Raw genomic sequence first — 49315 nt, forward strand, 5'->3', positions numbered from 1 at the left:
TCACCATTACCCCATGTGCTGATAACGTTTTTTCTAAATTGTCCCTGCCCAACACGCGAGAGCACTAAGTTTTCTCGCTCTGTTTTTGCGGTAGTGGTGCCGAATATGCCGTCAATGTCTTGCGCCACGTTGGGTAAAGCCATTTTTGAGTACTTTGCTTCATGGTTACCGACCGCATAGTAGTCACCATCAATTAACTTGAGGGACATGTCAGAGACTTCTTCTATGTGCTGTTTTATCTCAGCCTTGTCTGTATCTGTATCACCACCGTTATCTTCTTTCCTTATAATTGGGAATGTTCTTAATGAGTAAGCTTCATTTTCCACCAGTTTGATATACTCAAGAGCTTCGCCAAAAGCATTGACCTTACGTCCTTCGCTATTAAACTCCCAGTCCATAGCAAGAATCAATGCTCTGTCTCGGTCTGTATAGACATCCCACGCACCAAAATACACTTCCTTACCTTCGTGATTAACAAAGGCCCACCCATAACGGTCATTGCGATTAGATGCGCCGTAAGACGCCATAAATGTTTTTCGTGACATTGTTAACCTTACTTAATAGTTAGTGTTTCTTCGTTTTGAACTCAGGAGTTGATTGCATAGCTTAAATCTGACAAATCAGTATATGAGATTCAAAATCACAATGTAGAACAGCAGTTTAGTGCTTAATGGTATTTTTACACTGATCATCTTTTATTCCATAGCCTGAGCAGCCCCAGAACTCTCTATATTTTCCGGTTCGTTTTTCATCGGCCTGCCGCATTTTTCACAAATTTTAAATGTATGCCCACAGTCTTGATTATTGCAGTCACTGGAAGAGCGCTTATCTACAGAAGGTGCTCCACAGTCAGAACAAACACGGGCCTTTCCAACTTTGCAGCCCCGCCCTGTACTGCATGAGTAGAACGCACCAAACTTACCGTTAATCAGCTTTAGGTAGCCTTCTTCGCAATTGGGGCATTTGAAGATTTTACGGTAGCGCTCTTGAAACGCTTTAGAGTGAATATTGACTTCGTACTTAGGTGCGAGTAATTCAGTGATAAACGCGGATGGTGAACTAGGGTCACCGATGATGCAAGACTTTTTCTTCGCCCTCGTTAACCCCACATAAAGCAGGCGTCGCTCCTCGGAATGCGGGTAGTCATCTAAAGTGGGTAACAAGGCTTCGACCACGGCCTGGTCTTTATTCTCATTGGGAAAACCTAACTTCCCTTGCGAAAACCCAATCAAAATACAGTAATCCGCCTCTAGACCTTTGGATTTATGAAAACTCCAAAACGCCACATTTTCATCGAGGTGAGACTGTTTTAGCGCTTCTCGAGACTCATTGAGTAGATAGTTGTATCGACCAATCTGGTAAGGCCTGAGAACCCTAGACATTTTCTAGGTTCTCCAACAACCGTTGTTTAAATCCCTAACTTGAAATTGGACAATTTCGAGTTACAGATGAGCCGAATATTAAGAACCTAGAACGAGTCTAGGATTCTCAGGCCTTAGCATGCATTGGTCTTTTAACACGTACGCACACTCGATATCGCCAAAGCTTTTTTGGTTGAAGAGCGACACGCAAAAGGAATGATTTGTTGGGCCAAATGATTGACTGTTTGTAAAACTAGTCAGTTCGATTTTTTGTGCTATTTTCACCCATAGGATAATAACAACAAACTCAATAAGGACCCTTCCATGTTCAAAATCTCATTCTTAGTGTGTCTAACATTGCTGAGCGGGTGCGCCGTTACCCCCTTAACACTAGAGCAGGCTGAAAACCGGCTTTTTGACGGCGAACTGGCTGACCAAGGTTTTAAAGAGAGAACGCAATACAAGGTTATGAGTGATCCCTTGGTGCTCTATGTAAAACCGACTGTCGCTGAAACATCCGACGTAAAAAACCGCTCTAAGGTCAGTGAAACCGTTAGTATTGCCGCCTTGTTGTCGGGTTCTTTGTCGGCGGTAGGTAATGTGTTCACCGCCAATTTATTACTGAAGGAACTGACGAAAACAGAAAAAAATTATTTTCGAATTCAATATGCCAACATGTGGCACGGTGCTGCCTTGCTCTCGTCGTTTAACCCAAACGTGTTAGGCGATGATGTCGTGCAACTGGAGGACGACTTTGCTGCCAATCTAGACGCGTTTAAGGCCATCGCCAAAGCCAGTGATCAACTTTGCAGCATTTCGGGCTATAACGATAAAGACCAATTCGCCAGAGCGCGTGGACTGTATTACAAGAAAGGTGCGATTAAACAACACATGTATATTTGCACCGATTACACCGTTATCGTCTCTACCGTGATATCGACCAATGAATATGTTGGCTCATATAACATGATTAAGTTTATGAGCCCAACACTAGACAATCCCTATTTAGCGGAGGTGTACGAGAATTTCGAGCCTTATATCGATCGATTCACGGGCGCCGCTTATTCTTGCTTACGCTGCGGGAATATCGTGTTCGTGAACAGCAAAGCGGGCGAAAAACAATATCCGTTGTTTAAAATGGAATAAGCCGAGCATTTGCTCGGCGGATTTACAGAACGTCCCTAAGCCAATAGCGCTTGGGGGCTTATAAACCGACCATGGTAGATAGTTGCTCTTGCGTTAATGTCTCAGCAACTTGCATCAACATATCTTTCGCCTCTCCTTGCGATAAACGGTACACCTTCTCATTCACCACATCTAATACACGCTCATAGTGATAGGTCAGTCTCTGTAACTGCTCTGTATTGTAGCGCTCTGTTTGGATCTGCTGCGTTAGCTGACCCCGTAAGATAAACAACTGAGGAATAGTCATGCCATTTAAAGCTTGAATGTCTGGCTTACTAGCCCCCCCTTTTAGCTACTGCGGTTGCCGTTTTTCCTGATCCCGGAATAGCGACAACGATGATAACACCGTCATTTTTTACAGCCATTATTTGTTGTGCATTAAGGTCCATGGATCATCCAAATTGTTAAAATAAATTCGACAGTTTTCTAGCTCTGAAATAGTTCGGAATAGGACGACATAATCATCACACATTTTGTTGGCTGCATTAACAAAATCAACCATCTCATTTCTTAGCATTTTGTGGCCTGTTTTTATGCCAATAAAGTCCCGAAAAACAGACCCTTTTTGGTAACCGTTTGGGCCCTTTTTTATGTGCTTAGTGGTAGGCACTGAGGACCTTTTTCTGTAGGTGATTTGGCGAAAATAGAAACAATGTCTCTCGAAAACATGATCGCCCACTTTTATCGAAAAAGTTTTGAAATAGATTTCCCTATATCGAAATCGGAAAAGGGGATTGGCCTTTTTGTGCTCCATGAGCGCCTCAAAATTTTCTTGATTGTAAAGAGCTACCCGTTGCAATAGTACCTCCATTGCTATCCGATATTGCGTACTATAAGGCTCAAACAGTTTGTCCATATCTATCTCCCAAAATTACATAAAACTAGGCATAAAAAGCATGTGCAGAAAAACACGAAAAAGCGTGTGCAAAAAACGCCAGAATCACCAATCATTTCACAAAACAATAGGACCAATTTCCCGTGTGCACTTCTCTAAGAAAAAGCGTGTGCAAAAAGCATGTGAAGATCACCAATTCAGCAAACTGCACATTTCACCAAAAATTTCTGATTTGAGGCGAATTGGCAACTATCTAGTCCCAAAACATACATAGTCAAAGTTTTAAAATGTTATTGTAGACGGGTGAAAAATAAATTTTAGTAACTGATTTTCGAACACGTATCGCCCCCTTTGTTGATAACTCTAATTTTTACGACCTGTTTTTTTTCCTCGGTTTTTTGAATCGCAAATATCTGCAATTTGCACTAAACAGCCTTGCTGTAAATAGCTCAATAAGTTCTGCTTCGTTAGCAAAGGGTGGTGCCAAATTCTGGCACCAAAACTGGCGCCAAATTCTGGCACCAAATCAAAGAGTTGTTCAGTAAAAAAATTGCATGAATTGACCATAAAAAAACCGAAAAAATTGGGCTTGATGTGGGCGTTTTGACCGCCTCATTTAACTAGGCGAACAGGGACATTACGAGCATTGAAGTTGTCTAATGCATATCAACAAAAAATTCACGATTTGAGATTGAGTAATGACGTTCAATGTGCGGATAAAAAACGCGCTCTAAAGACAGTTGGAATTATCAAGCGAAGTGATCTTGGTAAGACCTGAGAACACCAGACACTTTCGGGGTACCCAATAGATTGCCCCGAACTTTATGGACAAAGGCGAGCCTGGGTAGAAAGTTCTAACACATCTTTGCCCCAAAACGCGTTAGGCCTTCTTGCGAACAGCAAAATTTCCCACTGCTCTTTCCATACCAAAACTAATGGTTTTGAATCTGATTTTACGAGCCAAGTTTAATCGCCAACTAGAATGCATAAGCGCCTTGATGCTCTTTTAATAAGTCATCTATTTTGCAGCTTGAACCAAGCCCTCTAAGGGGCTTTTGACGCCCGTGGTATGACGACCGATAACATGCGTGTAAATCTCAGTCGTTGTTACATCCTGATGGCCAAGTAATTCTTGTATAGTTCTTAAATCCGTCCCTTGTTCTAATAAGTGGGTGGCAAAACTGTGCCTAAAGGTATGGCAACTTGCAGGCTTATTTATACCGGCATTACGCACGGCTTTGGTGACTGCTTTTTGGAGAACACTATGATGAATATGATGGCGTTTGAGCTCACCTGTTCTAGCGTCGATACACAGGCGAGTCGACGGAAACAAAAACTGCCAAGAAAACGACCGTTGAGAATGTGGATACTTACGGGCTAACGCGTAAGGCATCGTCGTTCCAGCATAATTTAGACTCATATCGTGGGCAAAAACACTTTTGCTCTGGAGAATGTTATCGAGAAGCTTTGGGATCAAGTTAGGGGGTAACAAAGTCACGCGATCTTTATTTCCTTTGCCTTGCCGTACGGTGATTGTATTTTGATCAAAATCTAAGTCTTTAATCCGTAATCTCAAGCATTCACTGAGTCTTAGTCCCGACCCGTAAAGCAGTGAAGCCATGATCTGATAATCCGCGGGTAAATTCGAAATCACTTGGCTCACTTCACCTCGAGTAAAAACTACGGGAATTTTGACTCGTTTTTTCGCGCGTTTCGCCTGAATTCCAATCATTTCGATACGTAGAACTTTGTTATAGAGAAACATTAAGGCATTAAACGCGATGTTTTGAGTAGCCGGAGCGACCTGCCTATCGACCGCTAGGTGAGTTAGAAATCGTTCAATATCAGCAGCTCCGAGCTTTGCTGGGTGCTGCTTATGATTAAAATACAAAAAACGCTTTATCCAATGCCAATAGGTTTGCTCGGTGCGAATACTGTAATGGTGCTGATAAATCGTATTTCTAAATCGCTGCTGGAGCCGCAATGGTGTGTTTGACATGTTGCGCACTTTTAAGCTGTATATATATACAGTATTTGTAGCTTCGTTTGCGTCATTTGTCAAAGTAATCAATGATAGAAATGGATCGACGATTGATTGATTCCAAGTAAAAAACTAAGGTAGACAATGGGTTAATATCAAATCATAAATTGATGAGCGAACGTGATGAAGATCATGTTTTTTGTGATAGGACGCGCGCTCATTGAATGGGATAGACCGCACGTGCGGCCTACTTAGCGTTAGCCATTTTTATTTGATTGGAGTTTCAATGGAAAATACATGGGCATCCGGATCTTTAGAATTACTGCGTCATGCGGATTCTCACATTCAACTTGATTCTGCATTTGATTCCCGAATTGCATTCATAAGCATTGATAATTCTGTCGAAACTTCTATTCGAACATTTCTATCACTCCCAGAAAAACTATCAACTTTCAAGTTCCCTAGAAAAGAAAGAGATGAAGTCGGTAATAGTTTCCCTAAAATGGTGGAGTTGTTATTTAAGTATGCTTCAGCAAAACTTGTTGGTTTAGATGAAGGTGATATTGAGCATTATCATAGAATTCGTAATCATTTATATCACGATGGTACAGGGTTATCTGTAGACCGTCGTTATCTAAAAGCCTATCGTCAAATAGCTTCAGTATTGCTCAATAACCTTTTTGGTGTTGAAACGGGCAAAGTTGATAATGCCGTAAGTATTGAGAACTTAATACTATTATGGAACAAACTCGAATCAACTATTCAAGCAAAATTTAAGAAACACTCTATATCAAATGGTCATACATATAAGTGGGAGCAACTTGAAAAAATAGGGGAAATTAACTGGGATCAATTTCAAAGGTTAACTACATTGCGTATGATTAGAAATCATCAAGTTCACTCTACAAATGAAAGTTTTGACAGTGAGCAACTTCAAATAGGTATTCGTTTAGCTGAGACTCTTCTATCGGAGCTAAATGGCTAACAAGGCGTTTAAACGGAACAAAAACAGTGGGTTACGTTTCGCTTCGCTACACATTATAACCCACAATTTTTGTCCGCTTAACGCGGCGTTATGCATTAAATCATGGTGGGGATTATGACTAATACTTTACAAAAGAAAAAAGCAGAAACACTTCTAGCTTTGCACACTGGAGGTCAAGCCCTTGTACTTCCAAATATTTGGAGCCCACTGGGAGCTCGCATACTTGAAGGCAAAGGCTTTCCAGCCGTGGCAACGGCAAGTGCTGCTATATCAGCATCGTTAGGTTATAAAGATGGAGAAAAAATAAAGTTTTCCACCTTAATGGATATAGCAACTCGAATTGCGAGTAGTGTAAATATTCCGACAACAGTAGATATTGAAACTGGGTTTGCCACAACTAGTGAAGAATTAATTTGTGTTATAACGCAAATATTAGATGCTGGAATCGTAGGTATTAATATCGAGGATAGTTTCGAAGGCGGGTTACGTGATGTTAAAGAACAAGCTGAGAGGATCTCTGTAATCAGAGAAGTATCAAGTAAGCGGGGTATACACCTTGTTATCAATGCTCGCATAGACTGTTTTATCTTAAATACTACTGGTAACAGAGGGAAAAAAATAGAATCTACTATTGAGAGGGCTAAAGCATACTTAGAAGCTGGTGCTGATTGTGTTTTTCCTATCGGAATTGATGATATAGATATACTGAAGCATATACGCCATATTATATCTGCACCTATTAACGCACTTATCTTACCGGAAAAAATGACTATCTCAGAAATGGAAGGGCTCGGCATCAATCGTTTTAGTTATGGTCCATTCATATTTAGAGCCCTTTTAAAACAATTTACAGAATTAATTGACGAATTAGCGGAATTTGGTAGTAGTGAAGGCCTTAAAGGAAATATGTTAAGTTATGAGGAAGTACAGAAGTATTTACGTGGTGCTTCTGAGTATTAATGCATAACAAGTTAATCAACTGGACGTTGTAGTTGATCCGATTCAGTAGACACTTCACTCAAACAAGATGAGGTGTTTATGCCAGCTTATAAAACAGGTAAAAAAACTCAGCAATACACAACTGAATTCAAAGCAACCGCCGTCAAATTAACCCACTTGGCAGGTGCTACAGTTAAAGGAGTTGCAGAGTCACTCGACATTCATCCGTTCATGTTATCTCGGTGGCGAAAGGATTATCGCGAGGGGAAAATCATGTCTGATAGAAGACGGAAAAAACTAAGCAAACCCATGAATCTTTCTGAAAATGAAAAAATTGCTGAACTTCAAAAGAAAGTAAAACAACTTGAACTGGAGAATGATTTGCTAAAAAAGTGGCAACGATTCGTCGCGGAGGAAAGTCGACGAGATTCCGATTCATAAGCCATTATAAGCAACGCTTTCCCATCACCATGATGTGCCGATTTCTTAAGGTGTCTCGCTCTGGTTACTATGCCTTCTGTAAACGAAAAGTGAGCCGCCATAAGCTCATTGATGACCAGTTGGCCTATCGTATTGAGCAGATATTCACCAAGAGTAGAGAGACTTACGGTAGCCCTCGTGTACATGCGGAGTTAAAGTGTAGCGGAATTTACACCAGTCGAAAACGGGTGGCTAGGTTGATGAGAGAGCATGGCTTGAAAGCACGCTGTTCTAGGGTTTACATTAAAATGGCTAAACTACATCGATTCTATCAATCGATTAAAAACATACGTAAAGATATGCCAAAACCTACCGCAGTTAATGAACAATGGGCGGGTGATTTAACCTATATACGACAGGGAAACCGCTGGTTATATCTTGCAGTAGTCATAGACCTATATTCACGAAAAGTGATTGGTTGGTCGATGAATCACCGTAAAACAACAGCAGTAACGATGGCGTCGTTACAAATGGCCTTTAGAAATAGAAAGCCACAGGCTGGATTGGTGTTTCACACTGACAGAGGAGCAGAATATCGCGCTCATGAAGTTCAAGCACTGTTGAGTAAGTACGGCGTAACACCGAGTATGAATCGACCAGGGCATTGTACAGACAACGCAGAAATGGAATCGTTTTTTCATACCTTAAAAGGAGAACTCATTAAATCGAATCACTTTACAAGTGAATGGGATTTGAGAGATAAAGTAGCAGGATATGTACAACATTTTTATAATCGATTTCGACTGCACTCAAGTTTAAAATACTTAAGTCCAGTAGAATACGAAGGCAGAGCAAAGGAAGCGTAACCCGTGTCTACTTTATCGGGGGAAGATCACGTATTACGGTTGTCATCGTTTTTGCAAAAGAAAAAGCCGCAAAAACAACACCAACCTACACGCCAGTTATTAAGGCGTTATAACACTTTTGTGCCCCCTGATTTGCTCTGATTTCTCGTCATGGTTAAAATTAGCATTTCTGAATCTAAGGTAAACGAAATTTATGTCAGTAGTAGCAATCGCAGTTAGAGTCTCGGCTGCACTATCACTGGTTTTCAGTGCAAATTCTATGGCTGATTTTAAACCTTTACGTTGTTATGTTGATGGAATTGTTATTGTCAGTGGGGAGCCTCCAGAGGTAGAAATACTTAACGCTCCTCGAGTTGAGTTTGATGTTGAAAGTGTCACTATTGATTCAACCTTACTTCCCCATTTAGAGGGGAAAGATGTTGTAGCAATACGGACAAAAAGCCCTAAGTGGGATGATGGTGATGCTGGCCTGTACTTCAATGCTGGTGCTTTTTCGTTTTTCAACCTGTACGAATCATACGATAAATATGTCCTTGAAAATAACTACTCAAACAACCCGTATGGTAATTACATAAGCCGCTCTGCATTTAAAGCTGTTATCAATAGAGAAAGTGGCGTTATCGAGTTCTTTAATTATGACGGTAAAAGTAATGGTTCAGGTGAGTGCAGGGCGATAACTAGAAAGTTTTAAACTTCAGAACTTAGTCTATTAGCTGAGGTTTTCTTAAACTTCTTGCCTTGTGTGGGCGCGAAATAAGCGGCGTTGAAGTTTAGCCATTACCAACAGTGTTATAACAAACCAATCAAGTACGCTCCCGTTGGTCGCCGGACTCGCTCCGCTCGCCGCTTATTGGTAGCGTTGATATGATCCCCACTGTCAACACGCACGAGTCTATTCCTACCGATTAACACCGGCATAGAAAACCTGAATGAGGGACCCTTGGCAAGTAAGTGTCGGCGGTTGACCTTGCTGATATTCGCGAGTTGGTTATCGCATTACTTGTTTGCGCCTTTGGAGCCTTGCCTCAGTCTAGGTACGCGAGTTCACATCGCTTAACGCCCTCGAGGGTTGCTCTCACCGCTGCCGCCGGTCTTACTCATTCAAGTTGTTTTAACCTGTTAGCTTGTTTCTATTTCTATCCTATATGTTGGCTCTTTGGGTCAAAGCGTTGGGCAATATCCCTGATGTAACCTAGTAGCTCTCTGGCAACAGCCGTAACCACTTTGTTGTGTTCTTTGCCACGGTGTTTGAGTTGGGCAAAGCGTCGGCATAAGCGTTGTTGGGCTTGCCACGAACGCTGCTGTAAATTCAGTGATTGGTGTTGTTGGCGTATTTGTAACTCTCGCGAGACTTTGGGCGCAAAGCGATATGCCCAGGCGGCTTCGATTAGTATTCGCCTTGCATGGGTATTGCCACACTTAGTAATACCGCCTTGTTTTTGCCTGTTACCACTGGAGTATTCCGATGGGGGTTAAGCCCACAAAATTCATTAGTGAACGCGGGTTAGCAAAGCGGCGCATGTCACCCAGCTCTGCTACTAAGGTAATGGCCGATAAGAAGCGTATGCCACGCAATACCGTTAGGTATTGAACTAGCGGATACCAAGACCAGTCTTGAGCAATCACTTGTAGCTCTTGCTCAAGGTGTTGCAGCTGCTCATAACGCTCGGTAACAATGTTGATGTAGTGCTGAAAGGTGAGTTTTTTAGCAGGCTCTAAGAAATGAATATCAGCTAAGTGCCGCTTGTAGGCCTCATTCCATACTTGGCGACCCGTACAAGGGTGGCCATTGCGTAATAAGAACAATTTTAAACGCTGACGCGCTTGGCGACAATCGAGCATGGCGTCTTCACGACAACGGATTAAATCTCTGACCGCTTCATTATCAGCATTGGGGACATGAATAGAATGAACTAATCCCGCTCGCGCCATTCTCGCTAAAGCGATGGCATCGCGCCTGTCGGTTTTTACTTTATCACTGGGCGCTTTAGGGATAAGGGCGGGAGCCACTACCCAACATTCAATACCGTGTTTCACTAAATGACGATAAAGCCAAAACCCACACGGCCCTGCTTCATAAACTAAACAAAGATGAGTAGCCAAGTCTTTGTATTTTTTGATAAGTTTGTTGATAGAACGAATGTTGGTGGGAATGGTGCCGTGGAACACAGGCTCATCTCTCGAATTATCAACACAATAAGCGACATCTGTGGTTTCTTTGTGAACATCTAGTCCAATAAAAAACGTGCTAGATTTAGACATGTCGATCTCCTGTTCTGTTAAGACTTTGCATCTAACAGTGTGGCTCTAGTTTGACTAACCCACGATAAACGCAGGAGGTCGGCACTTTCACCAGGGGATCATTATGTCTAGGCAAATTTGGAGAGTGTTAACCGTGAATGATTTTGGTAAAACGGCAACTGGTCTATCTAAAAACCCGCTAGGGATTATCGCTTTAGCGTTTGTATTTGTTTATGGAATAGCTGGAATATTTACATCTCAAACTAATCTTAATAACAGTTTACTTATAGTTCTTGTCATATTTTTAGTTCTATTTCCATGCTTGGTGTTATTTGTGTTCTATTTGTTGGTAACTAAGCACCACACTAAATTATATGCACCTTCTGATTATACTGATGAAAACAATTTCATTAAAACGCTAGAAAGCAAAGTAAGCCACTTGGAAGACATCACCGCTAAAATTAATGATCTCATTAATAATCAACCTTTGTATCGTTATACAAAATTAAAAGAAGCAGGTAAGTTACTAGTCTTAGCATCTTATACTGCACCATCGTTCGACTTTTTTGCGTTTGCGGAGTCACGCAAAATAGAAAAACAAGAAATCATGGAGCAGTCTAAAGCTATTTGTGATTACGGGTGGTGCACTATAGATGGGAATCTGCTGAAAATCACAGATAAAGGTTTGAGTGAAATAGGCACATTTCAAGATATTTGCTACGGTCGAATGAGTTAATTGCCTAACAAGGCACTAAGCGGACTACCGATAGAACCGCCCGTTTACGGATGGTATTGGCCTGAAAGTGTCGTTGCCAACCCACTTGCTGTGCCACTAAACCTAACCACCACAAAATAATGTCAGCCAGTAAAGCTATCAGCAGCAGTACGTCATACCGGCGTGGACATCGTGAGCGACTGTGGCGTAAGCCAAAACCGTATTGTGGGCTTTTTAAGTCTCGGAAGGTTTCTTCTATTTGCATCCGTTTGGCATATAACTTCGTCACTTGTATCGCATTAAAGAGTTCGGGCGGTAAATTGGTGGCGAGTACCCAAGGTTCTTTGGCTGAGCGGTGATAAAGCTTCTTGGCTGAATGGTTATTGCCTGAGCGACGAGAGCGTTTATCTTTACGGTGCTTATCCTTGGATTTAAATACATATAAGTGACAGGGCATGGGCTTCTTGCGGGCGATTTGCACCGCACCTATGTAATGCGCTTTACAGCTTGCCGAATCATACAAGGTTTTAGTCAGCGCCCATTGGTCACTGAGCTGATAACAGACCTCGCCACGTAGCCTACCCAACCAATACCAGCCATAAGAGGCTACTTCTCTAAACCAGGTATTGCGATACCCCGCATCCGTAACTATCAACGGTGTACAGCCCTGAGGCAACACGCTGGCGAGTTCAAATAAGAACTGATTATGACTACGTGGTGCATTGTAATCTTTGAACTCGAAGGTGCGTTCATACAAGGTAATAGAGCGCCCTTTAATAGAGATTGATGCTCGTAAGGTCATCATGCGTAATTGCTCACGCACATCAGCCCAATCTACTAGCACCACTGGCATGGGATTCGCCCCGCAAATCTGCCGAGCATGCCATTGGTATATCGCTAAACGTTCACTATTTAAATGATGATTAGCGAGCAAGCGGTCCATGCGTTTAATGCAGTGTTTAGGTGAGACCCTGCTTGTAATATTGCGCCCGAGTTCAGTGAGAGACAATTTGTCGCCATCCAAGAGTGATGTAGTGGCAACCATCAGAGAGTTAAGGCGTTTTTTGTGAATATTAGGGCATAGCTCAATAAGCATTTGGTGTAGAATTTGAATTTCGCGCATCCCGACTGCCTCCGTGCAGGGTTAGATAGGATTTGTTTTTGGCGAAATTAATTAGATCAAACAACGGGGTGCGCGTCTACTATATTGAATTTCCAAGGAATTATTAGGGGATTCGCTAGAGTGCGGCGTTAGTGTATTGGTGAAGTATGGTTAATAATAAGCTAAGTCAATATCAGGTAGATTCATTAAACTCACTTCTTCAAATGTCGAAGAAAGAGTTTACTCATCTAATTAAAAACATGGAGTATCAACTAAATGGGCTTGGGCAACTGCCAATAGATGAAAGCGGATCGATTCAATTGACTCAAAATCCGGCAAATTACCCTCTAGAGATGCGTGAACTTTTTGACGATATAGTTAAGTCTACCCAAAGACTTCGCGATTTAGTCGCAAGGCATGACGCAAAATCGGATCGAGCTTTGCAAATAGGCGCCAACGACTTGGGTTTAAAGCCATGTAAAATTGATTCTCAAGGTTTTAAGCATTTTGACTGTATATCAGCTGTGGACTTCCTAGACGCGTTAAATGATAAAACGGAGTTAGAGTCTGAGTATCATGCTCGCTTTGTCAAAGCAAAATCTCAAAATATTGTAGAAAAAATATTCAACGCATGGACTTTTGCATGCTTAGAAAAATCTAGTGATGACATCAAGCTTTCTAACTCTGATGTTTTTATTAATGTAGTGGCAATTGTTACTAGTTGGGATGTTGAGTTATCAAGGAAAAACGTTGGGAACTTCCTTAAACGTAGGAGGGAAAGTTGTTGAATTTTAAGTTGTGTAACTTTCCTTAGCTCTGAACTCAAATGACGCTAACATTTACCCATCAACTCAGGGGGTCAAAATGTATATAGAGTCTGTTCAATTGCTGTTGTCTACATCAACAACTAATTTAGTATTAATCTTAGCAATTTTGTTCTTGGTTACTGTCAATAGGCTCATGTGATCATACACTTAACAAAGCAATCAAGTCGGATCACAATTTGCTCTGCTACGCGCCGCAAATTTCCGGTGATGCGAGGCGTTAACTCCGATCTAACCGTACTGAATCTAATCCGAACCACCGATATTTGAGCTAATAACGTAACACGCTTTTGTCCAATAATCACTTAGCGTAGGGCAAACCAGCTACAAAGGTTTGTTTAAGTTTAGCTGTAGTTGTTCGTGGCTTACCTGGCCGCTTTTCCCTTAGTTACATGATTTGAAGCTCTTCGCTCTATTTCGCGCCGAGTGGTAATACGGTTGTCTTTCACCCATTCAATGATGTCCTCGCGGTTGAATCTGAGGTGTTTTCCTATTTTTGAATGAGGGATCTCCTGACTCGAGGTTAGCTTATAGATTTGGGCAGATGTCATTGAGAGTAAAATACCGCACTCATTGATATCTAAAATTGGCTTATTAGTTAGGTCAGCTGTTTGGGCTCTTCGCTCCATTTCAGCGACGCTTGTTCGTACTTTAGTTAGTTGTTCCAGTACCATTTTCATTAGTGCTGCTTCGTTATTTCCTGCCATTAGCGATTACCGATTTATGATTGGTAATCGTTAAAGCCAAACTTATTTTTAGGATTTGTAGATTTTTTAGTAAATTTCTAAATTATTTTTATATCCGGAAAGCTGAGCATAGCATCCATGCGCTTTTGCTCGATTATATCAGCGTAAATTTCGGTCGTTTTAAGCTCACTATGGCCAAGCAGTCGAGAGACGGCATAGATGTCAATACCACGTGAAAGTTGGATTACTGCAAAAGTATGGCGGCCGCAATGAAAAGTGACGTGCTTACTAATACCAGCCGCTAGGCACCACCTTAACAACTCCACATTAGTGTATGAGGAGTAGCGCAGACCTTTAAAAACACGTTCACTAGATGTCTTGGACTTTCCCAGTAATTGCTCTGCAGATGTAGGTAGATCTAGGTACTGTAAACTTTTTGCATTGCCATGCGAGAGTTTGCTTTGGTCAAAGGTAATGCGTTTGTGATTTTGAAAGGTTTCAACTTCTGCCCAAGTGAGCTTTTGAATGTCACTCCAACGCATTCCCGTTAAGCATGAAAATAAAAACGCTCTTTTGAGGATAGGGTAACGGCAATCTGTTTGCGCTAGCACTTTGAGCTCATCTTGGGTGAGGTAAACCCTTTTAGATGTTTTTTCTTTAATACTGGCGACTTGCCGCAGAGGGTTTTTGCGAATTACGCCATCTCGATATGCTTCGTTGATGGAAGCCCTGATCTTATTGAAGTAAGTACTTTGAGTATTACGGGACAATACTTGCTCGCTTTTTGTTTTTGCTTCATTCATAAGATAAGTTTTGAAGCCTTCTAACCAGTCTTTATCTAGTTCATCAAAGCTAAGGTCATGCTTTCCGCAATACAACAGCAGGTGCTTACGTGCAGATATCCAGATTGAATGATTGGATCTTGAGGTGGTTTGTTCTTTGATACCAACTTGCTGCTGAAAGTAGTCGATAAAACTGGCCGAACGTTTAGTTCGATCTTCAAAGCCATGCTTTTGAGATTGCCACTCAACGAGCCTTTTACTTTTTATTGCTTCAGCAAGTTGTAGTTGTTCTTTGTTGTGCTGGCGTTGTTGAGAGGTTTTTGGCTGGTCAAAAACAAATAAATCGAGCGTTTCATAGGTTTTTTTTCGCCGATTTTTACCCTTTAAGTCAGAGGTATAACCGTAATCATAAATAAGCCGTAAAGCTCTCGTTTTGTTTGCTCTAAGTGTACGTTTTTCAACAGAAATTTTCATTTTAGTCCCCAATTGGTCCCCAAATCACGGTTTCATCGTGTCATGGGGACCAATTGGGGACCATAATTAGAAAATAACGGAAAACAATGAAAACTAACGAACAGTGAGATCTAATAAAATCAGTAAGTTAGTTGTCGTTAATTGCCGTTAATTTCCCTTATTTGCCCACCTTACTTTCCGATACAGAAGCTGGTAAATATGCGGCTGAGTAAATCGTCAGAGCTAAACTCACCAGTAATTTCGCTTAGGTGTTGCTGAACTAAGCGTAATTCTTCAGCCAGTAATTCACCTGCTTGATAAACTTCTAGTTGAGTTTTACCGTTATCTAAATGCTCAGCGGCTAATTCAATGGCGTTGAGGTGGCGGCGTCGGGCCATAAACCCTCCTTCCATGTTGCCTTTAAAACCCATGCACTCTTTGAGGTGGTCTTTTAGCTCACTTAAACCTAACTCTGTTTTGGCTGAAAGTTTATAAACTGGGTGGCCATGATCCATCACTACTGAGAGGTCTTCACCGGTTATATCGGCTTTGTTACGCACTACTGTCATACCAATATTTTCAGGTAGCTTGGCGACAAATTCTGGCCATATTTTTAGCGGGTCGAGCTGATCAGTGGTGGTGCCATCCACCATAAATAACACCCGATCAGCATGATTGATTTCGTCCCAAGCTCGTTCGATTCCAATCTGTTCAACGACATCAGCATCGTCACGTAAGCCGGCGGTATCAATAATATGTAAAGGCATGCCATCAATATGAATATGCTCGCGTAATACGTCACGGGTAGTGCCAGCAATATCGGTAACAATGGCGGCTTGTTTACCCGCTAAGGCATTCAGCAAGCTAGACTTACCGGCATTGGGGCGACCGGCAATAACAACACGCATGCCTTCGCGCAGCAAAGAACCTTGGCGAGCTTGGGCTTGCACTTGACTTAGGTCTTCGATAATCGCGTATAGGTCGGCTTGCACTTTGCCATCGCTAAGAAAATCAATTTCTTCTTCAGGAAAGTCTATCGCCGCTTCAACGTATATTCGCAGTCGGGTCACGTTTTCTACCAAGTGATGTATTTTGTTAGAAAACTCGCCCTGAAGCGATTGTAAGGCACTTTTAGCGGCTTGCTCACTGGTGGCTTCAATAAGGTCTGCAATGGCTTCTGCTTGGGCTAAATCGAGCTTATCGTTGAGAAATGCGCGTTCACTGAACTCGCCAGGGCGGGCCATGCGTAAGCCGTTAATTTGGCTAATCTCACGGATCAGCATATCTATCACCACAGGGCCGCCATGGCCTTGCAGTTCTAGTACGTCTTCTCCGGTGAAGGAATGTGGGCCTTTGAAGAACAAGGCTATGCCTTGGTCAAGCGTATCACCTTGAAGGTTTTTAAATGCTAGGTAGTCGGCATAACGAGGAGCCGGGCATTTACCCAGTAGTGTTTCTGCCACCTGCTGTGACATAGGACCTGATACACGAATAATACCCACGCCGCCACGCCCTGGTGCAGTAGCTTGTGCCACAATCGTATCATTTGAATTCATGCTGACTCTCTCTGAAGTTACCCGTCAAAAATAAAAAATGCCATTCAGCCTTCACTGAATGGCATTTTAGCATTGTTGCTAAAGTTTGTGTTTAGCGTTTATGCAGACCTTTTTTCTCAAGGTTACGGTAAATAATGGTTTGCTGAATCAGCGTTACCACGTTACTCATCAACCAGTAAAGTACTAGACCAGCAGGGAAAAATAAGAAGAATACAGTAAAGATAACCGGCATAAACTGCATGATTTTAGCCTGCATTGGGTCGGCTACGGTGGTAGGAGACATCTTCTGAATGAAGAACATGCTCACACCCATTAGGATAGGTAAAATGAACCAAGGGTCTTTTACCGATAGGTCGGTAATCCAGCCAAAGAACGGGGCATGACGCAATTCAACGCTTTCCATTAGCGACCAGTACAGGGCAATAAAGATAGGCATTTGTAGCAAGATAGGGAAACAGCCACCCAATGGGTTTACTTTCTCTTTCTTGTAGAGCTCCATCATGCCTTGCGACATTTTCTGGCGGTCGTCACCAAACTTCTCACGTAGTGCTGCCATTTTAGGTTGCAGTAAACGCATCTTCGCCATTGAGGTGTATTGCGCTTTAGTTAGCGGGTACAACAAACCTTTAACGGTGAAGGTGATAAGAATAATAGCGACACCCCAGTTACCCACGATGCTGTGGAAGAACTTAAGTAACTTAGACAGTGGCTGTGCAATAAACCATAACCAGCCGTAATCTACGGTAAGGTCTAGGTGTTGCGCTGATTCAGCCATTTCTGCCTGTAGCTTAGGACCCACCCACAATGCACTGCTTAACTTAATGCTTTGGCTTGGCGCTACAATTTCAGCTGGCGCCTTGTAACCCATGAATACAAAACCGTTATTACTGGTTGAGTACAATTGGTTAGTTTGGTCTGCATTTGGTAGCCAAGCGGTTACAAAGTAGTGTTGCATCATTGCCACCCAACCACCGGTAGTGGTTACGTTTAGGTTAGACTTTTTAATGTCTTTAATGCTGTACTTTGAGTAGCGGGTTGAATCGCTAGAGTATGCGCCACCGCGGTACACTGGCATTACCATGCTAGAGCTATGCTCTTTTTCAGTTTGCTTAATTTGGCTGTACTGCTGCAGGCTTAGGTTGTTATCACCGTTGTTGGTAATATCAAAGTCTACTTTTACGTCGTAGCTACCACGAGCAAAGATAAAGCTTTTCACAAAGCTATTACCGTTTTGATCTTGATAACTAAGCGCTACCACTAATTCATCACTGCCATCGGCTAGCTGAAAGCTATCACTGCTGACTTGGTAAACAGGGCGGCCATTGGCATTTGCGTCTGGGCCATCACGGCCAATCAAACCGCTTTGCGCAATGTAGGTAAAGTTAGCGTTATCTTCTAATAGCACAAAGGGGTTAGGCGAGTCTTCTTCTATTGGGTAAGCCAATAGTTCCGCACTCACTACATCACCGCCTTGCGCGCTAATTTTAAGTTTTAATACGTCTGTCGTTACAGTGATTAACTGGCCAGTTGCTGCTGCGGCTTGAGTTAAAGCTGAATCGTCGAGAGATGCTGCACCTGCTGGCACATCACTATTTGCATTCGCAGCCGTTGTGGTTGCGGTATTGGTTGCAGTTGTTACTACAGGTTGTGGTCCGTAGTCTTTTTGCCATTGCTGATAGATAAGAAAACTTACAAACAGCAACCCAATTATTAGTAAATTGCGTTGAGATTCCATAATTTAGTTAATCACTATTAGTTTTTTTGGAACCTGGAACAGGATCATGCCCGCCAGGATGTAGAGGATGGCATTTTAATAGACGTTGGCTTGCTAACCAACAACCTTTTATCACACCGTGCAAATTAATTGCTTCAATTGCATAATCTGAACACGATGGCGTAAAGCGGCAGCGCGGGCCAAGCATAGGGCTTATCACATATTGATAAGCCTTAATGGGCATAATTGCGATTATTCGCAACGGCGCGTTAGTCTTCGCCATGATTTCTCCAGAAGCTTAATCAGTTCTTGATTACTTAAATCTGAAATACCGTTCTTGGAAATTACAACTATGTCTACTGCGGGTAACTGATGCTGATGCAGACGAAAGCTTTCTCTTGCTAAACGTTTAACTCTATTTCTGCCTACGGCAAGTTTAATGCTTTTTTTGGAAACAGCTAAACCCAAACGAGGATGAGATAAAGTATTGGTTTTTGCAAGGATAGTGAGTTGAGGAGTACCCACACGAACGGGGTTGGAGAATACGTGTTTAAAATGCATGGGAGTTAACAAACGTAACTCCCTGCCGAACGAATGTCTTTGCACTTAATTATGCAGACAAACTTGCGCGACCTTTGGCACGACGACGAGCCAAAACTTGGCGGCCGTTTTTAGTTGCCATGCGAGCGCGAAAACCGTGGCTACGCTTACGCTTTAGTACGCTTGGTTGAAAAGTACGTTTCATAGTTATTACTCTTGCTAGCTAGTTTTTACTGTACAGTAAAATCGATGCAGGTTAACCATAGAGGTTTATGCACCGGGTAAAAAAAGAGGCGAAATTCTAATCATTCACCTCTTCTAAGTCAAACTAAATATCGTTTAATCTAGTTTGTGGAATATAAAAAGATCCTTTGGATCTTCCGCGGCATTATAGTAGGTCTATATAAAGGTGCAATAGATCGTAGTAATTAGAACGCTCCACGCTTAACGATACTTGATATAAACTGTTGAGTTCTTGGATCTTTTGCATGTTTAAATAGTTGTTCAGGGCTGCCTTGCTCAACTATTTCACCATCACTCATAAACACAATGCGATCGGCTACTTCGCGGGCAAAAGCCATTTCATGGGTAACAATAATCATCGTTTGTTTTTGTAAGGCCAGTTGTTTGATCAGTGCGAGCACTTCTGCTACCCACTCAGGATCGAGTGCCGAGGTCGGTTCATCAAATAAAATCGCTTTGCTATGTGTTGCCATTGCACGACCAATGCCTACCCGTTGCTGTTGACCGCCTGATAGTTGGCTCGGGTAGTGATTCGCTTTATCTGCCAGCCCTATATCACTCAAAATTTGAGTGGCCGTGGCATAGGCCTGCTGTTTTGGTTGTTTCCATACCGTAATTAACGGTTCTGCAATGTTTTGCAAAGCATTAAAATTGGCAAATAACGAGTAGTTTTGAAATACAAAAGACAATTTTCTACGTAAAGCTAATACTTCACTTTGTTGGTGACGTTCAGCTTTGACACAAAGATCATCAACCGAAATGTCTCCTCGATCAGGCTGTTCCAAATAATTAATACAGCGTAATAGGGTAGATTTCCCTGTACCTGAAGGACCGATGATAGCCACAACTTCGCCTTCATTTACCTCAAGATCAATACCGTTAAGTACTATTTGTCCATCAAAGGCTTTTTCAATATTGCTCAGTTTTATCATCTTAATAGGCCTTGGATAAACGCTTTTCAGCGACATTTTGAACTTGGGTAAATATGGCAACAACTCCCCAATAGATAAGGGCAACAGCTAAAAATGATTCAAAGAATTTAAAGCTGCTAGACGCTTCCATTTGCGCTTTAGCCATGATTTCTGCCACGCCCAAAGTAAATGCTAACGAGGTGCTCTTGATCATGTCGATGAGATAGTTCATTAGCGATGGCAATGCGGTGCGTAAGGCTTGCGGCAGTACTACTCGCCTTAGTGCTTGAAGCCTAGTCATTCCAAAGGCGTAGCAGGCGTCCCATTGGCTTTTGTCGATCGAGTTAATCGCAGCGCGGATGCTTTCTGCTTTATAGGCAGAGAAGTGCAGGCTCAAACCGATGACCGAAGCACTAAACGCATCTAAGCCGATCATTATCGGAAATATTTGCGGTAAGCCGTAATACAAAATAAATAGTTGTACTAACAGTGGGGTGCCGCGGAAGAATGAGATAAACACCACGGCAAACTGATTTAGAATAGGCAGCTTAAAGACACGGAAAAGCGCTAAGGCTAAGGCCAGTATCAAGGCAATAACGGCTGCAATTGCAGCCATTTCCATGGTGGTTCCCAAATACTTGAACAGTATTGGGAACAGTTCCAACATGTAGTTAAAGTCAAATTGTGACATTATTTGGTGATGTCCCCATCAAACCATTTTTTAGAAATAGCGCTTAGGCTACCGTCTTGTTGCATTGCTTCTAAGCTGGCATTCACTTTAGCTTGCAGTGCTTGGCCAGTGGCATTGTTTTTAAATGGCATCGCATTTTTTATTGTTTCAAAAGGCTGACCTGCTAATGCTAAGGGTAGACCAGATTTTTTGATTAGCTCCAGTGATGATACACGGTCCATTACAAACGCGTCTGAGCGACCCAGTGCTACATCTTGTTCAATACCTGTATCGTAAGTCACAATATTGATTTGCTGTTCGCTATCGTATTTACGCAGGAGTTGCTCAAAGTTAGAGCCCAGATTAACGGCTACCTTTTTTCCTTTCAGATCATCGATGCCGGTAATTTCCTGGTTACCTTTGCGTACAACTATCTGAGCGCCGTCGACCACATAAGGGGAAGAGAATAGGTATTTAGCCTTACGTTCATCAGTTATGGTGATCTGGTTTGAAATGGTATCCACGCGGCCCGTTTCCAACATGCCAAATAATCCCGAGAAGTTTGAAGTGATAAACTCAACTTTCCAATCATTTCGCTTAGCTAATTCGTTCCATACATCTACTTCAAAACCTTGTAATTCATCTTGCTTAACAAAGGTAAAAGGAAAGTAGCGACCAGACATGCCTACTTTGACTGTTTCTTGCGCAAATGCTGACCATGGTGCAAGGCTAATTAGTAGTAAACCAATGAGTAATGGTGATTTCTTTAGTAGTTTCATGTGGATTAGTCTATTTGAGTGGTTGTGTATGGATAAAAATTCTACTCTAGAGTTTAAACTTGCACAAATACACTGTGGTTATATCAAATAACTAAGCTGTTATATGGCCAATCTAGTTTTATTCACATATTTGTTATCTGCTTGTGAATAATTCATAAGAAACCTAGAGTTTAAGCGGCTTCCGTTATAAAATAGACGGTCTTTTTGGTGATAACGCGGAGTCGCGAGTGAGTGGGTCTCTTTGGCAACAAATCTTAGTTCGTTTACAAGATGAATTGCCGGCAACAGAATTTAGTATGTGGATCCGACCACTGCAAGTCGAGCAAGATGCTGAGTTATTGGTATTGTACGCGCCCAACCGGTTTGTGTTGGATTGGGTAAAAGACAAGTACCTGATTCGCATAAACGCTTTATTGGAAGAGTTTTGCGGCAACGATAAACCTAACTTGCGATTTGAGGTGGGTAGTCGTCCGGTAAATATTCCGTCAACCACCAAAGCAAAAGCGTCTCCGGTTCAAGCCGGAGTGGGTAATGCTCAAACTAACTTTAACGATAACGGAAAAAGTTGGGATAAAGAGCCTGCGGTTAAATCGGCGCTAGAAGCAAATCATCGAAATAATATCAATGCCACTTATCAGTTTGATAACTTCGTTGAAGGTAAGTCAAATCAACTCGCTAGGGCAGCTGCTACCCAAGTGGCCAATAACCCCGGTGGCGCTTACAACCCACTATTTCTCTATGGGGGTACCGGCTTAGGTAAAACTCACCTATTGCACGCCGTAGGTAATGGCATCATTGCCAACAAAAAGAATGCAAAAGTGGTTTACATGCATTCTGAACGGTTTGTTCAAGATATGGTAAAAGCTTTACAAAACAATGCGATAGAGGATTTTAAGCGCTATTACCGCAGTGTGGATGCTTTGCTTATCGATGACATTCAATTTTTTGCCAATAAAGAGCGTTCGCAAGAAGAGTTCTTCCATACTTTTAACGCGTTGTTAGAAGGTAATCAGCAAATTATTCTCACCAGTGACCGTTATCCAAAAGAAATTGATGGCGTAGAGGATCGACTCAAAAGTCGATTTGGTTGGGGTCTAACGGTGGCTATTGAGCCTCCTGAGTTAGAAACCCGGGTGGCGATCTTGATGACCAAAGCAAACGAAAATAACATTCGTTTACCGGATGAGGTGGCGTTTTTTATTGCTAAACGCTTACGCTCTAATGTGCGTGAGCTAGAAGGGGCATTGAACCGAGTTATTGCCAACGCCAATTTTACTGGTCGCGCAATTACCATTGATTTTGTTCGTGAAGCCTTACGCGATCTACTGGCTTTACAAGAGAAGCTGGTCACCATTGATAATATTCAAAAAACAGTCGCAGAGTATTACAAAATTAAGATAGCTGATTTGTTGTCAAAGCGGCGTTCTCGGTCGGTAGCAAGACCTCGCCAGTTGGCGATGGCGTTAGCTAAAGAACTCACCAACCATAGTTTGCCAGAAATTGGCGATGCCTTTGGTGGGCGCGACCACACCACGGTATTACATGCTTGTCGTAAAATTAATCAGCTTAAAGAAGAAAGCCACGACATTAAAGAAGACTATCAGAATTTGATTCGCACCTTATCGTCATAATTGGAGAGGCGTTTTTAAGTATGCAATTTAGTATAAATCGGGAACAACTGCTTAAACCTTTACAGCAGGTGAGTGCCGCATTAGGTGGGCGCCCAACTATTCCTATTTTAGGTAATGTATTGCTCGACATTAGTCATCAACAATTATCTATTACAGGTACCGATATGGAAGTTGAGCTTATTGCGACACTTCCCTTAGAAAATGCGGTGAACGAAGGCCGAGTAACCGTGCCAGCCAAAAAGTTTGTGGACATTTGTCGTGGCTTACCCGATGGATGTGAAATTAGCTGTAAAGCAGATGATAATCGCTTGGTTTTAAAATCTGGTCGAAGCCGTTTTTCTTTGGCCACTTTACCTGCTAGCGACTTTCCTAATGTTGAAGACTGGCAAAGTCAGCAGGTTATTCAGTTGACTCAAGGTCAGTTGAAAAACCTGATCGACAGTACGCAGTTCTCTATGGCTAGCCAAGATGTTCGTTATTACTTAAATGGCATGTTGTTTGAGACCGATGAAAAAGGTCTTAAAACTATCGCTACCGACGGTCACCGCTTAGCATTAGCAGAGCAACGTTTCGATGCACCTCTGCAAGCCCAGCAGGTTATTGTGCCGCGTAAAGGCGTTACTGAACTCTCTCGCTTACTCGAGCATGAAGACCAACTGGTAGAGCTGCAGATCGGTAGTAATAATATACGCGCTAGTGTGCAGGGCTTTACCTTCACCAGTAAACTGGTTGATGGTCGCTTCCCTGACTATCGCCGTGTATTGCCAGCGAATAGTGATAAGGCTCTAATCTCAGGCAGAGAAGAGTTGAAGCAAGCTTTTTCGCGAGCTGCCATTTTGTCTAATGAGAAGTTTCGCGGTGTGCGTTTACAGTTAGAAGCAGGTACTTTAAATATTACTGCCAATAACCCAGAACAAGAAGAAGCCGAAGAGATTCTCGATGTTGACTATGATGCTGAAGCCTTAGAAATTGGCTTTAACGTTGTCTACGTATTAGATGTATTAAATGCACTTAAGTGCGACCAAATACGGATTAATATGAGCAACAGTAATAGCAGTGCGTTAATTGAAGATAGTGAGCAAAGCGGTAAAGCGATGTATGTTGTTATGCCAATGCGTTTGTAAATCTTTAATACAATGCATATACAAAGCTTAGGCTTACAAAATTTTAGAAATATCGAAAACGCTAGTCTTACATTTAACCCAACGTTAAATGTGATACTAGGCCCGAACGGTAGCGGTAAAACCAGTGTATTAGAATCGATCTTTTATCTTGGGTTTGGTCGCTCCTTTCGCAGTAATCGTGCTAGTAAAGTTGTTGCTTACCACAAAGACAGTTTTGTTGTATTTGCTCAATTGACCGAACATAAAATTGGTCTGCAAAAATTCAAAAATGGTGAAACAACGTTAAGAATTAATAAAGAAACAGTGCGGAGTCAGTCGGTGCTAGCGTCGTTATTGCCGATACAAATTCTTCACCCCGAAGGCTATGGCTTAGTCGACGGAAGCCCAAAGTATCGTCGGGCTTATTTGGATTGGGGAGTGTTTCACGTGGAACATCAGTTTCATGTGGCTTGGCAAAGCTATAAGCGTGTATTAAAGCAACGCAACGCACTGATTAAACAAACGCGCCAATATGGCGAATTGGCTTATTGGGACAAGCAGTTGGTAGAGTTCGCTGCACTGGTAAGCCAGCAGCGTGCAACATATATAGAAAGTATTAAGCCTGCGCTAATGAGCTTGGTTAAAGAGTTTCTACCTGAGTACCAATTTGATTTGGCTTTCTACCAAGGTTGGGATGAAAAAGCCAATTTGGCAGAGTTATTACAATCTAATTTTCAGCGTGATCGAATGTTGGGTTATACCCAAGTTGGCCCTCACAAAGCTGACCTGAAATTTAGGTTTAATGGTATTAATGCAGTAGATGTAATTTCGCGGGGGCAACTAAAGTTGTTTGTATGCGCATTGATTTTAGCGCAAGGGCAACATGCTCAGCAGCATAGCGGTAGGCAAACTGTTTATCTAATCGATGATTTTGCCGCCGAACTTGATATGTCTAAACGACAGTTGTTAGCAGAATGCTTGCAACGAAACGGGTCACAAGTATTTGTATCTGCTATTGAAGAGCAAATGCTAGATGGATTTGATTTAGAAGGATGCACAGTGTTTCACGTGGAACATGGTGTTATCAGCGACTATAAAACGAGAGTAAAACATGGCTGAAAATGAATATGGCTCATCGAGTATTAAGGTCCTAAAAGGTCTTGATGCAGTAAGAAAACGTCCTGGAATGTACATTGGTGACACCGACGATGGTTCAGGTTTACACCACATGGTATTCGAAGTCGTAGATAACTCTATCGATGAAGCATTAGCTGGACACTGTCAGGATGTAGTAGTAACCATTCATAATGACGGTTCGGTGTCAGTATCCGATGATGGGCGTGGTATCCCTGTTGATATGCATGAAGAAGAGGGGGTTTCAGCAGCAGAAGTTATTATGACTGTACTGCACGCAGGCGGTAAGTTTGATGATAACTCTTATAAGGTATCTGGTGGTTTGCACGGTGTAGGTGTTTCGGTGGTGAATGCACTATCGATAAAACTACAGCTTACTGTTAAGCGCCAAGGACATGTTTACGAGCAGTTTTATACCCTAGGTGAACCTGATGCGCCACTCGCTGTTGTGGGCGATACCGATAAGACCGGTACCGAGCTACGCTTCTGGCCAAGTAATGAAATATTTTCTGATACTAAGTTTCACTACGATATTTTAGCCAAGCGCTTACGTGAACTTTCGTTCCTTAACTCTGGTGTATCGATCATCCTAAAAGATGAGCGCGATGATAAGCAGGACCACTTCATGTATGAAGGTGGTATAGAAGCGTTTGTCTCTTACTTAAACACCAACAAGACACCGATTCACCCCAAAGCATTTAGCTTTAACTTCCAGCGTGATGACGGTATTGCTGTAGAACTAGCAATGCAATGGAACGATGGCTTCCAAGAAAACGTATATTGTTTTACTAACAACATTCCTCAGAAAGACGGCGGAACTCACTTAGCGGGTTTTAGAGCGGCGCTAACCCGTACTCTTAATAGCTATATGGAGAAGGAAGGCGTTAATAAAAAGGACAAGAACAATGCTACCGGTGATGATGCCCGTGAAGGTTTAACCGCCGTTGTTTCGGTTAAAGTGCCTGATCCTAAGTTCTCTAGCCAAACTAAAGACAAGCTCGTGTCCTCTGAAGTTAAGTCTGCGGTTGAACAAACCATGGGTGAAAAACTTAGCGAGTACTTACTAGAGCATCCTTCAGAAGCTAAAATCATTACGCAGAAAATTTTGGATGCTGCGCGTGCGCGTGAAGCCGCACGTAAAGCTCGCGACATGACTCGCCGTAAAGGTGCGCTAGATTTAGCTGGCTTACCAGGTAAGTTAGCCGATTGTCAGGAAAAAGACCCCGCCCTTTCTGAACTATACATAGTGGAAGGAGACTCGGCGGGTGGCAGTGCTAAACAAGCGCGTAACCGCAAAAACCAAGCTATTTTACCATTGAAGGGTAAAATTCTTAACGTAGAGAAAGCGCGTTTCGACAAGATGCTATCTTCGCAAGAAGTTGCCACCCTAATTACTGCTATGGGTTGTGGCATTGGTCGCGATGAATATAACCCAGACAAAACCCGTTATCACAACATCATTATCATGACCGATGCTGATGTGGATGGCTCGCACATTCGTACTCTATTGCTGACTTTTTTCTACCGTCAAATGCCTGAGATTATTGAACGTGGTTATATCTACATCGCCCAGCCTCCTTTATATAAAGTGAAAAAGGGTAAGCAAGAGCGTTATGTAAAAGATGAAGAGTCGTTGACTGAATACCTAACAAGCTTAGCCTTAGATAATGCTGGCCTTTATGTAAATGCTGAAGCGCCTGCAATTAGCGGTGAACAGTTGGAAGGATTAGTGACTCAATACCGTCGAGTGTGGAAAAACAACGAGCGTTTGTCTCGCCGTTACCCCATCTCTTTGCTGAGCCAAATGGTTTATCAACGCCCACTTAATGTGGAAGAGTTGAAGCAAGCAGAGGTACTAGAGCAATGGGCCGAAGAACTAATCGGGCCGGTGAATGCTGAACTACCAAGTGGTAACTACTATTCAGTAGAAATAGAAAAACACGAAGAACGTGAAATTTACTACCCGGTAGTAACGCTTCGCCAACATGGTGTGGATGTGTCATTTAAGTTTGAGCCAGAGTTCTTCGCTTCACATGATTACCAAGATATCTGTAGTCTGTTTGCAAAACTAAATAATTTAGTTGAAGAAGGGGCTTACATTAAACGTGGTGAAAAAACCAAGCCAGTAAAAGGATTTGAAGAAGCCCTTAACTGGTTGATGGCTGAGTCGCGTCGAGGTTTGTATATCCAACGTTACAAAGGACTGGGGGAGATGAACCCTGACCAACTTTGGGAAACGACCATGGACCCTGAAACTCGTCGTATGTTGCAAGTGACAGTAGAAGATGCGATTGCTTGTGACCAGCTATTTACTACCTTGATGGGTGACCAAGTTGAGCCGCGCCGAAACTTCATTGAAGAAAATGCGCTAAACGTTGAGAACCTTGACGTGTAGTTGTTAGCGTTTGTTTGAAATACCAATAAAAAGGCAATATGAAAATATTGCCTTTTTTGTACTTGAAAGCTTAAAAAGCCATCCCCATATATAGTTATAACAGGATGCCATAGCGATGGGTCTTGTAACGAAAGGGACGCAGCAATAGCGCTGGTCCAATACAATTTATTGCTCTATGAGGATAATATATATGCGTAACCAATATGACTTTTCACCCCTTTATCGCACTTCTATTGGCTTTGACCGCTTAGCAAGTTTCATTGAAGCGGCTTCTAATCAAAGTGCCCAGTCTCAAAACAACGGCTACCCTCCATACAATATTGAAGCGGTAGACGAAAATCATTATCGAATTACTCTGGCTGTAGCTGGCTTTGCTGAAGATGAGTTATCCATTGTGGCGCAAGAAAACGCGTTAGTGGTAACCGGTACTAAACAGAAAAAAGCTGAGCAAGTTAAGTTCTTACATCAAGGCATTGCTGAGCGCGGCTTTGAGCGTAAATATCAAATTGCCGATCATGTTAAAGTGAAAGCGGCTAATTTAGAGAATGGTTTACTGTATATTGATTTAGAGCGAGAAATACCTGAAGCTCTGAAACCAAAGCAAATCCCGATTAACGGCAAGCTAAATTCAGTAGAAAGCTTAGAAGCTAAATCGGCATAATAAGCTTAATCAGATAATGAATGAAAAGGGCCTACGCAGGCCCTTTTTTAATGTCTTATTCAGCGAGTAGCGGATTGACCACTGAGGCCAAAATCTCAATACCGCGTTTTACATTGGCTTCGCTTTGAGCAAAGTTAAGGCGAATACATTCTTGGGTATGTCGCCAGTTGTTACTTACACCAGGGAAGAAGTAACTGCCAGGCACAATGAGTAAGCCTTGTTGTTTGAGCTGCTGATATAACTGCTTGTCGCTAATGGGTAAGTCTTCAAACCAAAGCCATAAAAACATGGCGCCTTCTGACTTATGAATCCTAAACTTGCTAGAAGGAATAGCTTGTTGCAACCATGCCATTGCTTGCTGCGATTTATGCTGATAAAAAGGGCGAATAATGTTGTTACTGGCATCTAGCAAGCTGTTGTCTTTGAGCATTTCGTTGGCGAGAGCAGGGCCTACGCTGCCGGGCGATAAACTAATAATCCCAGACAAGTTACTGATAGCTTTTATTGTTTCTGGCTTGGCCACCACAATGCCGCAACGTGTACCAGGTAAACCCAGCTTCGATAGGCTCAAACACAAGATAGTATTGTCATCCCAAAATGGGCTAGCCTGCTCGGTAAAAACCAGGTTTGGAAAAGGTAAGCCGTAAGCGTTATCAATCAGTAGGGGGATTTGATGCTGCTTAGCTAGCTGTGACAGCTTGCCAATTTCGTGGTCAGTGATGACATTACCAGTGGGGTTGGTTGGCCGAGAAACACATATTAGGCCGATTGACTCATCTAAGCTTAGGTTCTCAAAATCTACATGGTATTTAAACTGACGATCAGCTAAAAACTCGATAGAGGGCTTGTTGCCGATAAATAAGTCTTCGTTAATTCCACTGTCTTCATATCCGATGTATTCAGGCGCCAAAGGAAACAATACCCGCTTGTGATTTCTGCCTTTACCCGCAAAAAGATTGAAAAGGTAAAAAAATGCGCTTTGACTGCCGTTTGTTAGTGCAATATTCTCTTCATTTATATCCCAGTGAAACTGCTCTCTAAAGAAGTGCGCCAGGTTAGAAATGAAAGCTTTGTTTCCTTGCGGGGCGTCGTAGTTACACAAGGCATTAAGCAATTGGCTATTTTCTAGGCTTGTACGAAGGTGCTGTTCAAAGATTTCGGTCATTTCGGGGATTTGCGCAGGGTTACCGCCCCCGAGCATAATCATTTCGTCGCCGGCACGGATACCCTCGTCAAGATCGTCCATTAACTGAGTTATACCGGCGTGGCGAGTGAATTTATTACCGAAATCTGAATATGTCATAGGGTACCTCTTTTCATCAAGGCGTCACCTTAACAAAGTTTGCTTTTGAATAGCAAACGAGGATACGTAGTATTTCCCCTGCTTATTATAGCTACTAGATTGCTAGGTTAAAAAAAAGCGGCCTAAGCCGCTTTGGTAACATCTAACTTAAAGCTATTTAGCGTGTTGCCCCGCGTACACGATGACTACAGCGTCATCACCTTTGCGTCGTTCAAATACATAAGGCGCTGCACTGAGTTGTTGGTGTTGACCTGATCCCACTGCTTGATGGCGTTTACGGAATTGCAGTAGTTTCTGCCAGTGTTTGTGCACGGCTAAACGTTGTTCGTCTAGTTGATCCCAATTCATGTCTGAACGGGTTGCTTGATGTTTGTCTGAACTACGAGGGCCTTTTTCTCGGGCCGTTTCGTCACCGTAGTAAACTTGCACTGCGGTAGGCATGAGCAAGAAGGCCGAACCTAATTGCTTTTGCTGATCGAGATCTTTACTGATACTGCCGTAGGCGAGGCGAGTATCATGAGATGACACATAACTCAATACCTTGCCATCTCGCTTGCCAAGCACGTCTGAGTAGCGTTGATAGCCATCTTGCATGTCGGTTAAGCAGTTCATGCCTTTTTTGGCTAGCTCTGTTTGATAAGTAAAGTCGATCAATGAATCGAAGCCACTATCAAACAAACGAGAGTTGTTTAGGCCTTGGCCCCAAAACTCACCGGTCATCCAAAACTCACTGTCATCCAGTACTTTATCCGGGTTGTTTTGTTTCCATTCTTGGAAGGCTTGATTAGAGGCTAGTTTAAGTGCTTGCCACGCTTCTGGCTCTACGTGTTTAACGGTATCAGCTCTGAAACCATCGATGCCATATTCACGCACCCAATCGGATAGCCATGTGACTAAGTAGTCACGTACTGTTGCGCCGGGAATTTCCACTGCTTTGGTATCAGCTTTGTTTTTATAAAACGGCGGTAAACCTACCACTTTGTCAGACTCTGTCTTAAAGTCTGGCAGATAGGCAAGAGACATTTCTAAATCACTAGGTCCAGGGTTAGGGTAACCAGAAATATCGGTTCTAACCCAGTCTGGCCCCCACCATTTTACCCATTCGTTACGTTTTCCATAATCGATATAGTCATTAAAGCTATGCCATGTCTCCCCTTTGCCGGGTGACCAGTCGGTCCATTTTTTACCGAGATAATTCTCGATAGGCACATCATATTCTTGGGTCGCACCGAAACCAAACTCTTGCATGTCGCTCAATGTGGCGTAGCCGGTATGGTTCATCACAATATCCATGACAACACGAATTCCGCGAGAGTGAGCATCGTCGACAAACTGCTTGAATTCTTCGGCTGTTCCCATGTTTTGGTCCATCACCGTGTAGTCTTGAACATAGTAACCATGATAACCGTAGTGTTTGAAGTCGCCGCGCATACCCCCGCCAACCCAGCCGCGAATTTGCTCGTATGGTGCGGTAATCCAGATTGCATTTATGCCTAAGTCTTCAATGTAATCGAGTTTTTCGCTAAGGCCGGCGATATCGCCGCCATGAAAGGTTCCAACCTCATTTTTTCCGTCTTTGCTACGACCATAGCTATTATCATTGTCAGGGTTGCCGTTGTGAAAACGGTCGGTCATAACAAAATATACTGAGGCGCTGTCCCAGCTGAACGCGTCATCTTGTTTGGTAACAGATTCAAGCAACAACAACCCGCCACTTTCAGGCGAGGGAGTAAAGGTTACTTTACCTTGATAAACAGTACTCATTTGACCGCTATAAAAATCTTTAACAGCGGTACCTTCTTCAAAACTATTAGCAACATCTACTGTGATGGGCTGACCGTCCCATTGTAAGCATTGCGCGCTTTGAGTTAATGCTTGGTTAGCACTGCTTGCTGCAGGGCTAGTATTGGCTTCGTTTGAGGCACAGCCCGCGATAGCCATGCTGACTAAACAGCCTAGTAAGGCTGGTTTAATGACTTGCTGCATTATTTACATCCATATAGTGTTGTTGACCGTTAAAAAAAAAGCCCCTTTAAGGGGCTTTAGCAATAAGTAAGCAGAGCTTACATTTCAACTTTTTCGATGTAAACTTCTGGGATTTCGCCAGACCAATCCATGAAGAAACGGTAAACACCATCTTCTTCTGGAGTAAATTTGAAGTTATCAAACGCTGAACATTTGTTTGATTGACGACGTTCGCCTAGTTTGATGTCAGCTTCTCCAGATAGGAAACCGAAGTTAGTACCACATTGCCATGCAGCATCACCAAATTTCCACTCGTACGGTTGGCCATCAGCAATTAGAGGCTCGTCTACTGGAGAGGTTGCACTCCAAAGGTGCTCTTTACCTTCAACTGGCATCAATTTGAATTCTGGAGCTGCATCCCACCAAGTGAATACACCACGTAAGTACACATCTGTACCCAATTTACCGTTTGCGTCGCCGCCGCCTGAAGCACAACCAGCAGCAATAACTGTGATTAGCGCTAGCACACCTGCTTTCAAGATATTTTTAAGCATTTCCAATTCCTTTATATTTTTATAGCTTTCCTTTGTCTTTGCAGACAAACATTACGTAATGAGCTGAACTCGAGACTAGTTATAGCCGAGCTTGGCTGGAAAAAACGTGCCAAGCTCACACTACGAAACTGAAAAGGATTTCAAGGTTTTAGGCATTTTCTTAAAACAGTTAACTAGATCAAAAAAAACCGCTTATTCCAAAAAATAAGCGGTTTAAATTTAAGCGCTAAGTTACCTGCTTATTGGATTAAAGAAATATCAGCAATTTCTAAAAACAACTGGCGTAACGAGTTCAGCAGGCTTAAACGGTTAATTTTTAGGGCGTCGTCTTCGCTCATGACCATCACATTATCAAAGAAGTTATCTCCCACTTCTCGAAGTGCGGCTAATTCGATCAAGGCTTGTTGATAGTCGCCTTTTTCTAGCAGTGGTTTAAGTGTTAAGGCCATCGCGCTAACAGCTTCAGCCAGAGCTTGCTCTTGCGGCTCTTTCAACAAGCTCGCATCAATTTGCGGTTTAACAAAGTCTGGGTTCTTCGCCAGAATGTTAGACACCCGCTTGTTGGCAGCGGCTAAGGCTTGTGCTTGCTCTAAAGAGCGGAAGTGACTTACCGCTTTAACCCGTTTATCTATATCGGCGGGTTTAGTGGGTTTGCGCTCTAACACAGCAGCGATAACACTTGGGTCTACGCCTTGCTCTAAGTACATGGCTTTAAGACGCGCATAGACAAACTCAATGAGTTGAGCATGCACTTTGGCTTGGGCGGCTTGGTCCAGCTCGATAGGCAGTAACAATAAGGCACTGTTAATCAAAGTATCTAAATCAAGGTCAAAGGCTTTGTCTTGAATGATACGAATAATACCTAAACTAGCACGGCGCAGTGCAAATGGGTCTTTGTCGCCTTTAGGTAATTGACCAATTGCAAAAATACCGGCAAGAGTATCTAGCTTGTCGGCAATAGCGACCGCTGACGCAACCTTTGATTCAGGCAGCTTATCGCCAGAGAAACGTGGCCAATATTGCTGGTTTAATGCGTTAGCTACGTCTTCGTGCTCGCCGTCAAACTTAGCGTAGTACATGCCCATCACACCCTGAATATCAGGGAACTCTAGTACCATTTCACTATTTAAATCTGCTTTAGACAGTAAGCCGGCACGTTGTGCGTGTTGGCTGTTGGCGCCAATTTCGGCCGCAATCTGTGCGGCTAATTCTGACACTCGGTTAGATTTATCTAATAAGCTGCCAAGTTTTTGCTGAAACACAACCGTAGCCAGCTTGTCTAAGCGACTGTCTAAACGTACTTTTTGGTCGGTTTTGAAAAAGAACTCTGCGTCAGCAAGGCGAGGGCGTACAACCTTTTCATTGCCTTCAATAACCTGCTTAGGATCTTTGCTCACAATGTTAGAAACAAAGATGAAACGAGGCAGCAAGTTACCTTCGGTATCTAAAATAGGGAAGTATTTTTGATTATCCTTCATGGTGTAAATCAGTGCTTCAGCGGGGACTTCTAAGAACTTGTCTTCAAAGCTACCCACCATGGCAACTGGCCACTCTACTAAAGAACAAACCTCTTCTAGCAGTGCTTCATCTACTTCAACCACGCCGCCTTCACGAGCCGCTTCAGCCTCTACTTGCTCTTGAATAATGGCTTTACGTTGTTGGTAATTAACAATAACTTTTCCGCGACGATCTAACTGTTGTACATAATCATTAGCGTGATTCAGTTCGAATTCTGCTTCACCCATAAAGCGGTGACCACGAACGGTACGAGCAGACTCGATACCTAAGATATTTCCTTGCACCAACTTCTCACCATATAACATAGTGATGGTGTGTACAGGGCGAATAAACTGAGTTGTTTTTGCACCCCAACGCATTGGTTTAGGGATCGGTAACTTGGCTAAAGCATCGGCCACTAAATCCGGGATCAGCTGGTAAATAGTTTGTCCGCTGATCTCTGCTTTGTGTAACAGCCATTCACCTTTGTCGCTAGTTAAGCGCTCGGCTTGTTCTACTGTTATTCCGTTGGAGCGAGCCCAACCTTCTGCAGCTTTGGTAGGTTTACCTTCGCTGTCAAATGCGCTACTTACCGCAGGACCACGTTTTTCAACGACTTTGTCCGGGGTTTTTTCACTTAATGCTTGAACTGACAAGGCTAAGCGTCGCGGGGCTGCAAACCACTCTACGCGAGTGAATTCGAAGCCTGCTTTTTCAAGACCTGCTTGCACATTCGCTTGGAAAGATTCAGCTAAACCGCGTAACGCTTTTGGTGGCAATTCTTCGGTGCCAATTTCTACTAATAAGTTTTCGTTGCTCATGATGCCTCCGTTATTTCTTGTCTTTGCATAAAGGGAATCCAAGCTCTTTACGAGCATTGTAATACGCTTCAGCAACCGCTTTGGATAGGGTTCTTACCCTTAGGATAAAGCGTTGACGTTCGGTAACAGAGATTGCGTGGCGAGCATCTAACAAGTTAAAAGCATGAGACGCTTTCATGACTTGCTCGTATGCAGGTAAAGGTAATCCCGCTTCAATCAATTTTTCGCTGTCTTTTTCACACTGGTCAAACTGAGCAAACAGTGCGCTGGTATCGGCATGTTCGAAGTTGTAGGTTGATTGCTCAACTTCGTTTTGATGGAACACATCACCGTAGGTCACTTTGCCCATAGGACCATCGGTCCATACCAGGTCGTAAATGCTATCGACGCCCTGAATGTACATGGCTAATCGTTCTAAGCCGTAAGTGATTTCCCCGGTAACGGGTGAGCACTCTAAGCCACCTACTTGCTGGAAGTAAGTAAACTGAGTGATTTCCATGCCATTTAGCCAGATCTCCCAACCTAAGCCCCAAGCGCCCAAAGTAGGGGATTCCCAGTTGTCTTCTACGAAGCGAATATCATGCACTTCTGGGTTGATACCCAATTCAACTAGTGAGCCTAAGTAGAGCTCTTGAATGTTATCTGGAGATGGCTTCATGACTACCTGAAATTGGTAGTAATGCTGCAAGCGGTTTGGGTTTTCACCATAACGACCATCGGTTGGACGACGACATGGTTGTACATAAGCACTATACATCGGCTCAGGTCCGATAGAGCGCAAAAAGGTTTGTGGATGAAAGGTGCCAGCACCTACTTCCATGTCTAAAGGCTGAACAAGTACACAGCCTTGGCGGGCCCAGTAGTCCTGTAACGCCAGTATTAGGCCCTGAAAAGTTTTTATATCGTATTTATGCATGATTAGTGTCGCGCGTATGAAAAATAGTCGGTTTTATAACTGACGGAGTATACCTCAGCGAGAGATTAGACCCTAGTGCTGTTGCGTCTTGAATTGCTGATAAATTAGACTTTTTTTAAAAAAGTGGCTTAACTGCCTTTCTTTATCAGATATTGGTAGGGTTTTTGGTCAACTTTTTGGGCCATTAATGTGTGATCCATAAATTCACAAAAACTAACCATATCGCGTGTGGTCGAAGGGTCATCGGCTTCAACCAATAAGGTTTCGCCTATCTTGATGCTACGAATGGTTTTTCTTACCATCATCACCGGCTCTGGGCAGCGTAAACCCAAAGCATCAAGTTGATGGTCTGCTTGCTTAAAATCTATCTCTTTACTCATTGGCTATTCGTCTTAGTTGTTCACTTTTTTATTGTATAACAGGAAGTGATTAACTTTCATCTGTCAACGTTGACGATTGCAATAATTCATGGAGATAAAACATCGGGACAAAAAAACGAGGCTTAAGCCTCGTTGGTTTTTTATCTGATTCGTTGTTCGTTATTTGAATCGAAGAATATAGCGTTAGACATATCAAACATCAGCTCTAGGTTTTGTCCGGTGACGGCCGGCTTGTCTGGGTCTAAACGACAGCTTATTTCTTTATCATTGAGGGTGACTAAGGCAATGGTATCGGGGCCAGTGGGTTCAAGTACACCGAGCTTAAGGCTGAGTGTTGTCACCAAGGGCTTATCCTTTTTATAAGGATTAACATGGGTGATTTGTTCCGGTCTAATCCCTACTACTATTGATTTCCCGGCGTAATTACTCAAATGCTCTGGTAAGGGTATGGTGTGCTGTTGCTGTTGGTCACACACCAATGAGCCGACTAAGCCATGCTCATTTTTTTCTACGCTGCAATGCAAAAAGTTCATTGCTGGTGAGCCCATAAAACCTGCCACAAACATATCTGCTGGGTCATTATAGATTTCTGCGGGGGTGCCTAGTTGCAGCAGTTCGCCGTCTTTCATCACCGCAATACGGTCAGCGAGGGTCATCGCTTCAATTTGGTCATGTGTCACATAGACAATGGTGGTGCCTAGGCGTTGATGCAGTTTTTTAATTTCGTGACGCATTTCTACTCGAAGCTTTGCATCTAGATTACTTAAGGGTTCATCAAATAAATAGATTTTAGGTTGGCGAGCGAGCGCGCGGCCCATGGAGACTCGCTGTTGTTGCCCCCCTGAAAGCTGTGAAGGTTTGCGGTCTAGCAGATGTTCAATCTGTAATAATTGCGCTACGCGAGTAATCTCTTTATCGCGATCATCTTTTTCCATTTTTTGAATCTTTAGTGCAAATTCAATGTTTCCGCGTACCGTCATATTGGGGTAAAGCGCATAAGACTGAAATACCATGGCAATATTGCGGTCTTTAGGGGCTACATCATTCACCACGTTTCCGTCTATGCAAATATCTCCGCCGGTAATGCTTTCTAAGCCTGCAATCATATTCATCAAGGTTGATTTTCCGCAGCCCGAAGGGCCGACTAAAATCAAGAATTCACCCGAATTAATCGAGATATTGATATCTTCTAAGATGTTGGGGCCATTCTTACCGTAGCGTTTGTGGAGCTTTTTTATATCTAAGGTCGCCATTTACATTATCCTTTTACTGAGCCTGCGGTTAACCCGCGCACAAAATACTTTCCAGCCACTACGTAGACAAACAGGGTCGGTAAGGCCGCAATTATGGCCGCGGCCATATCAACGTTATATTCCTTCACCCCGGTACTGGTGTTGACTAAGTTGTTTAACGCGACCGTAATCGGTTGGGAGTCTGAACCGGAGTAAACCACCCCAAACAAGAAGTCGTTCCATATTTGGGTGAACTGCCAAATGATGCAAACCATGATGATAGGTTTGGAAATGGGCAGCATGATTTTGAAAAAGATAGTAAAGAAGCCTGCACCATCAAGCTTGGCGGCTTTTACTAGCTCTGCCGGAACCGACACATAAAAATTTCGAAAGAACAGCGTGGTGAATACCAAGCCGTAAACCACATGCACAAATACTAAGCCGGTGGTGGTATTGGCTAGACCAAATTTACCTAAGGTGGCAGCCATTGGCAGTAAGATCACTTGAAAAGGGATGAAACAACCAAACAACATCAAGGCAAAGAAGGTGTTTGAGCCTTTAAAGCGCCAATGCGCAATAACATACCCGTTAAGCGCACCAATTAAGGTGGAAATGAATACTGCCGGTACCGCCATTTTGAAGGAGTTCCAAAAATATCCTTTTACTCCTTCACAGGTGACTCCGGTACAGGCCGTTCCCCAGGCTTTAAACCAAGCATCAAATACCCATACCTCGGGCAATGACAACAAATTACCGCCGCGAATATCGGGTAAGGATTTAAAAGAAGTGAGTAACATCACTAACAAAGGCATTAAATAGATGGCGCAAAACAGCACTAAAATAAAGTAGATGAATAGACGACCCGGTGAAAATTTAGTCATGATTATTGCTCCCGGTTACGCAATTCTGAGTAAAGGTAGGGGACAAGGATCGCCAATACCCCCGCTAACATCATCATTGCACTGGCCGCTCCTAAGCCCATTTGTCCTCTAGTGAAGGCATGGGTATACATAAACAAAGCGGGTAAATCTGAGGAGTAACCAGGCCCACCAGAGGTTAATGCGGTCACTAAGTCGAAGCTCTTAATGGCAATGTGTGAGGTGATAATTACCGCACTGAAAAACACCGGTCGTAGGCAAGGTAAAATGATCTTCCAGTAGATAATTGGCATGCTTGCGCCATCAATTTGGGCGGCCTTAACAATGCTTGAGTCGATCCCTCTTAGGCCAGCTAAAAACATGGCCATAACAAAGCCTGAAGATTGCCATACTGCCGCAATCACCAAGGTATATACCGACATGTCGTTACTCACCAGCCAGTTAAATTCAAAACTGGTCCAGCCCCAGTCATGCATCATCTTCTCTAATCCCAACCCTGGGTTGAGTATCCACTTCCAGGCGGTTCCTGTAACAATGAAAGACAGTGCCATTGGGTAGAGATAGATGGTACGAATAGCCCCTTCTTGGCGAATATTTTGGTCAAGCAAAATAGCCAGTAAGGTACCTAAAATAATTGAAATAAGAATAAACAACACACCAAAAATCAGCAGGTTGATGCAGGAGGTGACCCAGCGATCGTTCTCCATTAATTTGTTGTATTGCAGTAAACCAGCCCACTTAAAATTAGGTAAAAAACGTGAGTGGGTCAGTGATAGGTAGCCGGTCCAAGCTACATAACCATAAATACATACCGTCACCAGCAATATAGAGGGCGATAAGATGATTTTGGGTAACCATTTTTGCAGAGTATTAAACATAGTACAGCCTCGTTCGAACTCCATGTTCAAACTAACAAGGTAATAGCAGGAGCAAGTTCCGACCGGTAGGCCGGAACTATAGGGCTTATTGTGCGGCTTTAACTACACGAGCCAGTTTAACCACTGTCTCTTTAGGGTCACCGTTAGGATCGTTAAAGAAGTTAGTGACTACATCGTAGATGGCACCCTGTACATAGCCTGTTGTTGCTAAGCCATGAGCCATACTTGGTACTAAATCACCTGATTTATTACTGGCCTTAAAGGTCGCCATAGAATCTAAAGCACAACTATCAAATTTGCTCATATCCATATCGGTACGAACCGGAATAGAACCTTTGTTTAAGTTGAATACTTCTTGGAACTCAGGAGTAAGAATGGTTTTAGCCAAACTCTTTTGGGCAGTGACGTTATCGCTGTTACTCAATTCAAACATGGCGAAACTGTCGATGTTAAAAGTAAATTGACCGTCGGTACCGGGTGCTGGTAAACAGACAAAATCTTTACCTGGTACTTTACCTGCAGCGATAAATTCGCCTTTCGCCCAGTCGCCCATAATTTGCATGCCGGCTTGGCCATTAATCACCATGCTGGTGGCAATGTTCCAATCACGGCCTGGTGAGTCACTGTCGATGTAGTTACTCACTTTCTTAAATACGGTAAATACTTCAACCATTTTGTCGCCACTAAGTACGGCGTCGTCATGCATGACAAAAGCTTTGTTGTAGTCTTCAGAGCCTAGGATGTCTAAGGCTATTGCTTCAAATACGGTGGCGTCTTGCCAGGCTTGGCCACCATGGGCTAGTGGAATAATACCCGCGGCTTTTAGCTTCTCTGCTGCAACAAAAAATTCATCCATTGTAGTGGGAATTTTTGCGCCGGCTTTTTCAAATACCGCTGGGTTCGCCCATAGCCAGTTAACACGGTGGACGTTTACTGGTACGGCGACATAATCACCATTAAATTTCATTACGCTTGTCACTACCGCAGGAACAACGTCATCCCATTTTTCTGCTTTAGCTACATCGTTTAGGTTACTTAGAAAACCAAGATCGGCCCATTCCTGAATATCATGGCCTTTAATTTGCGCTGCGGCTGGTGGGTTGCCCGAAATAGCACGCGTTTTAAGTACCGTCATGGCACTTTCTCCGCCGCCACCGGCTACTGCGAAATCTTTCCAAGAGTGGCCTTGAGCCTCAAGCATTTCTTTTAGTACGCCTACTGATTTGGCTTCACCACCAGAAGTCCACCAATGGAGAACTTCTACTTCGCCTGCATAGGCTAAATTTAGAGCGCTGGTAAGTGCCAGGGTAGAGGCTAGAGTTGCAATTTTACGCATATTGATGCCTTTGTTATTTTTTTGTGAATTCCATTCCTTGTTTCAGCCACCTTACAGCGTTGGTTGGCTATTTATTAGACTAGACGAAACACTCTGATAACAAAGTAACCATTTGTAACTAAGTTGTTACAAATGGCTTATTTAATGTGAGGTAGTTGGAGTTTTACTTCTAAACCTCCTTGGGGAAGGTTTTGTAAGGTGATATCACCACCATGTGCATGGGCAATATTGCGTGCAATACCTAAACCCAAGCCCGAACCAGAGTCGTCTTTGCTGAGTCGCACGTAGGGGTTAAATATATCAGTGAGTCGATCATTGGGGATACCCGGCCCGTGGTCAACAAACAATAAACACAGCTCAACGTCATCATCGAGCACATAGATTTCTATACTATGGCCATATTTGATGCCATTTTCTACGAGATTGCTAATACAACGTTTAATCGCCAAAGGTTTACCGCGATAAGGCCCGATGGTTTCACCAAATACCACAACGTTACCAATGAACGGTTCGATACAGTGTTTAAGGTGAGTCATGATATTGATATCACTAAGGTTTTCATGGATGTCAGTGTCTTTTACTGTTTGTAAAGCGCCCTTAGCCATGATTTCAAGTTCGTCTAAATCACGGTTAAAAGCATCTATCACGCTGTCATCATCCAATAGCTCGGCGCGTAAGCGTAGCCGCGTAATCGGGGTTTTCAAGTCGTGGGATATAGAGCGAAACAGCAATTCTCTATCTTCGATATAGCGTTTCAATTTACCTTGCATAGTATTAAAGGCGCGGGTTGCTTTACGAATTTCATCGCTACCTTCTTCGATTAAAGCGGGCTGAAATAAATCAATGGTAAGCCTAGATGCTGCTTTAGCTAAGCGCCTTAAGGGGCGAGTTTGACGGCGAACTAAGATAAAGGTGAAGAGCAACAAGAAGAACGTCATGAGGGCAATAAACATGACCCGATCTTTAGGCAACAAGTTATCTTCAAGCGTGATGTAGGGGGCCGGAAGTAGCGCCGCCAAATATATCCATTCGCCACTTTCTAAGGCAATTTGTGTCACTAATATAGGCGGGTTAAGAGGCTGTACTTGCAAAGTATGAGAAGCCCACGAAGTAGGAAGGTCTTGCAGTAATATGTCATTTTTCAGTACATGTAATGTCTCTGGCATTGAGAAATCTACGTCGATCTGCGTGCTACGATTGAGTTCACTATGTAATACTTCGCTGACGGTTTGGATTACCACGTTTTTACGATGGCTATCCGGAATAGAATCAATCTCAATATATTCTCGGTTGAGAGATACAAAGAAACGGGTACCGCCCATATTGCGTAATTGGTTTAATACAATATGGCGATACTCTGAGGGTAAGGATTCAAAGAACGTCACGGTAGAGGCTAAGCTTAAGGCAAGGTTACGTGAGGTTGAGCTTAAACCTTCAGATTCTGCTTGGCGCAGTTGATAAAACCAAATAAAGCTGCTGGCAGTTTGCGCTAAGCCAATCGCCAGTAATAACAGTAGCAGCATTCGAGCTAACAAAGAATTGGGCTTTGCGCGCTCGAAAAAAGCTTTAAACCTCATGGCTGACTTGAGTAACCATCATGTAGCCAGAACCGCGAATAGTGCGGATTAAACGGGTATGGCTGCCGTCGTCTTTTAAACGCTGGCGTAGACGGCTGATTTGCACGTCAATACCACGTTCCATTGGCAGGCTTTCTCTGCCGCGGGTAGCATCGCTAATGGTATCTCTATCTAAGGTTTGATTTGGGTGTTGTAAAAACAGCTGCAATAATCGGTAATCGCTGCTTGATAGCTCCAGCTTGTCGCCATCTTCATGCTCTAACTGTTGGGTTTGACTGTCTAAACGCCATTGGCCAAAGCGAATATAGCGTGTATTTTGTTGGGCATTGGCGGTCACTTGAGAGCGACGTAATAAGGCTTTAATACGAGCGAGCAATTCGCGCGGGTTAAAAGGTTTACCAATGTAGTCATCAGCGCCTAACTCAAGCCCTACGATTCGGTCCATTTCATCGGAGTTAGCCGTTAACATGATAATAGGCACGTTAGAGGTACGACGAATTTTTTGGCATAAGGTAAAGCCATCGTCACCCGGTAGCATTATATCAAGGATGATAAGTTCTGGTTCGTTGGTTTCCAGTAGCTTAGTCATCTCTACACCATCATTAGCGCTAATAACGGCAAAACCAGACTTGCTCAAGTATTGTTCAAGTAAGCTTCTTATTTCTAAGTCGTCATCAACGACTAATAATTGTTTAGCTAAAACCATGGGCCCTATTGCGGTTAAGTAGTCACAGGGGGCTAAGAATAACAAACAACCTGCTATCTACAAACGCTTAGCGTGATTAACAAAAAAAAATGAGAGCTTAGCGCTCTCATTTTTGGCTATTTTAGCGTTTAAGGTCGTTCAAATACGGTGGCGATGCCTTGGCCTAAACCAATACACATTGTCGCTACACCTAATTTGGCACCTTTGGCTTCCATAAGGTTGATTAAGGTCGTCGAAATTCGTGTTCCTGAGCAACCTAAGGGGTGACCCAGTGCGATAGCGCCACCATTTAGGTTTACTTTATCTTCTACTTGGTCGAGTAAGCCTAAATCTTTTACACAAGGTAAAGATTGCGCAGCAAAGGCTTCGTTTAACTCAAACAAGTCAATATCTGCTACTTTCAGGCCCGCACGTTGTAAGGCTTTTTGGGTTGCTGGAACCGGTCCATAACCCATAATAGAAGGATCGCAGCCAGCAATGGCCATTGAGCGGACTTTAGCGCGAACAGTTAAACCCAACTCAGCGGCTTTTTCAGCAGACATCACTAACATAGCCGATGCACCATCCGATAAGGCTGAAGAGGTGCCAGCTGTAACTTTACCGTTGGCGGGGTCAAATACAGCGCGTAGTTGTGACAAGCCTTCTACGGTGGTTTCAGGGCGGATCACTTCGTCGGTTTCAATGAGCTTTAAGGTACCGTTGGCGTCGTGACCTTCGATGGGGAAAATTTCGTTGGCAAAACGTCCTTCAATGGTGGCTTGGTGTGCTAAACGATGTGAGCGAGCGCCAAATGCATCCATGTCTTCTCGGCTAATGCCATGTATTTGCGATAACAGTTCGGCAGTTAAGCCCATCATGCCAGCAGCTTTTGCGACTGACTTCGCCATACCCGGGTGAAAATCGACGCCGTGATTCATGGGGACGTGGCCCATGTGTTCAACACCGCCCACAATAAATACATCGCCTTGATCGGCCATGATGGCGCGTGAGGCATCATGCAGCGCTTGCATAGATGAACCACATAAACGGTTTACGGTTACCGCGCCAGTAGAATGGGGTAGACCAGCAAGTAACGCCGCGTTACGCGCTACGTTGAAGCCTTGCTCTAAGGTTTGTTGAACACAACCCCAGTAGACGTCTTCTATGTCATTAGGATCCAGTTTAGGGTTACGTTCTAGCAAGCCTTTCATCAGTTGGGCTGATAAGTCTTCAGCTCGAACATTTCTAAAACAGCCGTTTTTAGAACGGCCCATAGGAGTTCGAATACAATCTACAATCACTACTTCTTTCATTTTATATTCCTCCATTAGCCTTGCTTACCATAAAAAGTTTCACCAGCTGCTGCTTTAGCTCGCAGGCCGTCGGTCACTTGGTAGAGTGGACCGAGTTCAGCATATTGATCAGCTAGCGCGACATACTTATCAAGACCCATGGTATCTAGGTAGCGGAATACACCGCCGCGGAAAGGAGGGAAACCCAAACCATAAACCAGCGCCATATCAGCTTCGGCAGGGCTTTGAATAATACCTTCTTCTAAACAACGGACCACTTCATTAATCATTGGAATCATCATACGGGCAATGATTTGTTCGCTGCTGTAATCACATTTTTCGCCAGCGATGTTAGCTAACAGTTGATAGCTAGCTGGGTCGGCATCTTTTTTCGGTTTACCGCGGCGGTCTTTGGTGTAGGCGTAGAAACCTAGACCATTTTTCTGGCCAAAGCGTTCTGCTTGGTACATAACGTCGATAGCATCTTCACCGTTTTTGGCCATTCTTTCTGGAAAACCTTCAGCCATGACTGCACCGGCGTGGTGGCCGGTATCAATACCCACTACATCAAGTAAGTAAGCTGGACCCATTGGCCAACCAAATTGTTTCTCCATGATCTTGTCAACGTTGACGAAGTCGGCACCGTCTTGCAGTAAGCGAGTAAAGCCAAAGAAGTAAGGGAACAATACGCGGTTAACAAAGAACCCGGGGCAGTCATTGACGACTACCGGGGTTTTGCCCATTTTGGCGGCGTAGGCTACTACGCTATCGATGGTTTCTTGAGAGGTCTTTTCACCGCGAATCACTTCAACTAAAGGCATGCGGTGTACAGGATTGAAAAAGTGCATGCCACAGAATTTTTCTGGGCGGGCAAGATTCTTCGCCAGTAAAGAAATAGGAATAGTCGAGGTATTTGAAGCAATAATGGTGTTGTCATCAACATGCTGCTCAACTTCTTGCAGTACAGCGGCTTTGATTTTGGGATTTTCAACCACCGCTTCTACCACAATACTGCTGTTAGCAATAGCTTGATAGTTTAGGCTAGGGGTAATGGCCGACAGGATTTTAGCCATTTTCAAACCATCGATACGGCCGCGCTCAAGCTGCTTGTTTAATAGCTTGCTAGCTTCGTTCATGCCTAAGTCTAGCGCTGCTTGATTAATGTCTTTCATCACCGCAGGTACACCACGACTGGCACTTTGATAGGCGATACCGCCACCCATAATACCAGCGCCTAACACTGCCGCTTGAGCTATGTTCTGAGCGTTCTTCGAGGCTTTTTTCGCTAAGCCTTTTAGTTGTTGGTCGTTTAAGAATATACCGACCAAGGCTTGAGCGACCTCTGATTTGGCTAAACCAATGAAGTATTTACCTTCTAGGGCTAATGCTTCGCTGCGGCCTAAGTGGGCCGCCTTCTCCATGGTTTTTACCGCGGTAATTGGTGCCGGGTAGTGTGGCCCTGCTTTCGCCATAACCATGCCTTTTGCACAGTTAAAACTCATGGTTGCTTCGATCTTGTTTAAAGCTAATGGTGACAGCTTAGCTTGGCGACGGCTCTGCCAGTCAATTTTGCCCGCTATGGCGTCTTGCAACATCGTTAATGCGGCAGCATGTAGCTGTTCGGCAGGCACAACGGCGTCAAGCATGGCAAACTTTTGAGCCTCGCCAGCTTTGTAGTTTTTGCCTGTGGTAATCCACTCCATAGCGTTATCGGCACCAATCACTCGTGGTAAGCGAACTGTGCCGCCAAAGCCAGGCATGATGCCTAATTGAGTTTCTGGTAGGCCAATGCGAGCATTGGGTTCGGCGACCCGTAAGTCGGTAGACAGAATGAATTCACAACCGCCGCCAAGTGCATAACCGTTAACCGCTGAAATTGTCGGAACAGCTAAGTCTTCTAAAGCATTAAAAATATCATTGGCTTTAGTCAACCATGCGGCCAGTTGTTCTTCTGGTAGGGCGAATAAGCCGAGAAACTCGGTGATGTCGGCTCCAACAATGAAGGCGTCTTTCGCTGAACTTACCAGCAAGCCGGTTAAATTTGCTTGCTGTTGCAATGCGGTAATGGCCTCATCCAACGAGACTAAAGTGCTTTTGTCTAATTTATTAACACTTCCTTGCTTGGCATCGAATGTTAGTTCAGCGATACCGTCGGCAATATAACGAACACTGAGGTTCTCGCCTTGATATATCATTCTGCTCTCCTTGTTGCTGGTGTACATAGCACCAGTTTTGTGTAGGGGTTAGAGATAATTTGTAATCAGTTTGTTACGCAAACATTAAAGCAAATATAACACTCATTTAAAACACTTGTTTAACTTTTTGTCGGTCACGCCACAAAAAGGCATCACTAACGAGAGCAAATAAAAACCATCAATGCTCAATTAGCTGCTCTAGATCCAACAAAAATGGAACTAAATACGCTATAACTAAATAGCTAATTTATAGTCGTAGAGAGGGTTTTATGCTAACTATTCAACAACTGTTTACTCAGCATATTGAGCAGCTTCAGCATCGGGTGACTGATGTATTGGAGAGGGAGAGTTTAGAAGCCTTGATTATTCACTCAGGCTATCCACTACGTACCTTCCTTGATGATCAACATTACCCCTTCAAAACGAACCCGCATTTTAAGCATTGGTTACCGCTAACCGAACATCCCCATTGTTGGCTGGTGGTTAATGGAGTGGATAAACCCAAGCTTATTTATCACCAAGCAAGCGACTATTGGCACAAAGAGGCGGGCGAGCCAGCAGGTTTTTGGCTAGATTTTTTTGATATTGAACTAATGACAAGCCCTCAAGATATTGAGCCTTTCCTTCCAGCAAAACGGCAACGTTGTGCCTATATAGGTGAGCACCCTGAGTTAGCTGAGGCCCTCGATATTGGAGAACGTAATCCCGAGTCAGTACTGAGTTACTTGCATTACTATCGCGCCTATAAAACAGATTACGAGTTAGAGTGTATTCAAGAAGCCAATCATCGCGCAGTAAAAGCGCATATTGTGGCAAAAGATCTTTTTTTTGCAGGGGCATCTGAATTTGAGATGAACTTGGCTTATCTTGCCAGCCTAGGTAAAAATGAGAATTCACTGCCTTATTCCAACATCATCGCCATCAATGAGAATGCGGCAATCCTGCACTACACGGCGTTGAGCGCCACAAAACTGCCCGAGAAGCAGCGTTACTCAATGCTGATTGATGCCGGTGCGGAATATCGGGGCTACGCAGCCGACATTACTCGCAGTTATGCCTATAGAAAGGGCCTATTTGCAGAGTTGGTTGCCGAAATGGATAAACTGCAGTTAGCGCTGGTGGCGAGTTTAAAACCAGGCAAACGTTATACCGATCTCCACTTCAAAGCTCATCACCAGCTGGCAAAGTTGCTGGTAGATTTTGAGTTTGTCTATTGCAGCGCCTCGGCGGCTGTCGACAAAGGCATTACACGCGCCTTCTTCCCGCATGGTTTGGGTCATCACCTTGGCTTACAGGTTCATGATGTGGGTGGATTTATGCAAAATGAAGATGGGGATATTTTGGCCGCACCAAGCAGTGACCCATTTTTACGCTGCACGCGAATGCTAGAACCTAAACAAGTGCTCACTATTGAGCCTGGTTTATATTTTATTCCCAGTTTGTTGAGTGAATTGGCCGAATCTGAACATACCCGCTTGATTAATTGGTCGCGGGTTGATGAAATGCGCCGCTTCGGCGGTATTCGCATTGAAGACAACGTAGTGATTACCGGTAAAGCCTGTACTAACTTAACTAGAGAGCTGACTTGGAAGTAGCACACAGTAGTGATTACTTACGCCCTAAATCGGCGGTAAGTGTTGAAGAAGTGATAAAAAAAAGTCGCTTTATCAGTTTGATTGTACCGGTGCAAAGCCGCGAGCATGCCCAGAGGCAACTCGCAGAGATTAAAAACACACATCCACAAGCTAGGCATCACTGCTGGGCCTTCATTGCTGGTCACCCTAATGATAGCCAATGTTTAGGCTTTAGTGATGATGGTGAGCCTAGCGGTACTGCAGGAAAACCTATGTTAGCGCAGCTACAAGGGAGTGGATTGGGACAGGTATTAGCGGTAGTGGTGCGTTACTCTGGAGGCATCAAACTTGGAACGGGGGGTTTAGTCAAAGCCTATGGCGGTGGGGTACAGCAAGCACTAAAGCTGCTGACTACAGAATCCGTAGTGGCAAGCGGTAGTTGCATGCTGGAGTATGATTATAGCTATACTACGCAAGTTGAAATGTTACTCAACAAACATGGTGCCACTAAATTAGATACCCAGTTTTCAAACTTGGCGAAAATGCAGGTTAGCCTGCCTCTCAGTGAATATTCTGCCTTTAAGCAACAGCTTATCAATCTATCTAGCGGGCAGATTAACGTGAGCAAGCTATTGTCTTAAGTTGTCTTGTGGGGCGCTTTACTTCAAGATATACACCATTAACTTTATTTGAATAGAGAAACGACACGGATGCAAATCAGAGCGATTATTAGGATCGTTGGACTTCTAGTAATGTTATTTAGTCTCGCTATGATTGTTCCGGCTTTTGTCGCTGCTATATATAAGGATGGTGCTGGTAAAGCATTCATGGCAGCTTTTTCTATCTGTGTTAGCGCTGGATTTATTCTTTGGTTTCCGCAACGCCATCAAAAAACCGAGTTAAAAGCTAAAGAAGGTTTTCTTATCGTGGTGCTGTTCTGGACAGTACTGGGTAGTGTTGGAGCCTTGCCTTTTATCTTGACCGAAAATCCAAGTATGACGGTGACTGATTCATTTTTTGAATCGTTTTCTGGTTTAACTACCACTGGTGCCACCGTTATCGTTGGGATTGAAAACCTGCCTAAAGGGATCTTGTTTTATCGGCAAATGCTGCAATGGTTAGGCGGAATGGGCATCATTGTTCTCGCAGTAGCGGTGTTACCGATCCTCGGTGTGGGAGGTATGCAACTTTATCGGGCTGAAATTCCTGGGCCGGTTAAAGATAAAAAGATGACGCCTAGGATTGCCGAGACGGCAAAGGTATTGTGGTATATCTATTTATTTTTAACCATTAGTTGCAGTGTCGCTTTTTGGTTAGCCGGGATGTCATTGTTTGACGCCATTTGCCACGCCTTCTCCACCATCGCCATCGGTGGTTTCTCAACTTACGATGCTAGTTTAGGTTACTTCGACAGTTCAACTATCAATACGATATGTGCGGTGTTCCTGATTATCTCAGGGATTAATTTCTCACTGCACTTTGCTGCAGTAAATGGACGAAATATTACCTTTAAGTATTAC

The 49315-nt window shown here is 43.3% G+C and carries 45 protein-coding genes and 1 pseudogene (2 of these 46 running past the window's edge); 15 read left to right on the top strand and 31 right to left on the bottom strand.

Annotated features, from left to right (window positions below):
* Both ACVFI8_RS10925 and ACVFI8_RS10930 read right to left on the bottom strand, forming a co-directional pair.
* Window positions 1–545, bottom strand: the 5' portion of a protein-coding gene (locus ACVFI8_RS10925) for an HNH endonuclease (protein ID WP_457871340.1). Its footprint begins 349 nt before the window's first position; 545 of the gene's 894 nt are visible here — the first part of the coding sequence; its start codon is at window positions 543–545; the stop codon falls past the left edge of the window.
* Window positions 546–695: 150 nt separating this feature from the next.
* Window positions 696–1382: a 3'-5' exonuclease gene (locus ACVFI8_RS10930; RefSeq protein ID WP_457871342.1), complete on the bottom strand. Its 687-nt coding sequence runs from the start codon at window positions 1380–1382 to the stop codon at window positions 696–698.
* 303 nt (window positions 1383–1685) lie between these two features.
* On the opposite strand from ACVFI8_RS10930, the gene ACVFI8_RS10935 reads away from it, so the two are divergent.
* Entirely contained in the window at window positions 1686–2507 is an 822-nt protein-coding gene (locus tag ACVFI8_RS10935) for a hypothetical protein (protein WP_457871344.1), read from the top strand.
* A gap of 58 nt (window positions 2508–2565) precedes the next feature.
* Here ACVFI8_RS10935 and ACVFI8_RS10940 read toward each other — a convergent pair whose 3' ends face one another.
* A complete protein-coding gene (locus ACVFI8_RS10940; RefSeq protein ID WP_457871346.1) occupies window positions 2566–2793 on the bottom strand; it encodes a hypothetical protein in 228 nt (75 codons plus the stop codon).
* 1606 nt (window positions 2794–4399) lie between these two features.
* Window positions 4400–5380, bottom strand: a complete 981-nt coding sequence (locus ACVFI8_RS10945) for an integron integrase (RefSeq protein ID WP_248715028.1) — start codon at window positions 5378–5380, stop codon at window positions 4400–4402.
* 268 nt (window positions 5381–5648) lie between these two features.
* Between ACVFI8_RS10945 and ACVFI8_RS10950 the strand changes: the two genes are divergently transcribed.
* From ACVFI8_RS10950 to ACVFI8_RS10965, 4 genes are all read left to right on the top strand, one after another.
* Window positions 5649–6347 carry a hypothetical protein gene (locus tag ACVFI8_RS10950; RefSeq protein ID WP_457871348.1) on the top strand — a complete coding sequence of 233 codons (699 nt, stop codon included), beginning with the start codon at window positions 5649–5651 and terminating at the stop codon, window positions 6345–6347.
* A 114-nt stretch (window positions 6348–6461) separates the two neighbouring features.
* Entirely contained in the window at window positions 6462–7307 is an 846-nt protein-coding gene (locus ACVFI8_RS10955; protein WP_457871350.1) for an isocitrate lyase/PEP mutase family protein, read from the top strand.
* A gap of 78 nt (window positions 7308–7385) precedes the next feature.
* A protein-coding gene (locus ACVFI8_RS10960; RefSeq protein ID WP_457871352.1) for an IS3 family transposase occupies window positions 7386–8572 on the top strand; the annotation gives its coding sequence in 2 pieces (ribosomal slippage) (window positions 7386–7671 and window positions 7671–8572; 1188 coding nt in all).
* A gap of 193 nt (window positions 8573–8765) precedes the next feature.
* On the top strand, window positions 8766–9263 hold the full coding sequence (locus ACVFI8_RS10965) for a hypothetical protein (protein ID WP_457871354.1): 498 nt from the start codon (window positions 8766–8768) through the stop codon (window positions 9261–9263).
* Window positions 9264–9708: 445 nt separating this feature from the next.
* Here ACVFI8_RS10965 and ACVFI8_RS10970 read toward each other — a convergent pair whose 3' ends face one another.
* Window positions 9709–9999 (bottom strand): hypothetical protein, encoded by a 291-nt coding sequence (locus tag ACVFI8_RS10970; protein WP_457873823.1) that lies wholly within the window; start codon window positions 9997–9999, stop codon window positions 9709–9711.
* Window positions 10000–10018: 19 nt separating this feature from the next.
* Complete coding sequence (locus ACVFI8_RS10975) at window positions 10019–10834, bottom strand: IS110 family RNA-guided transposase (RefSeq protein WP_248713029.1); 816 nt, start codon at window positions 10832–10834, stop codon at window positions 10019–10021.
* Window positions 10835–10937: 103 nt separating this feature from the next.
* Here ACVFI8_RS10975 and ACVFI8_RS10980 point away from each other — a divergent pair, with 103 nt between their 5' ends.
* Complete coding sequence (locus ACVFI8_RS10980; RefSeq protein WP_248713028.1) at window positions 10938–11549, top strand: hypothetical protein; 612 nt, start codon at window positions 10938–10940, stop codon at window positions 11547–11549.
* Window positions 11550–11565: 16 nt separating this feature from the next.
* On the opposite strand, the pseudogene ACVFI8_RS10985 reads toward ACVFI8_RS10980, so the two are convergent.
* A pseudogene (locus tag ACVFI8_RS10985) lies at window positions 11566–12651 on the bottom strand (IS4 family transposase); the annotation flags it as partial.
* 146 nt (window positions 12652–12797) lie between these two features.
* Here ACVFI8_RS10985 and ACVFI8_RS10990 point away from each other — a divergent pair.
* Window positions 12798–13418, top strand: a complete 621-nt coding sequence (locus ACVFI8_RS10990) for a hypothetical protein (protein ID WP_248713027.1) — start codon at window positions 12798–12800, stop codon at window positions 13416–13418.
* A 401-nt stretch (window positions 13419–13819) separates the two neighbouring features.
* On the opposite strand, the gene ACVFI8_RS10995 is transcribed toward ACVFI8_RS10990, so the two are convergent.
* The 10 genes from ACVFI8_RS10995 to ACVFI8_RS11040 form a co-directional block, all read right to left on the bottom strand.
* Window positions 13820–14161, bottom strand: coding sequence for a helix-turn-helix domain-containing protein (locus ACVFI8_RS10995; protein ID WP_457871356.1), 342 nt, complete (start codon window positions 14159–14161; stop codon window positions 13820–13822).
* Between the two features lie 77 nt (window positions 14162–14238).
* A complete protein-coding gene (locus ACVFI8_RS11000; RefSeq protein WP_457871358.1) occupies window positions 14239–15396 on the bottom strand; it encodes a site-specific integrase in 1158 nt (385 codons plus the stop codon).
* Between the two features lie 170 nt (window positions 15397–15566).
* Complete coding sequence (gene mnmE, locus ACVFI8_RS11005; protein ID WP_457871360.1) at window positions 15567–16931, bottom strand: tRNA uridine-5-carboxymethylaminomethyl(34) synthesis GTPase MnmE; 1365 nt, start codon at window positions 16929–16931, stop codon at window positions 15567–15569.
* Window positions 16932–17022: 91 nt separating this feature from the next.
* Window positions 17023–18666: a membrane protein insertase YidC gene (gene yidC, locus ACVFI8_RS11010; RefSeq protein ID WP_457871362.1), complete on the bottom strand. Its 1644-nt coding sequence runs from the start codon at window positions 18664–18666 to the stop codon at window positions 17023–17025.
* Window positions 18667–18673: 7 nt separating this feature from the next.
* Window positions 18674–18928: a membrane protein insertion efficiency factor YidD gene (gene yidD / locus ACVFI8_RS11015; RefSeq protein ID WP_248713618.1), complete on the bottom strand. Its 255-nt coding sequence runs from the start codon at window positions 18926–18928 to the stop codon at window positions 18674–18676.
* The gene (gene rnpA / locus ACVFI8_RS11020; RefSeq protein ID WP_256469305.1) at window positions 18898–19218 is read right to left on the bottom strand and encodes a ribonuclease P protein component; all 321 of its coding nucleotides are present in this window, start codon (window positions 19216–19218) and stop codon (window positions 18898–18900) included. Before rnpA ends, yidD begins: the two co-directional genes overlap by 31 nt.
* Before the next feature lie 37 nt (window positions 19219–19255).
* Window positions 19256–19390 (bottom strand): 50S ribosomal protein L34, encoded by a 135-nt coding sequence (rpmH, locus tag ACVFI8_RS11025; protein ID WP_016400276.1) that lies wholly within the window; start codon window positions 19388–19390, stop codon window positions 19256–19258.
* Between the two features lie 223 nt (window positions 19391–19613).
* Window positions 19614–20360, bottom strand: a complete 747-nt coding sequence (locus ACVFI8_RS11030) for an amino acid ABC transporter ATP-binding protein (protein WP_248713620.1) — start codon at window positions 20358–20360, stop codon at window positions 19614–19616.
* 1 nt (window position 20361) lies between these two features.
* Entirely contained in the window at window positions 20362–21030 is a 669-nt protein-coding gene (locus ACVFI8_RS11035; protein WP_457871365.1) for an amino acid ABC transporter permease, read from the bottom strand.
* Window positions 21030–21788, bottom strand: coding sequence for an amino acid ABC transporter substrate-binding protein (locus ACVFI8_RS11040; protein WP_457871367.1), 759 nt, complete (start codon window positions 21786–21788; stop codon window positions 21030–21032). The genes ACVFI8_RS11035 and ACVFI8_RS11040 overlap by 1 nt, the downstream gene beginning before the upstream one ends.
* Window positions 21789–22015: 227 nt before the next feature.
* Here ACVFI8_RS11040 and dnaA point away from each other — a divergent pair, with 227 nt between their 5' ends.
* The 5 genes from dnaA to ACVFI8_RS11065 all read left to right on the top strand — a co-directional run bounded on the left by dnaA (window position 22016) and on the right by ACVFI8_RS11065 (window position 28712).
* Window positions 22016–23419, top strand: a complete 1404-nt coding sequence (gene dnaA / locus ACVFI8_RS11045; RefSeq protein WP_248713623.1) for a chromosomal replication initiator protein DnaA — start codon at window positions 22016–22018, stop codon at window positions 23417–23419.
* Between the two features lie 20 nt (window positions 23420–23439).
* Window positions 23440–24543: a DNA polymerase III subunit beta gene (gene dnaN / locus ACVFI8_RS11050; protein WP_248713624.1), complete on the top strand. Its 1104-nt coding sequence runs from the start codon at window positions 23440–23442 to the stop codon at window positions 24541–24543.
* Window positions 24544–24555: 12 nt separating this feature from the next.
* Window positions 24556–25641: a DNA replication/repair protein RecF gene (gene recF, locus ACVFI8_RS11055; RefSeq protein WP_457871369.1), complete on the top strand. Its 1086-nt coding sequence runs from the start codon at window positions 24556–24558 to the stop codon at window positions 25639–25641.
* Window positions 25634–28051, top strand: a complete 2418-nt coding sequence (gene gyrB / locus ACVFI8_RS11060; protein WP_248713626.1) for a DNA topoisomerase (ATP-hydrolyzing) subunit B — start codon at window positions 25634–25636, stop codon at window positions 28049–28051. The genes recF and gyrB overlap by 8 nt, the downstream gene beginning before the upstream one ends.
* Before the next feature lie 190 nt (window positions 28052–28241).
* The gene (locus tag ACVFI8_RS11065) at window positions 28242–28712 is read left to right on the top strand and encodes an Hsp20 family protein (protein ID WP_248713627.1); all 471 of its coding nucleotides are present in this window, start codon (window positions 28242–28244) and stop codon (window positions 28710–28712) included.
* A gap of 55 nt (window positions 28713–28767) precedes the next feature.
* On the opposite strand, the gene ACVFI8_RS11070 is transcribed toward ACVFI8_RS11065, so the two are convergent.
* From ACVFI8_RS11070 to fadB, 14 genes are all read right to left on the bottom strand, one after another.
* Window positions 28768–30015 carry a valine--pyruvate transaminase gene (locus ACVFI8_RS11070; RefSeq protein WP_457871371.1) on the bottom strand — a complete coding sequence of 416 codons (1248 nt, stop codon included), beginning with the start codon at window positions 30013–30015 and terminating at the stop codon, window positions 28768–28770.
* 153 nt (window positions 30016–30168) lie between these two features.
* Window positions 30169–32001 carry an alpha-amylase gene (locus ACVFI8_RS11075; RefSeq protein WP_457871373.1) on the bottom strand — a complete coding sequence of 611 codons (1833 nt, stop codon included), beginning with the start codon at window positions 31999–32001 and terminating at the stop codon, window positions 30169–30171.
* Window positions 32002–32078: 77 nt separating this feature from the next.
* On the bottom strand, window positions 32079–32534 hold the full coding sequence (locus ACVFI8_RS11080) for an early set domain-containing protein (RefSeq protein ID WP_248713630.1): 456 nt from the start codon (window positions 32532–32534) through the stop codon (window positions 32079–32081).
* Between the two features lie 239 nt (window positions 32535–32773).
* Window positions 32774–34852, bottom strand: a complete 2079-nt coding sequence (glyS, locus tag ACVFI8_RS11085) for a glycine--tRNA ligase subunit beta (RefSeq protein ID WP_457871375.1) — start codon at window positions 34850–34852, stop codon at window positions 32774–32776.
* Window positions 34853–34862: 10 nt separating this feature from the next.
* Window positions 34863–35768 carry a glycine--tRNA ligase subunit alpha gene (gene glyQ / locus ACVFI8_RS11090; RefSeq protein ID WP_248713632.1) on the bottom strand — a complete coding sequence of 302 codons (906 nt, stop codon included), beginning with the start codon at window positions 35766–35768 and terminating at the stop codon, window positions 34863–34865.
* 128 nt (window positions 35769–35896) lie between these two features.
* Complete coding sequence (tusA, locus tag ACVFI8_RS11095) at window positions 35897–36148, bottom strand: sulfurtransferase TusA (RefSeq protein ID WP_248713633.1); 252 nt, start codon at window positions 36146–36148, stop codon at window positions 35897–35899.
* A gap of 140 nt (window positions 36149–36288) precedes the next feature.
* On the bottom strand, window positions 36289–37401 hold the full coding sequence (locus ACVFI8_RS11100; protein WP_248713634.1) for an ABC transporter ATP-binding protein: 1113 nt from the start codon (window positions 37399–37401) through the stop codon (window positions 36289–36291).
* Between the two features lie 5 nt (window positions 37402–37406).
* On the bottom strand, window positions 37407–38261 hold the full coding sequence (locus ACVFI8_RS11105) for a carbohydrate ABC transporter permease (protein WP_248713635.1): 855 nt from the start codon (window positions 38259–38261) through the stop codon (window positions 37407–37409).
* A gap of 2 nt (window positions 38262–38263) precedes the next feature.
* Window positions 38264–39136 carry a carbohydrate ABC transporter permease gene (locus ACVFI8_RS11110; RefSeq protein WP_248713636.1) on the bottom strand — a complete coding sequence of 291 codons (873 nt, stop codon included), beginning with the start codon at window positions 39134–39136 and terminating at the stop codon, window positions 38264–38266.
* A gap of 85 nt (window positions 39137–39221) precedes the next feature.
* A complete protein-coding gene (locus tag ACVFI8_RS11115) occupies window positions 39222–40472 on the bottom strand; it encodes an ABC transporter substrate-binding protein (protein ID WP_457871377.1) in 1251 nt (416 codons plus the stop codon).
* A 137-nt stretch (window positions 40473–40609) separates the two neighbouring features.
* Window positions 40610–42049, bottom strand: coding sequence for an ATP-binding protein (locus ACVFI8_RS11120; protein WP_248713638.1), 1440 nt, complete (start codon window positions 42047–42049; stop codon window positions 40610–40612).
* Window positions 42039–42755 (bottom strand): response regulator, encoded by a 717-nt coding sequence (locus tag ACVFI8_RS11125; protein ID WP_248713639.1) that lies wholly within the window; start codon window positions 42753–42755, stop codon window positions 42039–42041. Before ACVFI8_RS11125 ends, ACVFI8_RS11120 begins: the two co-directional genes overlap by 11 nt.
* Before the next feature lie 128 nt (window positions 42756–42883).
* Complete coding sequence (gene fadA / locus ACVFI8_RS11130; RefSeq protein ID WP_457871378.1) at window positions 42884–44047, bottom strand: acetyl-CoA C-acyltransferase FadA; 1164 nt, start codon at window positions 44045–44047, stop codon at window positions 42884–42886.
* 14 nt (window positions 44048–44061) lie between these two features.
* Window positions 44062–46221: a fatty acid oxidation complex subunit alpha FadB gene (gene fadB, locus ACVFI8_RS11135; protein ID WP_457871379.1), complete on the bottom strand. Its 2160-nt coding sequence runs from the start codon at window positions 46219–46221 to the stop codon at window positions 44062–44064.
* A 269-nt stretch (window positions 46222–46490) separates the two neighbouring features.
* Here fadB and pepQ point away from each other — a divergent pair, with 269 nt between their 5' ends.
* The 3 genes from pepQ to ACVFI8_RS11150 form a co-directional block, all read left to right on the top strand.
* Window positions 46491–47816, top strand: coding sequence for a Xaa-Pro dipeptidase (gene pepQ, locus ACVFI8_RS11140; RefSeq protein WP_248713642.1), 1326 nt, complete (start codon window positions 46491–46493; stop codon window positions 47814–47816).
* Window positions 47807–48436, top strand: a complete 630-nt coding sequence (locus tag ACVFI8_RS11145) for a YigZ family protein (RefSeq protein ID WP_457871380.1) — start codon at window positions 47807–47809, stop codon at window positions 48434–48436. Before pepQ ends, ACVFI8_RS11145 begins: the two co-directional genes overlap by 10 nt.
* A gap of 69 nt (window positions 48437–48505) precedes the next feature.
* Window positions 48506–49315, top strand: partial view of a TrkH family potassium uptake protein gene (locus ACVFI8_RS11150; RefSeq protein ID WP_248713644.1) — the 5' portion only. The gene runs 648 nt beyond the window's last position; the window shows 810 of its 1458 coding nt (coding positions 1–810); its start codon is at window positions 48506–48508; its stop codon lies beyond the right edge, outside the window.

The organism is Agarivorans sp. MS3-6 (assembly GCF_054112545.1).

What these genes read in the sequence shown, in the direction of transcription:
- yidD (WP_248713618.1), bottom strand. Translation starts at nt 18,928, where the DNA reads ATGGCGAAGACTAACGCGCCGTTGCGAATAATCGCAATTATGCCCATT.
- dnaN (WP_248713624.1), top strand. Translation starts at nt 23,440, where the DNA reads ATGCAATTTAGTATAAATCGGGAACAACTGCTTAAACCTTTACAGCAG.
- gyrB (WP_248713626.1), top strand. Translation starts at nt 25,634, where the DNA reads ATGGCTGAAAATGAATATGGCTCATCGAGTATTAAGGTCCTAAAAGGT.
- fadA (WP_457871378.1), bottom strand. Translation starts at nt 44,047, where the DNA reads ATGAAAGAAGTAGTGATTGTAGATTGTATTCGAACTCCTATGGGCCGT.
- ACVFI8_RS10990 (WP_248713027.1), top strand. Translation starts at nt 12,798, where the DNA reads ATGGTTAATAATAAGCTAAGTCAATATCAGGTAGATTCATTAAACTCA.
- glyQ (WP_248713632.1), bottom strand. Translation starts at nt 35,768, where the DNA reads ATGCATAAATACGATATAAAAACTTTTCAGGGCCTAATACTGGCGTTA.
- ACVFI8_RS11100 (WP_248713634.1), bottom strand. Translation starts at nt 37,401, where the DNA reads ATGGCGACCTTAGATATAAAAAAGCTCCACAAACGCTACGGTAAGAAT.
- ACVFI8_RS10940 (WP_457871346.1), bottom strand. Translation starts at nt 2,793, where the DNA reads ATGACTATTCCTCAGTTGTTTATCTTACGGGGTCAGCTAACGCAGCAG.
- ACVFI8_RS11070 (WP_457871371.1), bottom strand. Translation starts at nt 30,015, where the DNA reads ATGACATATTCAGATTTCGGTAATAAATTCACTCGCCACGCCGGTATA.
- recF (WP_457871369.1), top strand. Translation starts at nt 24,556, where the DNA reads ATGCATATACAAAGCTTAGGCTTACAAAATTTTAGAAATATCGAAAAC.
- ACVFI8_RS11125 (WP_248713639.1), bottom strand. Translation starts at nt 42,755, where the DNA reads ATGGTTTTAGCTAAACAATTATTAGTCGTTGATGACGACTTAGAAATA.
- ACVFI8_RS11120 (WP_248713638.1), bottom strand. Translation starts at nt 42,049, where the DNA reads ATGAGGTTTAAAGCTTTTTTCGAGCGCGCAAAGCCCAATTCTTTGTTA.
- ACVFI8_RS11105 (WP_248713635.1), bottom strand. Translation starts at nt 38,261, where the DNA reads ATGACTAAATTTTCACCGGGTCGTCTATTCATCTACTTTATTTTAGTG.
- yidC (WP_457871362.1), bottom strand. Translation starts at nt 18,666, where the DNA reads ATGGAATCTCAACGCAATTTACTAATAATTGGGTTGCTGTTTGTAAGT.
- ACVFI8_RS11075 (WP_457871373.1), bottom strand. Translation starts at nt 32,001, where the DNA reads ATGCAGCAAGTCATTAAACCAGCCTTACTAGGCTGTTTAGTCAGCATG.
- ACVFI8_RS10975 (WP_248713029.1), bottom strand. Translation starts at nt 10,834, where the DNA reads ATGTCTAAATCTAGCACGTTTTTTATTGGACTAGATGTTCACAAAGAA.
- ACVFI8_RS11115 (WP_457871377.1), bottom strand. Translation starts at nt 40,472, where the DNA reads ATGCGTAAAATTGCAACTCTAGCCTCTACCCTGGCACTTACCAGCGCT.
- ACVFI8_RS11035 (WP_457871365.1), bottom strand. Translation starts at nt 21,030, where the DNA reads ATGTCACAATTTGACTTTAACTACATGTTGGAACTGTTCCCAATACTG.
- ACVFI8_RS10930 (WP_457871342.1), bottom strand. Translation starts at nt 1,382, where the DNA reads ATGTCTAGGGTTCTCAGGCCTTACCAGATTGGTCGATACAACTATCTA.
- ACVFI8_RS10995 (WP_457871356.1), bottom strand. Translation starts at nt 14,161, where the DNA reads ATGGCAGGAAATAACGAAGCAGCACTAATGAAAATGGTACTGGAACAA.
- pepQ (WP_248713642.1), top strand. Translation starts at nt 46,491, where the DNA reads ATGCTAACTATTCAACAACTGTTTACTCAGCATATTGAGCAGCTTCAG.
- ACVFI8_RS10935 (WP_457871344.1), top strand. Translation starts at nt 1,686, where the DNA reads ATGTTCAAAATCTCATTCTTAGTGTGTCTAACATTGCTGAGCGGGTGC.
- ACVFI8_RS10955 (WP_457871350.1), top strand. Translation starts at nt 6,462, where the DNA reads ATGACTAATACTTTACAAAAGAAAAAAGCAGAAACACTTCTAGCTTTG.
- ACVFI8_RS11110 (WP_248713636.1), bottom strand. Translation starts at nt 39,136, where the DNA reads ATGTTTAATACTCTGCAAAAATGGTTACCCAAAATCATCTTATCGCCC.
- ACVFI8_RS10950 (WP_457871348.1), top strand. Translation starts at nt 5,649, where the DNA reads ATGGAAAATACATGGGCATCCGGATCTTTAGAATTACTGCGTCATGCG.
- tusA (WP_248713633.1), bottom strand. Translation starts at nt 36,148, where the DNA reads ATGAGTAAAGAGATAGATTTTAAGCAAGCAGACCATCAACTTGATGCT.
- ACVFI8_RS11030 (WP_248713620.1), bottom strand. Translation starts at nt 20,360, where the DNA reads ATGATAAAACTGAGCAATATTGAAAAAGCCTTTGATGGACAAATAGTA.
- rpmH (WP_016400276.1), bottom strand. Translation starts at nt 19,390, where the DNA reads ATGAAACGTACTTTTCAACCAAGCGTACTAAAGCGTAAGCGTAGCCAC.
- ACVFI8_RS11065 (WP_248713627.1), top strand. Translation starts at nt 28,242, where the DNA reads ATGCGTAACCAATATGACTTTTCACCCCTTTATCGCACTTCTATTGGC.
- ACVFI8_RS10965 (WP_457871354.1), top strand. Translation starts at nt 8,766, where the DNA reads ATGTCAGTAGTAGCAATCGCAGTTAGAGTCTCGGCTGCACTATCACTG.
- mnmE (WP_457871360.1), bottom strand. Translation starts at nt 16,931, where the DNA reads ATGAATTCAAATGATACGATTGTGGCACAAGCTACTGCACCAGGGCGT.
- glyS (WP_457871375.1), bottom strand. Translation starts at nt 34,852, where the DNA reads ATGAGCAACGAAAACTTATTAGTAGAAATTGGCACCGAAGAATTGCCA.
- ACVFI8_RS11080 (WP_248713630.1), bottom strand. Translation starts at nt 32,534, where the DNA reads ATGCTTAAAAATATCTTGAAAGCAGGTGTGCTAGCGCTAATCACAGTT.
- ACVFI8_RS10945 (WP_248715028.1), bottom strand. Translation starts at nt 5,380, where the DNA reads ATGTCAAACACACCATTGCGGCTCCAGCAGCGATTTAGAAATACGATT.
- ACVFI8_RS11000 (WP_457871358.1), bottom strand. Translation starts at nt 15,396, where the DNA reads ATGAAAATTTCTGTTGAAAAACGTACACTTAGAGCAAACAAAACGAGA.
- ACVFI8_RS11040 (WP_457871367.1), bottom strand. Translation starts at nt 21,788, where the DNA reads ATGAAACTACTAAAGAAATCACCATTACTCATTGGTTTACTACTAATT.
- ACVFI8_RS10980 (WP_248713028.1), top strand. Translation starts at nt 10,938, where the DNA reads ATGTCTAGGCAAATTTGGAGAGTGTTAACCGTGAATGATTTTGGTAAA.
- fadB (WP_457871379.1), bottom strand. Translation starts at nt 46,221, where the DNA reads ATGATATATCAAGGCGAGAACCTCAGTGTTCGTTATATTGCCGACGGT.